This is a genomic window from Psychrobacter sp. 1Y11, from assembly GCF_052259045.1.
In the GTDB taxonomy this organism is placed as follows: domain Bacteria; phylum Pseudomonadota; class Gammaproteobacteria; order Pseudomonadales; family Moraxellaceae; genus Psychrobacter.
In genome coordinates this window covers 57,672-115,342 of sequence record NZ_JBQQER010000004.1, presented here as the reverse complement: position 1 = coordinate 115,342, position 57,671 = coordinate 57,672, and the positions used below count along the sequence as shown (strand labels likewise).

The following is a 57,671-nucleotide window of genomic DNA, read 5'->3' as shown; positions in this document are numbered from 1 at the left end:
AGTGCTAAAACCATACGCTCATAAAGCAGTTACCATAAAAAAAGCCTCTAATGATTTAGAGGCTTTTCAGTATAAAAATAACAAGTTTAGAGATCAGTTTCAGTCATCTACCTGAGCTTACTCAGCAGTTTTTGAGACGACTTCGTTAAGATACCATACTGGCTTAACAACACCGGCAGCCTCATCAGCGACCGCTTCTTGGCGTACATCTAGCATATAACGGTATCCAGGCTCGTAAGTGAAACCTTGAATGTTACCATTGAATGAAGTGAAGTTTTTCTGATGTGCTTGACGGAATTGTAAGCACTCAGACTTGATCACTTCACCGGTGTTGGCAGTAACATCACAAACGGCTTTAGTAGGAGCGATCTCAAGCTTAAGGTTAGGAATATTAACAACCTTAACGTTTTGTGCTTGGCCTTCGACAACCATAGTACGCTCATCATTAAGATCCATAGTAGAACAACCGGCTAAAGCGAAAGTGGTTGCTAATGCTGCTATTGCTAACTTTTTCATGAACAAATCCTCAATTGATATAAATTATTAATAGTCAGTAAACTAACGGCTATCTGTAGTAAAAACAGATAATCTACAGATAATGCTCAGAGAGATTTAAGCTCTGTTAATTTAATGACTCATATTGATTATAGTTTTTCAAATCAAAATAATTATAGAGCGAGCGAGCATTCTAGCACTATGACTCCTTTGTAACTTAACGTCAAAGTTTGCAACTTTTGTCAATATACTACTAGGCTGAGTTAACTTCGGTAATCGGCATTTATCTTGACGTAATCGTATGATAAATCACAAGTATAAACAGTGTCACTCGCTGTTCCGCGTGCTAGATCGATATGGATAGTAATCTCCGGCCGACTCATAACTTGATCACCATCGGCTTCTTTGTACTCAGGTGCTACGCCGCCGTTTTTACATATCATCACTTCGTCCAAATACACATCGACTTGCTCTGTATCTAAGTCTGGAACGCCGGCATAGCCGACAGCCGCTAAGATACGCCCCCAGTTGGCATCACTAGCAAAAAATGCCGTTTTCACCAGTGGTGAGTGCGCCACCGCATAAGCGACATCGCAGCATTCCTCAGTTGTATTACCGCCGGTCACTTTGACCGTCATAAACTTAGTAGCCCCTTCTCCGTCACGGACGATCAATTGTGCTAAGCGCACAAATACCTCAGTTAGCGCAGTAAACAGCGGCTGATAATGAGGATGCTCAGGGCTATCGATGACATCGAGGCTAGCCTTGCCTGTCGCTATGAGCGCGCAGCAATCATTGGTAGAAGTATCGCCATCTACGGTAATACGATTAAAAGACTGCTCATTAATGGTGCTTAGCATCTCTTGTAATAAATCAGCGTTGATATTAGCGTCAGTGGCCACATAGCCAAGCATCGTCGCCATGTTTGGCCGAATCATGCCTGAGCCTTTAGAAATACCAGTGATATGATAAGTGCTTTTTCTATCATCATCCTCAGCTATCTCAACTTTTTGGCTAGCCAGCTTCGGTAAAGTATCAGTCGTGCGAATACCATTAGCAGCGGCTAGCCAGCTATCAGGCGCTAATTGTTCTAAGCCCTTATCTAAACCCTTAATGACTGCATCGCTATTTAATGGCTCGCCGATGACGCCAGTAGAAAAAGGCAAGACGCTTTCAGTGTCTACTCCTGCCTTAGTAGCGACAGCGGCGCAGATCTCACTTGCTCGGCGCTTGCCATCGCTGCCCGTTCCGGCATTGGCATTACCGGTGTTGATCACTAGATAACGCGGACTAGCCTTTGCAAAATGCTCACGCAGTACTCTGACGGGAGCGGCGCAAAAAGCGTTCTTGGTAGTGACCACCGCGGCGCTCGCGCCTTTGGCAATCTCAATGAGGACCAGGTCATCGCGATCTTTATAGCGCACGCCAGCGGCCGTTGCACTGAGAGTAATGCCATCGATGGGATATATTGTGTCAGGTACTGCCGTATCTCCAACAGCCATAATGCTTCCTCTATAATGATTATTAATTAGGGTTAAAACACTTACTAGAGCTGGTAAAAAATACAGCCCTTACTTGCTTAAATCAAAAGCCGACCAGATCGGGGCATGATCTGAGGGCTTCTCCATCGCTCGCAGCTCATAGCTGATACCCGCATCTGTGCACTGGTTGACTAAATCAGGCGTACATAAAATATGATCAATACGCATGCCACGTTTAGGGTCATCGTTGAAGCCGCGACTACGATAGTCAAACCAACTATAAAAGGCTTCACTATCAGGATAATGTAGACGATATGTATCGATCAAATCGCGAGACATGAGCGCCGCGTACCACTCGCGTTCTTCTGGTAAGAAAGAGGTTTTTCTATTTTTCAGCCAGCGCTTAGCATTCGCTTCACCGATACCGACATCGATATCTTCTGGCGCAATATTCATATCGCCCATAATAATTAGCGTGCGGCCTTCGGCAATTAACACATCAATATAAGCCATCAAATCAGCGTAATAAGCTCTTTTCATCGGATATTTAATTGGATGATCTTGGCTCTCTCCTTGCGGAAAATAGCCATTTAGCACATCAATCTCGCGACCTTCGAAGACATAGCGCGCATGAATAAAACGTTTTTGCGCGTCATCATCTTCGTGCGGAAAACCTTTTTGCACAAAAATAGGCGCAACTTTTGATAAGAGGGCAACGCCGTAATGCGCTTTTTGACCAAAATACTCGACATGATACCCTAGAGATTCGACGTTTTTTAACGGGAATTGCTCATCATGAACCTTAGTCTCCTGCAACCCCATAATATCAGGGTCTATAATGTCTCGTACCGCCTCGAGCTGATGTTGACGCGCGCGAATACCATTGATGTTGAAACTGACAAAACGGACCATACGTTACCCTCTTTATAAATTTTATTTGCCAAAAAATCTGTCTTTTATTTTGCACGTCCTAGTTATAGCCACTAACTATTAAATAATTATCTTTTACTAAGTTTAGCAGCTGGTTTTGTGCTTAGTGCTCAATCGAGCAGTAATCATAACAGAGTTAGCGCGCGCTATCTGTTGCTTGCTGACAATCCTTACGCTAAAGTATTACTATCAAGACGAGACAATCATTACTATGAGCAAAATGATGTACAACCTTTATAAGCCTCTAGTAATAGGCTCCCCTACTATTTATGATTGAGTGTATTTATGACTACAAACCCTAATAACGTTTCGACGATAAAAACAGAACCGCTATTTTCTACTAACTACTCTATATATATCAACCATACAGATGCTGGCGGTATTGTCTACCACGCCAATCATTTGGTATTTTTTGAAAACTGTCGCCGTGATTGGTTTACTAAACTTAATATTAGTGGCTACTTTTTGCAGACTGAAGAAGGTCATATTCAGCATTTTGTCGTGAGTCAAGCGCAGTTACAGTACCATAAGGCCATTTTGTTAGACGAAACCATAGAAGTACGTATCGATAAAGTCGAGCTAAAACCGGCTAGCATTATTTTTTATCAAAGCATTCATCGTCAACAGCCCCTTCCTACTCAGCATTCAAAAGAAAATGGTTTAAACCACTCTCAAGCCAGCTCAGATACTTTGTTAAGCAGTACAAAAATAGTTATCGCTTGTGTCCAAAATCAGCTAAACCCTACTGCATCCAAAAGCTCAGAGACAGCGGCTACCCTAACAGACAGTCCTTTACCCGGTCAATCGGCAGCTCAAACGAATCGGATGACTCCTATAAAGCCCGTTCGTGTTCCCAAAAGCTTGCGTGACACTATCGAGCAAGCTATTGACCAACACAGTAAGCCTTTATAAAGCTTATTAATAACTGCTTAAAATGATATCAATCTCTCTTTAAACTCTAAACCTTCGTCCATTAATGGCAATTTTGTACCAAAGCGCTACTTTTATAGTAATTGTTGCTATACTTTTGAGACTTTTTTGCCTATTATTTAAAGTTACTAGAAAACGGATGAGCGGTAACATTCGTGACATAAAGCGTATTTAAAACGGTCAATTATATGGACGAACGGTTAGGTCACCTAAATATCGCTCTATTATCGTAATCCATTGCTATGCTTGCTAACTGTCTAACCCCTCATGGAATGACCCAATCAAGACTCCCTAAACTTCAAGGACGCAGAAAATGACAATGAATAAACCTTGGCATGCTCGTTATCCAGCTGGTGTACCTAAGACCATTTATCCAGATAATTATGCCAATATAATAGAGCTTTATGAAGAAAGCTTTAGCCGTTATCGCCAGCATCCTATAAGTATCTGTATGGGTGTCACTCATACTTATGGTGACGTAGATGATGCATCATTGGCTATCGCCGCTTGGTTACAAGCGCAAGGCTTGCCTAGAGGGAGCGTAGTGGCATTGATGATGCCAAACGTACCACAGTACTTGCCAACGATGATTGGCATCTTGCGTGCCGGTTATATTTGTACTCCTGTCAACCCTTTATACACTGGCCGCGAGCTGCGCCATCAGCTCAACGATTCTGGCGCAAAAGCCATATTTTTAGTCGATAACTTCGCACAAGCGCTAGAACAAGTCGTCGATGAAACGGCTATCAAGCATATCGTGCTCTCCAAAATGGGCGATATGATGGGTCTTAAGGGTATCTTAGTCAACACTATCATCCGGCAAGTCAAACGTTTAGTACCCAAATATAAGCTCAATGATCCAAAACATGCCGTCACCAAATTCCCGGATGTGCTCAAAAGAGGCAAAAACATGCCTTTTCAAAAGCCAAAAATGTCTTTGGATCAAAAAGCGTTTTTGCAGTACACCGGTGGTACGACAGGCCTATCAAAAGGCGCTATTTTATCGCAGCGTAACGTCGTAGCGGCTGCTCTACAGTCTGAGGCTTGGACGCGCCCTATCACTGGCGAGATCAATGATGTTTATATCAATATGGTGATGGCTTTACCGCTGTATCATATTTTTGCCTTTATGCTGAGTCTATTAGCGGTACGTTCAGGCTATACTTTTATTCTCGTTCCCAACCCGCGTGATATCCCTGGATTTGTCAAAACCTTATCTAAGCAACCCTTCCATATCTTTCCTGCGGTTAACACTTTGTTTAAAGGACTGCTGGATAATCCAAACTTCAAAAATTTAGATTTTAGCTCATTGAAGATATCCCAAGCCGGCGGCATGGCTGCCACTGAACAGACGGCAACGCGCTGGCTTGAAGTGACAGGCTGCGCGATGATTGAGGGTTGGGGTATGACTGAGGGCGTTGCTGTTGGTACTGCTAACGTCGTCACTGATCGTCAGTTTAACGGTACTATAGGAGTGCCAGTTCCGGGCGTCGATATTACCATTATCGATGAAGATGGCAACCGAGTCGGCTTCAACCAAGCCGGTGAGATGTGTATTAAAGGCCCGAATGTCACTTCAGGCTACCTCAATAGAGACAATAGCGACGAATTTACTGAAGAGGGCTATTTCCGTACTGGTGATATTGTCAGTATGGATGAAAAAGGCTATGTTAGATTGCTTGATCGCAAAAAAGATATGGTCCTAGTTTCTGGCTTCAACGTTTTCCCTAACGAGCTTGAAGCCGTTATGCTAGATTATGAAGGGGTCATTGATTGCGCAGTTATCGGCGTGCCTGATGAGCACCAAGGGGAGTCTATCAAGATGTATATTATCCGTAAAGATAGTACGATCACTAAAGAGATGATCAAAGACTTTGCCCTTGATAATTTGACCGGTTATAAATGTCCGCGCTATATCGAGTTTGTCGATGAGCTACCTAAATCCAACGTCGGTAAAGTCCTAAGACAAAAACTGCGCGAAAAACACTTAGAAGACTATCCTACTCTTTAAAACACTCTCTAAAGCAGTAATGATTATATATAGGCCCTTTATTTAGATATAGGGCTTTTTTATGAGAGATTGCTTGTATAAGCATACTTTTATACAAGCGCTTTGATAAAACAACTGGTCAATATGACCACTTATCCATTATTCCTACCCACTCGTCTACTTGACATACATCACATTATAAAATATTAATCAACTTTATATCTATACTCCGAAGTCTTTGTATGTTGTTATCGCAAAAAGCTGAGACTGTGGTAGTGTGTTTCCAAATTATTTCACTATGTTACTGTCTAGCAAAATGACAAAAACCATTATGTCTAAAATTTTAGTCAACAATGATTTTGAATAACAGTTAAATCAGTATGATTTTATAGTGATAATACTTTAAACAGCAACAAGTGCTGTATTGACAGCGCTTAAGAACCGTTCACTCGGGCTCGTATTTACAGAGTAACTAGAATGATCGGTTTGTACATGTACAAAGGCCACCATATGTTAGCAGTCAGTTAATAGATAGGATAGCACTCGATATCATCTAGCTTCGGAGGAAGTAAACGCCATAGCTTCTGATGATATTGACAAGGATGTGACTACTCGCCTATAGAACCTTAACTTATCTCAAATTTAAGGATGCTAGATATGACAGTGAATAAACCTTGGCTCGACCAATACCCGACTAACGTACCTAAGACGGTCAATCCTGATAAATACGGCAATATAGTCGATCTATATGAGGAGTGTTTTGATCGTTTTCGTATGCATCCTATGAGTGTCTGTATGGGCGTTACTCATACTTATGATGATATCGATAAAACCTCATTAGCTATCGCTGCTTGGCTACAAGCGCAAGGCCTACCTAAAGGCAGTATTGTAGCGCTAATGATGCCGAACGTACCGCAATACCTACCTACAATGATAGGCATCCTACGCGCCGGTTATATCTGTACGCCTATCAATCCGCTATATACCGGTCGTGAGCTGCGTCATCAGCTCAACGATTCAGGAGCCAAAATCATCTTTGTCGTTGACAACTTCGCCCAAGCTCTTGAGCAAGTGGTTGATGAGACCGCTATCAAGCGAATTGTGCTCTCAAAAATGGGCGATATGATGGGTCTAAAAGGAATGCTGGTCAATACCATCATCCGACAAGTCAAACGCCTAGTACCTAAATACAAGCTCAATGACCCTAAGCATGAAGTGACTAAGTTTCCTGACGTTATCAAGAGAGGCAAAGAGCTGCCTTTTAATAAGCCAAACATGAGCTTAGAGCAAAAAGCTATCTTGCAGTACACTGGTGGTACTACTGGGTTATCTAAAGGCGCTGTTTTATCGCAGCGTAACGTGGTAGCAGCCGCGCTACAGTCAGAAGCTTGGTATCTGCCGGTGACCTCGGAGATCAATGAGGTCTATATCAATATGGTCATGGCGCTACCGCTGTATCATATCTTTGCTTTTATGCTGAGCTTATTAGGGATGCGTTCAGGCTACACCTTTATATTAGTGCCTAACCCTCGCGATATGCCCGGATTTGTTAAGACCTTATCGAAGCAGCCATTCCATATCTTCCCAGCGGTCAACACTTTGTTTAAAGGCTTATTAGATCAGCCAAACTTTAAAGACTTAGACTTTAGCTCACTACGTATCACCCAAGCCGGCGGTATGGCAGCAACAGAACAGACAGCAGCGCGTTGGTTAGAAGTCACGGGTTGTCCTATGGTTGAAGGTTGGGGTATGACTGAAGGCGTGGCCGCTGGTACCGCTAACGTCATCACCAATCGCGAGTTCAACGGTACTATCGGTATTCCGGTTCCGAGCGTCGATGTCATCGTTATAGATGAAAATGGTCAGCGTCTAGGCGTCCACCAAGCAGGCGAGATGTGCTTTAAAGGCCCTAATGTCACTGCAGGCTATCTGAGCACCGATAGCAGTGGCGACTTCACCGAGGACGGCTACTTCCGTACTGGCGATATCGTCAGTATGGATGAAAAGGGTTACTTCACCCTACTCGATCGCAAAAAAGATATGATCTTAGTCTCAGGATTCAATGTGTTTCCGAACGAGATTGAGTCGGTGATGCTTGATTGTGAAGGCGTTATCGATTGTGCTGTCATTGGTATCCCTGACGAACGTCAAGGCGAGGCAGTCAAAATCTACGTGGTTCCTGCAAACAATAACGTCAACAAAAGCGACATTAAAGAATTTGCTTTGGATAATCTGACTGGCTATAAGTGCCCTCGTTATATTGAGTTTGTGGCTGAGCTACCTAAGTCCAACGTTGGTAAAGTGCTACGTCAAAAACTTCGCGAACAGCATTTATTGGATAATCCGGCTCTATAAACAGGCTAAAATTTATTCATAATAACTAGAGGCCCTTTATGGATATAAAGGGCTTCTTGCTTTGTAAAATCCGAAAAATAGTATAGACTTTTATAGACGTGCTCAGCTCTCATAAGATTTAAGGATTATATCTGTGAGGTTCTGTGGGTTTTAACATAAAACAAATAAGACCCTGTCATTAAGTAATACCTCTCATCCCATTTGTCACTCACTAAGGATAGTAATAATGATGAATAAACCTTGGCTCGCTCAATATCCAGCCAGTGTCCCTAAGACCATAGATCCGGATCAATACTCAAACTTAATAGAGCTCTATGAAGAGAGCTTCGATAGCTTTGCCAGTCAGCCTTTTAGTATTTGTATGGGTGTCAAACACAGCTATGATGACATCAACCAAGCCTCAAAAGCGATCGCCGCTTGGCTACAATCGCAAGGTCTAGCAGCAGGCAGCGTGGTGGCTTTGATGATGCCGAACGTGCCACAATATCTACCGACTATGCTTGGTATTTTGCGGGCAGGATATGTCTGTACGCCGGTCAACCCACTCTATACTGGTCGTGAGCTGCGTCACCAGCTCAATGACTCCGGCGCTAAAGCGATATTTTTGGTGGATAATTTCGCCCAAGCGCTTGAGGAAGTCGTTGATGATACCGAAGTTGAAACTATTGTAGTTTCAAAAGTAGGCGATATGATGGGTCTCAAAGGTATCGTAGTAAATACGCTGCTGCAACATGTCAAAAAATTGATTCCTGAATACAACCTTAATAGCACTAAGCATAAAGTAACTTCCTTGCCTGATGTCCTTAAAAAAGGCAAAAAACTGAAATTAAAAAATGTCGATGCTACTTTAGATCAAACAGCGTTCCTACAATATACGGGCGGAACTACTGGGCTCTCTAAAGGCGCTATCTTGACGCAGCGCAACATTGTCGCTGCAGCTCTGCAATCGGAAGCGTGGTCAGAACCTATCGTCTCAAAGATTGGCGATCAGCAAATCAATATGGTCTTAGCCTTACCGCTCTATCATATTTTTGCCTTTATGCTGAGCTTAGTAGGCGTACGCTCTGGTAACGCCTTTATTTTGATTCCCAATCCACGTGATATTCCAGGGTTTATCAAAACGCTCTCAAAACAGCCTTTTCATGTGCTGCCGGCGGTCAATACTTTATTTAAAGGTCTGCTCGATCATCCTGACTTTAAAAAGCTCGATTTTAGCTCGCTGCACATGTCGCAAGCTGGCGGTATGGCGGCGACCGAGCAAACCGCTTCACGCTGGCTGAGCGTGACACAATGCCCGATGATCGAAGGTTGGGGAATGACTGAATGCGTAGCGGTTGGTAGCTGCAATGTGCTGACTAATACTGAGTTTACTGGCTCTGTGGGTATCCCTTTACCTAGCATTGATATGATTGTTATTAATGAAGACGGTACGCAAGCGGCGGTCAATGAAGCGGGTGAGATCTGTATGAAAGGGCCTAATGTGACGCCCGGCTACCTAAATAGAGATAATAGCAAGGAGTTCACCAAAGACGGTTACTTTCGCACCGGTGACATCGGCAAGATGGATGAGCAAGGCTACTTCACTCTACTCGATCGCAAAAAAGATATGATACTTGTCTCAGGGTTTAATGTCTTCCCTAACGAGATCGAATCGGTGATGCTCGATTGTGAAGGTATATCAGACTGCGCTGTCATTGGCGTTGCTGATGACAGCCAAGGTGAATCGGTCAAAATATATATCATAGCTGACAATGATAAAGTCACCGAAACCATGGTTAAGGAATTCGCTCACAAGAACCTAACTCGGTACAAGTGCCCTAGTCAGATCGAGTTCGTTGATGATCTGCCTAAAAGTAATGTCGGTAAAGTCCTACGCCAAAAGCTGCGAGAAAAACACCTCGCCGATCATGCATAATGGTTAATCAGTATCATTAACAGTCAATCAGTAAAAAGCCCTCTAAAATTAGAGGGCTTCCTTATTATAAAACTAATAAGATTAAATACTTAGATAACAAAAAAAGCAGCTATTAGCTGATCTTACTAACAAGCTGCAAAGGCAAATGCTTCATTGCCTGACCAACGATGGACCAAGGTAAGCTTGGTACGCAAGCTTCCTCGACGCCAGCCTCTATTGCTGCAACGATCGCTTTAGTTCCCGTATCAGCATCCACCTCAAACGGTAATGGTTTGGCGTCCTTATTAATCTCAGTGCGAATGTAGCCTGGGAAAATAGTAGTGACGTTAATCGGTAATTTAGTGAGCATCATATCCGCTCGAATCCCTTCGGCAAGATGTGCAATACCGGCTTTTGCCGCACCATAGGTGGTCATATGACCCGGCAGGCCGCGCATCGCTGACATACTCGAGATCACTACTAAATGGCCTGCGTTTTGCTTTCGAAATATTTTCATGGCCGCCTCACACTGCGCGAGTGCTGAGATGAAGTTGATCTCAGCGGTACGCCGGTTGATCTCAAACCGCCCTTTACCGATACGGCGACTGTCCCCGACGCCAGCATTGACGACAATACGATCTAAATGACCAAAATCTGCAGCAAACTCATCAAATACTTTGAATATTGATTCATAGTCGCTGACATCTAAAATCTTGTATTCCACCTGAATGTTAGGGTGGCTGTCCATAAGTTCGGCCTTGAGCTGCCCTAAACGCTCACCGCGCCGCGCACAAATCGCTAGATTATAGCCAAGTTTGGCAAATAAACGCGCCATGACTTCACCAAGACCTGAACTTGCGCCAGTGACGAGCACAGTTTTGCCTTGTCCTACTTGAGATTTGGTAAGACCGTTTAGATAGCGCGCGGGTTGTATCGCACTAAGCGCTTGCGCTCTACCTTGTTCGGTCACTTTTGTCACTAAGCTCATTAATTTATTTTGCATAGCATTCTCTTCTCATCAATACCGTACGTGTGCGTTTACACCCTTTTAGGGCTTTAAATAATAGGATATATAGATATCATAATATAGCAGTCATATTTTAGATACTCTATTTAGGTGCTAGATTTTAGCTATTAGGTTTTGAGATTCCTTGTCGCTGTTAATCACCCTTTCCTATACTCTAAACCTTAGCGCCAAGTGACAAAACGCTCGCCCGCAGCAAACAGATGGCTATATTCATTTAATGATAACAACCGTGCCGTTTGACCCCTTAAAGTAATAGCAGTCACCCCGGTATTGATCAGCCTCTTATTAAGCTGATAGGCCATCTGGCTATCTTGCTTAAATAACTGCGCAGTAATCGCTGCGATCACTCCGCCTGAGGTAAACACCAGCACTGTCGTATCTGAGCTACTATCTGCATCCTTATTTATAACATTTAATGAGGTCGCTTTATCACATATCTGAGCGAACGCTTGCTGTGTACGCTCATTGAACTGCGTCCAGCTCTCAATATAATCGTTATCATACTCGCCGCCATGCCAGCGCTGCATCGCTTGATCAAACAGCTCAGCCAAACGTAGCTTAGGCACGTCGGCTTTTGCGATCTCCGTAGCTATAGCCGCTTGGCTAGCAAAGGCAGGGTTAGACTTAGTCAACACATCTTGATGGTTAAACTCGTTAAATTCAGCAATCAGGCTATCATCAGAAAAGGCAACGGGAGCATGAACAAGCGAGCTAGACTGATTATGCTCGGCTAAGGCCGCTTGGTAACTGTTTATAAAGTGGCGAGCAGAGTCCTGCTGACGCATTAAATGACCACTGAAGACCGCATCTATACGGCGCTGAGTATAAGCATAATGAGCGCCAAGCATTTGCGCTTGCGTGACCCCTAAATCTGACAATTCATCGTAGTTTTTTTTGCCAAATGACGCTTGACCATGACGAGCCAAAAGTATTGTAATCATAGTAATATTGCCTAATCGTTATATTATTTTAAGAGCTTATTAGCGAAAGAAATTTTTGCTAAATCACTCATCAACTGATTTCGAAGTCGATTCAAAATAACCTTTAGGTAAGATGCTTTTGACTAGCTTTTGTACGGGCTCTGGCAATTGCTCTATCGCAGCTTTGTCCATACCTCTTTCCTCTAAACGCGGCTGTACATGCGTCATAAACAGCGCCTCGCCTTCATACTGAGCGATAAGCTTTAGACATTTAGCATTTAATACATGCACGATGAGCCAAAAGTTCTTAAAAGCTGGGTTTTTGGTTTGTTTATTATAATAGCGATAGTAGATTTGCTGAATAATACCGGCCAAGCGGAATAAGCCAAACACTTCATAAAAAGTCCAGTTATCAATCTCAAGGCCGGTTTTTTCTAAATAATAATTAACGACTTCATCACGAGTCATCATCCCTTTTAGATGAGTTGGCTGACGACGCGATTGCTGCATGATAATATTATCGTCGGCTTCGATCCAATAAGCCAAAGCGCTGCCTAAGTCCATCAAAGGATCACCGAGAGTCGCCATTTCCCAATCGAGCACGCCGATGACTTCGGTTGGATTATCAGCAGCCAAAATCACATTATCAAAACGCCAATCATTATGAATAATACAGGTTTTGCTATCTTCTGGCGTGTGCTTATTTAGCCATTGACGCACGATACCAAAGCTTGGAACGTTTGGCGTTTTTGCTTTTACATAGCGTTTATCCCAACCCGTTACTTGGCGCTCACAGTAGCCCTCACCGCGGCCTAAATTAACCAAATCAGCATGCTCGGTATAGTCCACTTGATGCAGCTCGATCAAAGCATCTATTACATTGGTACAAAGCTCACGCGTCTGCTTTGGATCAAAATCAATCTCTTTAGGCAAATTGGCACGTGGAATAATGCCTTCCATACGCTCCATCACATAAAAATCTGCCCCAATAATATCTTCATCCGTACACAGCGCAATCATCTTTGGGACATATGGATAAGCGTCTTTAAGCGCTTTTTGTACCGTATATTCGCGCACCATATCGTGAGCGGATTTGGCCTTGGTACCTTTAGGCGGACGGCGTAAGATCAAATCTTGATTGTCATACTCTAAGCGATAAGTCCAGTTAGACGCGCCTCCTGAAAATTGGGTGACAGTAGGCTTACCCTGAATATCAACGCCTTGTTCTCGTAGCCAGTCGCTAACAGCGGACGCATCAAGCTCTTCACCTTCTCGCACTTTTCCGCCTTTGTCCAGTACCGCACTGGGTTCTGGCTGCTGGTTGCTCTTAGCATTATCTTCGGTATTTTGTGTATCGGTTGCCATACAACGTTCCTTATTGTTTGTACACTTTGTTTGTATACTGCAATTGTTGAATATTCAACAGACCTTATTTAAAAATTCACTACCAAAAGCTTGATAGTGAATGTTAAGGTATAATATTCGCTAAAGTAAGGGGCATTAGGGTCAATGCTATGGCCTAAATGACCTATTAGCACTTATACTCTATTATGTAGCTCGCTTCTTGTTTAGCGGACTATCATTTAGCTAGCTTCTTATTTAGAAGACTTTGAAGGACGGCGAAAGCCTTGACGCTTCAGCTCTAATTTTGCAATCATCGTTTTATGCACCTCATCTGGACCATCTGCTAAGCGCAGTACGCGGCCTTGCGCATAAAATAGAGGGAGCATAGTATCTTGGCAAACGCCCATACCACCATAAATTTGAATTGCCATATCGGCGACTTCTTGCAAGACAGTTGGCGCCACGACTTTGATCGCTGAGATTTCAGTCAATGCTGCTTTAGTGCCTTGGCTGTCCATCTTTTGCGCGGCATATAGCGTCAATAGGCGCGCTTGGTCAATCTTAATACGAGCCTCGGCGACACGCTCTAAATTACCGCCTAATTGCAACACCGGCTTACCAAAAGCGTTACGACTCATACCGCGCTGCACGGCAAGCTCTAACGATTTCTCTGCTGCGCCAATACAGCGCATACAGTGGTGAATACGCCCCGGTCCTAAGCGGCCTTGCGCAATCTCAAAGCCCATACCAGGTCCACCGATAAAATTAGCAACCGGCACGCGTACATCATTGAAGCTAACTTCGCCATGACCATGCGGCGCATCATAATCGCCGAAGACTTTGAGCATGCGCTCGATTTTGACCCCTTCTGCGTTAGCAGGAACCAAAACCATAGAATGCTGCTGATGACGATCCTTACTCTCATCTGGGGTGTAAGCCATGACGATCAAGATATCAACGGCTGGATCACCGAGACCTGATGACCACCATTTACTGCCATTAATGACGATCTCGTCACCATCAACGACAGCGGTCGCTTCCATATTAGTCGCATCACTAGAGGCGACATCAGGCTCAGTCATACAAAACACCGAGCGCGTCTTGCCTTCAAGCAAAGGCGTCAGCCATTTATCTTGCTGCGTCTCAGAACCATAGCGCCATAATAACTCCATATTGCCACTGTCAGGAGCATTACAGTTAAAGATATGCGGGGCTAATAAACTACGTCCAGTGAGCTCTGCAATTGGAGCATAATCGGTCACCGATAAGCCAGCACCGAGCTCGTCATCAGGAAGAAACAAGTTCCAAAGACCGGCCTCGCGCGCTTGCTTACGTAAGTCATCGTACGCGGCTGGCCACTGCCAATTTTTCCAGTTACCATCCGGGTTCATCTTATGACACTCTTGCCAAAACGCCTCCTCAATCGGCTCAATCTTAGTGGCAATAAAATCTTTGACTTTGGCATGCATGTCTTGACCGTGTTCGGTGGCAGTAAACATCAATGTATCATTGGACATAAGTGATTTCCTTCTCGTTGTTGACTTGTATTATTAGCAGTTAGCTATTAGCTTTTAAAGGCTAATATATTGACGGTGTACGTACGTGTACTGATAACTCTTGCTCTATTTATAACATAGCTTATAGGATTAAACAGCAAAAAAGGCGCGACTGTTTAGGACACGCCTTTTACAAAACATCAACAGTGAAATAGTATATACCTAAATTTATTAAGGATTTCTATCGTTGTCAGTGAGCTCTTCAATACATAAGATCATAAAAGCTCTAAAACGGCAAGCCCCTACTTTATGAAGCGAATGAAATCTAATACATAAAGGCGTAAAATTATTTCAAGATATTCAAACGGCTATTGAGATCGAAACGCGCTAAAGCATCTGGCAGCTTATCAACGGCCATACTCAGTGTGGCTTCTGCCGCTTGCGATAAGCCAAGCTTTTCAGCAAGCGTAGGCTTTTGACGCGAGTGTAGTGCATAAACTTCGTTGGTTTTCATCAGCTCTAACACATAGCTATCAGAGGTTTGCAGCTTATCAACGAGCTTAAGCTTCAGCGCATCTTCGCCATACCAGTGCTCACCATTAGCGACTTTATTGAGGTCGAGCTCAGAGCGATAAGTATTGACGAAGTGTTTAAACAGATCATGAGTTTGCTCAAGCTCTTGCTGATATTTAGCACGATCTTCATCATCGTTTTCACCGAATACTGTCACGGTGCGCTTATAGTCGCCCGCGGTAAACATCTCAAAATCGACATCATTTTTTTTCAACAGTTTATGAAAGTTTGGTAGCTGTGAGACTACGCCGATAGAGCCAATCACCGCAAAAGGCGCTGCAATAATTTTATCAGCAACACAAGCCATCATATAACCACCACTGGCGGCGATTTTATCGACACAGACAGTGAGCTTAAGACCAGCATCTTTGAGACGCACCAATTGCGCCGCTGCAAGGCCATAGCTATGCACCATACCGCCACCAGACTCTAGGCGGATAATAACCTCATCGCCTTCATTGGCAGTACTGATAAGGGTGCTAATCTCTTCACGCAAATGCTTAACAGCAGAGGCTTTAATATCACCATCAAAATCGAGTACAAATACTTGCTGGCTGTTGTTTTTACTTTTAGACTTGTTTTTAGATTTAGCTTTTAGCGCTTGCTTGGCTTTTTTTGCCATGCTCTTTTTGAGCTGCTTGAGCGCGGCTTTGCCTTGGGTCGCTTCCATTAAGTCTTCGCGGCGCTGCTGCTGAGTTTTATTCAAGTGCATGACTTTGAGCTCGACAGGGTTTTTTGGCGGGTGAAATAGCATATCAAGTCTTCCTTTGAGTTAATTTTAGAGGTTTTAGATGAACCATTCTTGTTGCAATAGCTGTAGTTATTTTGAGGTGAAGCTGATATGCGCTCACTGCGCACTATTTTCAAGCGTGATTACTATATAATAGTTACAAAATAATAGTTACAAAAGCCTAATCACTTTGAATGATGGGTGTCAAACAAGCATTCTATTCTTTGATCTGTGCTATTTAGAGATCCTATTCTCATTAGCAAGCACAGTTGTATAACAAACGTACTTTAGGCATAATATGCGTTTAAAATAAATTTAATACAGCCTACGCGCAGACTATCCGTCTTTATAGCGCTGACTGGCTGTTTTTGCAATTGACTATCTTAATATCAAATATCGTTTGAAAGCCTCACTGGTATTTTTAAACGGGTATTTTTTTGAATCGGGCACATAACTGGATAACCTTGACTATGACTGACAGCACTATGAAACCTAGTACTATTACGCAAAAAGACCTCGCCGTACACAGTGGCTATCGCGACGAATATTGCGGTGCTGTGACTGAAGATTTATTAGAGCAGACGATCACTATCGTCGGTTGGGTACATCGCCGCCGCGATCATGGTGGGGTGATCTTTTTAGACATGCGCGATCGTGCCGGTATCTTGCAGGTCGTGGTCGATCCCGATACGCCCGAAGCCTTTGCTACTGCTGATGCTGTTCGTCCTGAGTATGTTCTTAAAATTACTGGCCGTGTCCGTCGTCGTTACGAAGGTACTGAAAATAAGAATATGACCAGCGGTCAAGTCGAGCTATTGGGCAAAGAAATTGAAGTTTTAGCAAAGTCAGAGACCCCTCCCTTCCCGCTCAATGACGAAAATATGACCGTCTCTGAGGACTTACGCCTTAAGTATCGCTACCTTGATATGCGCCGCCCTGAGATGCAAGAGCGTATGGTGTTCCGTGCTAAGGCCACCTCAGCGATTCGTCGTTATCTCGATGACCATGGCTTCTTGGATGTTGAAACGCCTATTTTGACTCGCGCAACGCCAGAAGGTGCGCGTGACTATCTAGTGCCTTCGCGTACGCGTCCGGGTAACTTTTTTGCGCTGCCGCAGTCGCCGCAACTGTTTAAGCAGCTATTAATGGTGTCGGGTTTTGACCGCTATTATCAGATCGCTAAGTGCTTCCGTGACGAAGATCTGCGTGCTGATCGTCAGCCTGAATTTACCCAAGTTGATATTGAGACTTCTTTCTTGAATGAAGAAGAGATCATGTCTATCAATGAAGGTCTAATAAAGCATGTGTTCAAAACTATGCTAGATGTTGATTTTGAAGCTTTCCCGCGTATGACTTATGCTGAGGCAATGCGTGATTATGCATCAGACAAGCCTGATCTGCGTATTCCATTAAAGCTACAAGACGTTGCCGACTTGATGCAAGAGGTTGATTTCAAAGTCTTTGCTGGTCCTGCTAACGATCCAAAAGGTCGCGTAGCTGCGCTACGTATTCCGAATGGTGCGTCATTAAGCCGCAAGCAGATCGATGAGTATACTAAGTTTGTTAGCATCTACGGCGCGCGTGGTTTGGCTTATATCAAAGTCAATGACGCAAGCAACATTAACAATGGCGTGGATAAAGATTCAGGCCTTCAATCACCTATTATCAAGAATATGACTGATGAAGTCTTAGCCAGCCTAATTGAGCGCACTGAGGCAAAAGATGGCGACATTATCTTCTTTGGTGCGGACAAAGCTAGTATCGTTAATGACGCTATGGGCGCGCTACGTCAAAAAATCGGCCTGGATATGGAGATGACGACTTGCGAGTGGGCACCGCTTTGGGTTACTGACTTTCCGATGTTTGAAGAGACGGATGACGGTCAATGGACGTCCATGCACCATCCTTTCACTAAACCTAAAGGTTCAGTGCAAGAGCTTAAGGACAATCCAGCTAACGCGCTCTCTATCGCTTATGATATGGTGCTAAACGGTACTGAAATTGGCGGTGGTAGCCTACGCATCAATACCTATGACATGCAGCAAGCGGTACTTGAAGCTCTAGGAATTGGCGAACAAGAAGCGGAAGATAAATTTGGCTTCTTACTTGATGCGCTAAAATTTGGTGCGCCGCCGCATGGTGGTCTTGCCTTTGGTTTGGATCGCTTAATTATGCTGATGGTCGGCGCCAGTTCTATCCGTGACGTAATCGCCTTTCCAAAAACCAAAACTGCTGAAGATCCGTTGACTCAAGCTCCTGCTCCCGTTGATGGTAAACAACTACGTGATCTAGGTATCCGCCTGCGTGAAAAAACACAAGCAGATACGACTAAGCCTGCTCAGTAGATGATCTGGTGATGAGTTTCTCTTTTTGCTGTGATTCATTATGAATCCGTATCAGATATTCAAATACGTGCCTTTATCTGTATTGCAGATGCTGGCACGTATTGCTGCTAGGATAATGATGCGCCTGCCGAACTTGAGTATCGTTCGTACTATCAAGATTAATATGGCGCTCATCGAACCTGCCTTAACGATAAAACAAAAAAAAACCATTATTAAAGATATCGTCTGTCATCAGTGTCTAAGTAGTGTTGAGTCCATCAAGAGCTGGGCGATGCCTCCTGAATGGAGTATTGAGCAGATACGTGAAGTGCATAATAAAGAGATACTATTAGAGGGCTTAGCCAATCCTAACGGAATGCTCGCTATTGTTCCTCACCTTGGTACTTGGGAGATGATGAACGCTTGGCTCAATCAATTTGGCTCGCCAACGATTATGTACAAGCCGGTCAAAGACAAACTCACTGATGATTTTGTCTTACAAGGTCGTGCACGCCTTAACGCCACTTTAGTACCTACCGATAGTAGCGGTGTCAAAGCCATCTTTAAAACGCTTAAACAAGGTGGTTTTAGTATTATCTTACCCGACCATGTTCCTGACCCATCAGGTGGAGTGATTGTACCCTTCTTTGGCGTTGAGACCTTGACCAGTACCCTCGCCCCCAAGCTAGCTAGCAAGACTAAGTGCGCCCTAGTCGGTCTGTCTTGTATTCGCCGTGATGACAATCGCGGCTTCGATATTCATTGCTATAAGCTTAACAATCCAGCACTGTATGAGCGCAATACAGAAGTCGCTACTCATGCTCTGAATCTTGCAATGCAAGAGATGATTGAAGATAAATGTAGTCATTACATGTGGGGCTATCGCCGCTTCAAACATATCCCTATCTTACAAAACCCTTATACTGCTAGCACAAGCGCACTAGCAGAATTTATTCGTAGCAATCAGGCTACAACTTCTAATCCCCCTTTTGAAACTGATAACACCCTCAATAATGAGTAATGACTTCTACTCTAAAAACCCTATTTCATTGATATAAGTACGAATACATTATGGTAACTGACAGGATACTAGATTCATCAAACGCGCAAACGCTAGATAAACGCCAAGGCGCTGAGACACGCTATATCATTTGTATGAAATGGGGTGATAAATATGGTCCAGAATATGTCAATCGTCTTTATAGTATGGTTAGTCGCCATTTGACTTTAGAGTTTCAGATGGTTTGCTTGACGGATGATAGTACAGGTATTGATGCGGCGGTGCAGTGCTATCCTATACCAGAGATGGACTTACCAGCAGGGCCGGAGCGAGGCTGGAAAAAACTCACGACTTTTAAACCTGAGCTTTATGACCTCAAAGGTGTCGCGCTATTTTTAGACATTGACATCGTCATTGTCAATAATATCGATAGCTTTTTTACTTATGAAGCGAAGCATGCAGATAGCGTGATTATCATCCGTGACTGGAAAAAGCCTTGGCGGATGATTGGTAACAGTTCAGTCTATCGCTTCAATATTGGTCTGGGTACTTACCCAAACTTACTGGCTAACTTTGAGCGTAATTTTGACACTATTCGCACGCAGGTGCGTCACGAGCAGGCTTATTTATCTAATTATTTGCGCGAGCATCATCACTTAGAGTATTGGCCCAAGCAATGGTGCGTGAGCTTTAAATATCAATGCATCGCCCCTATTCCATTTAATTTGGTGCGTGCGCCTAAGTTGCCTGAGGGCGCGAAGATGGTTATTTTCCATGGCGAAATCAATCCACCAGACGCTATAAAAGGTGGCGGCGGCAAATGGTATCGTCATGTCAAACCTAGCCCTTGGCTTCAAGAGCACTGGCAATGAGTTGTTCAAAGTAGCGCTCTTTCTAATATTAAAATACGACAACCCATCATTTTAGATTGTTACCTCAGCTTTCTTTCCTATAGGTTCACCGCTCTATTTTGTATGACCCTATGCGACACCACTTTGCTCTAAACCACTTGGATTTGTTATGAAAATTGCCGTTGTAGGTACCGGCTACGTAGGTCTATCAAACGCCATGCTCCTCGCGCAGCATAATCAAGTCGTGGCCGTCGACGTGGTGGCTGAAAAAATAAACCTGCTAAATGCTAAACAGTCACCTATTGAAGATAAAGATATTGATAACTTTTTGCTCAATAAAGCCCTCAACTTTACCGCCACTCTTGACGCCAAGCACGCTTATAAAGATGCTGATTTTGTTATCATAGCCACACCAACGGATTATGATAGCGAGACCAATTATTTTAATACCTCAACGGTAGAAGCCGTGCTTACAGAGGTCTTATCCGCCAACACCCAAGCGCTTATTATTATCAAATCAACAGTACCAGTTGGTTATACCTTGAGCGTAAGAGAGCGCTATGACACCGATAATATTATCTTCTCTCCTGAGTTCTTACGAGAAGGCCAAGCGCTGCATGATAATCTCTACCCTTCCAGAATCATCGTTGGAGAGCAATCAGAGCGCGCACAGCAGTTTGCTAACTTATTATTACAAGGCGCGATAAAAAAGGATGTACCGCTGCTGTTCACTGAATCGACAGAAGCTGAGGCTATCAAACTATTTTCTAATACTTATCTAGCTATGCGCGTGGCTTACTTTAATGAGCTAGATACTTACGCGCAGACGTTTGGGTTGTCCACTAAGCAGATAATCGAAGGCGTTGGTTTAGATCCTCGTATCGGCACGCATTACAACAACCCCTCGTTTGGTTATGGTGGCTATTGTCTACCCAAAGATACCAAGCAACTCTTAGCCAATTACCATGAAGTGCCAAGTAATCTAATCAGAGCAATTGTAGATTCTAATAGAACACGAAAAGACTTTATCGCTGATAAAATTATCGAGAAAAAACCTAAAGTGGTTGGCGTGCATCGTCTGGTCATGAAAAGTGGCTCGGATAATTTTAGAGCCTCTGCTATTCAAGGCATTATGAAGCGCATCAAGGCGAAAGGTATCGAAGTCGTCGTGTATGAGCCAGTACTTGAAGATGACGAGTTTTTTAACTCAAAAGTGATAAAAGACTTAGAAGAATTCAAAGCCATCAGCGATGTGATCGTAGCCAACAGACTATCCGAAGAGATAAAAGATGTGGCAGATAAAGTATTTGCGCGGGACTTATTTGGTAGTGATTGAATACTAAACTGTTAAGTATTAAGCTGAAGACCTAATGGTGAAAGAACTAGCATCAAGTAGACGTAAAATATGGATGTCATAACATGGATTTTGTAAATAGTATCGATATTGCCATAAACGCACGTATCATTACGATAAAAACTTTCAATAGTCGTGAAGCTAAGCAAAATCTCGATGGTCAGTCTGTAAATATTTTCGCTTCTGGACCCTCAATCTCTGATATTGACTTTAAACCGTCCGTACTAAATGCGGCAAGTATTTTTGTCAATGGTAGCCTCAGCCTATTAGATATACATCCCTTTAGTCAGGTTGTTGGCTATGTTATTAGTGATGAGAGATTTATAAAACATCAGCTAAGCCTGCTCAAAAACACTTATACCGGTCAGCCGCTATATATCACCATAAATGTGTTAAAAGCGATTGCTCGCTATCATCCTAAACTCATAGAGCAATATCATGACTCTATTAGAATCATCTTTGCTGTCGATAGGCCTTTAACCCAATCAGAGTTACTTATAACAAAGACAAAATCGAAAAATAGTCTACAAAAACTATTTGCGCGAGCGACCAAACCAAAAAAGACAAAATTTCCGCTCACTCATTTTTCTGATCATCCCAATTTTGTGATAGAAAACCAACAGACAGCTCAGCCCATCGGTGTGTCACTGGATATTACTGATGGGTTTGTCGAAGCTGGAACGGTCGCTTATGTCGCCGCGCAATTGGCTTTTTCAAAAGGGGCAGGCTCTATTCATCTATATGGTATTGACCTAATTAACAGCAATCAGCCAAGATTTTATGAGAGTAAGGAGGATAACGCGCCTTCTAAACTAGAAAAAGCGGTCAGTACTCGTATTATTCCTTCTTTTAACTTATTAGCTCGCATTTATAAAGACCATGGTGTAGCCGTATACAACCACTCCCCTGTTTCTAAAGACTTAATGACCACTATTATCAAGACTGATAACTAATTTATCAGTTTAACTTTTAAAACGCTATAAAATAGAAATTAAATATATACTCCTTCCTAACTTAGCCTTTAGGTCAAAAACATGACAAAGATGAACGCTTTAAAAAGAAAAGCTATTTTAATTTTCAAAAGTGAAAAACGCCTTGGCGCAGGCGCTATTGTAAAGACTTTTAATGATAAAAGTATTGAAAAGATGAAAGCCACAATTATTAGCGAGGCAATGTGTGATCCTAAAATGCTCACTTATAAACCACGTACCAAAGATCTGACGGCTCATTTAGAGAATATAAAACATCAGTTTATTGGTCAATCGGAGCTATGCTTTTACCATGCAACGCTGACTATATTATTGCGTAGAGGCTATAAAGTAACTGAGACTTTCGCTGACTTTGAAACTTTATGGGTTACAGAAACGGATTATCTACTAAAAAACCTTTCTCTACGCTGGATTATATCGGCTACTGATACGTTTGTTGACCACTCACCAGACCCGACTCGTAGTGCTATTTTAATGAACGCCGCGACCTTAATAAACACCCTAAAAGTTTATGAAACTCAGGAGTTTTTATATGATGATGGTTCGCTAAAGATAATAAATCCTGTTCAAAAACAGAAATTTATAGAGCGTGATCAATCACTATATGATGGGTTAACATACTTTAGAATAGGTAATGACGATACGCTAAATAATATGCGAAGACGCTATAAGAAATTTACGAAAATCGATCCTTTGGCCAGTCAAATCCTTCTTAGTATATTTGATCGACTACAATACTTGGATACTGCATTTGCTTTAGCAAAATCGTTGCATAGCGATAGTAGCATTTGGTGGGAGGATCAAAACCATTAATAAAAGCGTTTAATATTTATCGGTCTATTCTATTTAAAGGTGAGTCTCAGCTCTTTAATACCTTTAAACCTAAGATTTATTTTTTCAATAGTATTGTTAGGTTGTTTAATTAATCGCTTACCTTCTCTTACAACTTTTTGTACAAGCTTTTTGTTTTTTTTAGGCACACCATACCTATTGTTTCTCTCAGTCTCAAGATAGCTAATTAATGGTTTGGAGCAATTGTGATTTTGGCTTTGAATACAGATTGCAGGTACCATTTGATATATATTAGCCTCATAGTTATATAAAAAATCACCAAAAACAATATGATCAACAGGAATTAGTTCTTTATTACTCCTAACTATGTCGAGTAAAATATGCGCGGTTTCAAGGGTGATGATATACCCTGCACAACCTGTATGTTTAGTTGCCAATTTTACAAACTTCCTATTACCAATATTTAAGCTTTTACAACGTCCGTTGACTTTAATCGCATTATTATAGACTTCAAGCTTCAAGATATGAGCATCATCCGGCTTCCATTGTAAAATATTATTTAGATAAAACTCTGAATCTTCACCGAGATAAACATCATCCTCAAAAATACAGACATAAGGATAGTTATTGTCTACAGCGAACTGCCAAATACTAGCGTGACTCAAAAAACAAGCGATCTCATTTTTTCCTAATTGCGTATTAATGATTGCAATATTTAGTTTTTTTGCCACAGCTTCAATCTCAGTAGCTTTAACTGCATCAAAAAACTCATAAGAAATATGGTTACTTTCAAACTGCTCTTTTATATGCTGCCTTCTATCATGTGCATTTTCTAGACTGATAATAAGCTTTTTCATAAAATCCTTAAAAACACATAATTAAAATAGATCTGTCATAGACTTAAGCTAGCGACACTTATAATCTAAATTAACTAATGCGCGTGAAAAATGACCATCACTTTGGTCAAGGGGTAGCTATCAAAAGTGCTCATTTTTGAATTTTCAACAGACCTTACACTAAAAAACGTCTTTAGCAAATTCTAAATATTTCTGAGCGATACCCACCGGTAACAACGCTTCATCAAATGGCGCGTCAAACTGCTGCGGATCTGTCATAGCTTGCTTGAGTTTGTCAGCGATAGCGTCGATATCATTCATAGGCATCAAGTTATCTTCTGGCAAAAGCTCGCTCGGTCCAGACGGACAGTCTGTACTGATAACAGGCGTCCCTAGCGCTAAAGACTCAGCAATGACTAAGGCAAAACCTTCCCAGTCAGAGGTCAATATTTTAAATTGAGCATGTTTGATAAAGGGGAAAGGATTATCTTGAAAACCTAGAAATACGACTTTGTCTTGTATATTGAGCTCTACAGCCAGCCGCTCCATCTCTTTTTTGTATTTTCCTTGACCGAGTAATAACAAAGGCATAGATTGATCGGTTTGCGCGTAAGCCTTTAATAATACATCATGGCGCTTGGCGCGCTTAAAGCTGCCCACATGGATAATGTAGTTGTGATACTCAGGCACGAACGTCTCTGCCATACGCTGAATATAGTCTCTATCGATTGGATTATGGATAGCAGTTATTGAGCTGACTTTACCGATATTGGCTATAAAATCCTCTTTGACTCCATGGCTGACACACACACAAGGATGCTTGGAGTATATATCGATCAATTGTGTTTTTAGTTTATCTCTGTTTTTGACTTGCTCAAACTGATTCGACAGCGATAAAGTGTTATGAATGACATAAATGATATTATCAAGCTTGCTATGACTGAGCACACTATCGGCGCGCTCAAGATTAGATAAAATGATATCGGGTTTGCCGATGTTATTGGAAATATAGCTATCAAGCGCACGAGAAAAAATTTTATTGCGACGCGTCTCGCCCAATATCAGCTTATAAGGCTTATATCTGAGCAAATGATAATTAAGGTTCGGATTTAGCTTATATTCTACTAAAGGTTTAAACCGTACAATATGAACCTTATAGCCCAATTCATAAAATCCCTGCCCTAAAGTTAATACAACGCGTTCTGCCCCGCCTCCTTGTAAACAACTGATGACAAGTACTGCGATTTTGCTATTTTGACTCATAAAAACTAACCTATTGATGTGTCAAGACGCCTACATTTTAGAAAACAAAGACACTTATACCCTTCTTATATTTTGAATCTCTCATATGCTAATACTGATTGAGCGCTTTATTGATACCGCCATTCTGTTAGCGCTTAAATAATCGTGAAAATACTGTCTTTATTGCTTTTGGACGAGTAATTTTATTGCCTTTATAGCGCTTATGAGTCTTTTTAGGAAAGCTGCCAAACGGCTCTATTCGGTAATCATCAAGCTTGTAGCCCGCTTGCAAGGCTTCTTGATAATATTGATCAAATAATTCGCTAAGCTCAGGTCTTGGATGCGGCATAATTTTACCATCAAACCAATGCTTACTGCCTTCTTTTTCGATTCTTGGTATCGAGTACTTATGACTGAACTGGGTACCCATATCTGAATAGTGCAGTATTTTAATATCTGCTATAGCTAAATCCTCACCATCGACACAGTTATAGCTATCTTGATAAGGCTCGATCAGCTGAGGTTGTTGGTCAATGAGTTGCATCATCTTTTCATGACTGTTTTCATCTGCTTTAAGCTGATCAACCGGCAATAGCTTACCTTCAGCTTTATTGCAGTCCCAAACACAGGTACATAAACGGGTCATATCCGCTTTGGTTTTAGCCGCTACAATCGACTGCCCTTCGATAGGATGGTTCCACAGAGCTTCTAGATCATCTAAGACCACCATATCGGCATCCATATAGATAGCACGACCCTTAAAGTTACAGTACTCTGGAATCGCCCAGCGAAATCCTGAGAAGGGCGTAGCCCATTTGACCGTATTCCAGCCCTCACCGGTCTTCGGATTTGAGTACCAAAAACTTTTAGGATCACGAGATAGTTGCATCCAGATGATCTCTACAGGCGTATCGGTATGTTTATGGATACTGTAATCCAGCACCATCATCTGTTCTAAATCAGAGTTGTTAGGATCACAGCCGACGAATATTTTAATAGCAGCATTGTTTTTCATATTTTTACCTACTGGTCATAAAAGGTTTCTGTATTTTTATAACTTTTACACTTATTTAAAACTTCAAATAATAAGCTTTATTATTTAGCAATATCATCAATCCATTGCACAGAAAATTGAGCGGGACTGGGTTGGTTTTTTGCAGCCTCTATCAATGTAGGCGCAGTACGTAAGCAAAAATTAATTCAGTTCCACGTCATGGTATAGTGTCGCTATTGCATTTAATAGCACCTTTCATTTGGTATTGATAGCTACTATTAGATGAGACTACCGTCAATAAAAATCCCCTAAAGCTAACCAGACTTTACGGCTACTCTCTCCAGTGTTTTTCAACCCAATCTACGGGCAAGATAAAATGACGCAGATGACGTAGAGGATGTTTTAAGTTTTTAGGTTGTTTTAGGTTTTTCAAATGATCTTTGATATTATTAGCGGATTTTTTATCGTATCTGCCATCGATAGCATTGGTGGGATATAGCCCACCCGGAAATATGATAATTCGCGCCCCTTTTGGAACTTTAGGCGCTTTGACATAGTTCAATGGAAAAGGCTGACGGCACTTGCGTCTAAAATGGGCGACCCATGCTTTAGGAAACAGTTTTACACCACCTGGTACATTGCGCGTCACAAAGCGCTGTTCGAAACGATACTTATCGGCAATACCTTGCGGATCAGCTTTGAACTTATCTTGAAGAGATACTAATGACCCTACTTGAAAGCGAAAACAAGAGGTCTGTCCTAAGCGCTCCAATGGGTTACTCGGATTGTATGACAATACGACATCGTCAGGCTTACCATATTCGAAGAAAGGGTCGAGACTATCTACAATCACAACATCCAAATCCAAAAAAAGTACTGTGCCAGTAATGTCGCCTAACGTCTCGCCCCAAAGCCGCGACTTTGGCCATTTACCCAAAGTATTAGTCGGCATAGTAATATCTAAAGGCGGCAATTCTTGACATTCAATCTCAGGACGCACATCGGTGGTATCATCAGTAAAGCAGACAAAACGAAACGGCGGAGTAATATTGCGCGATACCATGCCATAGAGCTTATTGGCATAATCTGCACCGTATTTGCTACCCCATTTGATACAGATAATTTGTTTAACGTCATTATTGCTATCTTTATTTTTATCTTTTTTAAACATGAAAAAGGCTCACTATTATTGTAAGTAATTAATGTGCTGAGTATTTTAACATAAAAAAAAGGCTGAACCCTTAGCTTCAGCCTTTTATACTCGCACTAAATTAGGACTTAATACATTAATCAATAAAATCGAGCCAATCCATATACTGCTCATTGCGGCCGTGTACCACATCGAAATAGAGGGTTTGCAGCTTTTCAGTGATCTCGCCGCGTCCACCGTTACCGATGATACGGTCATCGTACTCACGGATCGGTGTTACCTCTGCTGCCGTGCCGGTCATAAAGATCTCATCAGCTAGATAGAACTCATCGCGAGTAATACGGCGCTCAGTAACTTTAATGCCTAAATCCGCGGCGAACTGGATAATAGTCCGGCGCGTAATACCGTCAAGCGCGCCGCCAGCTAAATCTGGCGTATGCAGCTCGCCGTTTTTGACCAAGAACAGATTCTCACCTGAGCCCTGGCAGACATAACCTTGCGAGTCCATCAGTATCGCTTCATCGTAGCCATTACGCGTCACTTCGCGGTTTGCCATGATAGAGACCGGATAGTTACTAGCGGCTTTAGCCTTACACATAGTGACATTAGGCAAGTGATGGGTATACGACGAGGTTTTGACGCGGATGCCATTTTGGATACCTTCCTCGCCCAAGTAAGCACCCCAATGCCAAGCGGCGACCATCGCATTGACGCTATTAGTATGGGCAGAGAGTCCTAGCTTTTCGGCTCCAACCCAAATGAGTGGGCGGATATAAGCCTCAGCTAGTTTGTTTTGTTTGACCACATCTTTATGCGCTTGCTCTAGAGTCGCTTGATCAAAAGGCACTTCTAGCTGGAAAATCTTCGCTGAGCCTAATAAGCGCTCAGTATGGTCTTGGAGACGAAAGATCGCGGTGCGATTATCAGCAGTCTGATAAGCACGAACCCCTTCAAATACGGCGATACCATAATGCAGGCTGTGGGTTAGTACGTGGACTTTAGCATTAGGTTGGTCGATCATCGTGCCGTTCATCCAAAGCTTGCCATCTTGTGTTGCCATATTCATGTCAGAGTCCTTATGTTAGTACGAGTGACTAACTTTTTTTGTAAAAGTAAATGTTTTAAGTGCAAATTGAGCTGATTATATCACCGGCGGCCTTAGCGAATAAAACTTTTTATTTTAGCAGCCGATAGCTTTTGTTTATGGAACATTAGGGTCTGTTGAAATCTAATATCCATGATGTTTTTGGTTAACATTTTATGGTTATCACTTATTATTGTTATGACTTGTCGTCGCTATGGGTTACTCCCATCAAGCGTTGCCATTGGTTCTGTACAAGTGCCCGAGTTTCAAGCCAAAGCGACTCATCTACTAGCAAGGACTGTTCAGCGAGCGCTAATTGATGAGTCGCGGCGCGGATGCGCAAATAGGCATCAGTCAAATCTTGACAGACTGCTTGCTCCCAAATACCAAGCTCCGCCATCTCCTCAAAAATACGCACATTGTCGCTCCACTTGGTCAAGCTTGGATAGTCATGCGCATAGGCTAGCACCGCAAACTGCGCTAAAAACTCGATATCAACGATGCCGCCTGCATCTTGCTTTAAATCAAACTTACCCGCTTTCTTCTTTTGGCGACTCGTCCCAAGATGGCGCTGCATTTTTAGGCGCATTCGCGTCACCTCCAAGCGTACTTCATCAAGGGTGCGCGGTAGCGATAACACTTCGCGGCGTATCTCAACAAATCGTGCGGTCACGCGCTTATCCCCGCAGATAGCTCGCGCCCGCACTAACGCTTGATGTTCCCATGCCCACGCCTTGTCGCGCTGATAGGTTTCAAACGCATGGCAAGAAACGATCATCATGCCCGCGTTACCTGAAGGCCGCAAGCGCATATCGATCTCATAAGCACGCCCATCACGGGTTTGGGTATTGAGATAGGTCATAAGCTTTTGCGCAAGCCGCGCGGCAAACTTCATGCCACTCACCGACTTCTCACCGGTCGTCATACCTTGTTCTTTTATCTTATGCAAAAACACCAAATCTAAATCAGACGAATAAGACAATTCAAGCCCGCCAAGCTTACCATAGCCGATAATAGCAAAGCCGCAGTCGGCTTCCGTTACCGGATCGCCATTTTGAGCTATTGGATAACCGTAGCGCTTAACCAGCTCAGCAAAGGCGCGCTCAAGTGCTGCTTCTAACACCACAGCTGCAATGTAAGTTAGCGAGTCTGAGACTTTCATAATCGGTCTTTCGGCCAATACGTCGCTGGCCGCTACCGCTAATACTTGGTTTTTTTTGAATAAGCGCAAGACGCTTAGCAGCTCCTCTTCATCACTTGGCTCAACGCGAAGCAGGCGCTGACGTAAGATATCTCGTAGCTCAAGTTTGTCTGGTAGATGGCGATAGCGCTGCTGCAAAAAAGTATCTAATAGCACCGGATAGCGCGCCAGCTCCCCTGCAATCCACGGACTAGCCGATAACATCGGTATCAGCTCAACGGTAGCATTTGGGTTTTCAGCAATCATCACTAAATAAATAGAACGTCGACTAATGGCTTCAAGTAAAGTAATTAATCGCGGCAAGGCACTATTAGCCAACTGCTGCTGCTCTTGATGGGACAGCAAAGCGTGAATAACTACAGGATAAGCATCATCTAGCCGCTCGCGCGCCTCTTCGCTTAAGTTTGCTATCATTTTGGAATCCCAAAAAGCCTGCAATCGCACTCGGTTTTCTTCGCTTAATATCGTATCTAGCTGCGTGAGTTGTTCATCAAGATTGGTTGGCTGCGGCAGGCTGTCATCTTGAGTAGGCATTTGCCGTTCGGTCACCATTCGCTCAAAAGGAGCATTGACGGTTTCTCGATGAGCGTTTAGCGTCGTTAGTAGCGCTGACCAATCTGCAAACCCTAAGGTGATAGCTAGGTTATGTTGCCAATGCTCGTCATGAGGTAAGCGCTGCGTTTGCTGATCATTAATCGCTTGTATGCCGTGCTCAAGTCGCCGCAAAAACCGATAGGCGGCTTGCAACTGCTCATAGGTAGTCGGTTCTAGATACTCAAGCTCACACAAAGCTTGCATCGCTTGCAAGCAAGATTTGACTTGTAGCTGCGGATGGCGACCACCATAGATCAGCTGAAAGGCTTGTACGATAAACTCAATATCTCGAATACCGCCAGCACCGAGCTTGATGTTATCTAAATCCTCGCGCTGCGCCACTTGATTTTGAATCAGCGACTTCATTTCACGCAGCGCTGAGAAAGCGCTATAATCTACGTAGTATCGAAATACAAAAGGCTTAATCAAGGCTTGTAATTGCGTATAAAACGTTGGTGATACTTGTCCGACTACTCGCGCTTTGAGCCAAGCAAAACGCTCCCAAGCGCGGCCGTGATGGGCAAAGTATTTTTGCAGTGCAGACAGATGAATCGCCAGGTCACTCCCATCACCCCAAGGGCGCAGACGCATGTCTACCCGAAAGACAAAACCATCAGCGGTATTATTATCAAGCAGCTTGATAATCCCTTGACCTAAGCGCGTCATAAAGCGCTTGTTATCGATGCTGCGCGTGCCTTTAGCCTTATCACCATCGGTCATGCCGCGGGCTTGATGCACAAATATAAGATCGATATCACTCGACAAATTAAGCTCATGAGCGCCTAATTTCCCCATAGCCATAATAGCCATGTCGTCCGTTTTTAGCTCACCTTGATCATTAACAAAGGTAGGTTTGCCATACTTAACAATCAATTGCTCATAAGTGTACGTTTTAGCGAATAAGATACAGCCATCAGCAAACTCAGAGAGCTCATCGGTGAGCTGTTCAAGCGAGATAATACTAAGAGCATCTTGCCAGATCCAACGCATCATCAGCAGCATACGCAGATGACGCAGACCACTCATGACTTTGGGCTCATCGGCTGTTTGATAATTCTCATCTAAGGTATAATCTTGAATAAGATCGTCAATTTGTTGACGCGTTAAGGTTTGCTCTAAAGGATAGCTACGCAGAAAGGTTTGACAGGATATCGTCCTACTCTCCCACACCTGATAAGCAAACTCACTCGCGGTTTGCAAGACTTGCAGCTGCTCAGATGTCGGCTGATAACTTGCAACGCTCGGTATAGTGGAGGACATCTCTGATGACGCGGATAGCATATAACTATTTTCCCCAGTGACATAGGTAGTGATGGATTCAAAGCTAAAATAAGCGCTATAAGATAATAAATATTTTTCAATATAGCATGCCGTTGTAGCATAAATTTACCACAAAAAACGCAAGCTCTCTTCGAATCTGTCGGCTTTATGGTAGCATAAACAAGCTTGTTATAGAGGCTCATAAAGCTAAGGTTATGTCTGAAAACAGATCGAAAAAACACCAAAGCCTCTTCTTTATTAAAAAGGTGTCATAAAATGCAAAATAATACTGATAATACTGATAATACAAATATAAAAAATAACCAACCTCAAAACCAGCAAATTGTATTGGCGGAGCATCCGCAAGGCATTCCAACCAGAGATACTTTTAAAATCAATGATATTGATATGCCTGAAAGAAAGGAAGCTGAGGTATTAATTAAAAGTATTTATGTCTCCGTTGATCCGGGGATGCGTGGCTTTATGGACAAAGGGGATGATGACGCCGCAGGCAATAAGTTTGCCTTAGATCATCCCATTACCAGTAGGACGGTGGCGCAAATCATCAGCAGCGATAATGAGGACTTCAAAACAGGCGATATCATCCATGGCCGCTTTGCTTGGCAGCGGTATCAGAGCGTCAATATAGAGGATATCGAAAAAGTCGATCCAGATCTTGCGCCCATCTCCACTGCTGTCAGCATGCTTGGTGTGCCAGGGCTTGCCGCTTACTTTGGTATGCTAAAAATAGGCCTGCCCAAAGCAGGTGAAACCGTTATCGTCTCGGGTGCAGCAGGCTCAGTCGGTAGCATGGCCGCTCAAATCGCCAAGATTAATGGCTGCAAAGTGGTTGGTATCGCAGGCTCTACTGAAAAAATTGACTATCTTGAAGGCGAGCTAGGCCTAGACAAAGGTATCAACTATAAACAAACCGAAGACATGCAAGCAGCGATTAAAGAGGCTTGCCCGGACGGTGTTGATGTATTCTTTGATAACGTTGGCGGCGAATTGTTCGACGCCGTTTTTGCCAATATTAACCGGCATGGGCGCATTGCTATCTGTGGTCAAATTGCCGAATATAATGCTGACAATCCGCCAAAAGGACCGCGACCTATGCATACCCTGATTAAGAAAAGCGCGCGTATGGAAGGGTTTGTCGTCTTTGATTTTAGCGATGAGTTTGATGACGCCAAAAAGCAAATCAGCGAGTGGTATAATAGCGGGCAATTAAAATATAGAGAAAATCTTGTTGAAGGTTTTGAAAATATTCCGTCCGCCTTTATCGGGCTGTTCGAGGGCGACAATATCGGTAAACAAATGGTCAAAGTGGCTGATTTAGAGTCATAATTCATATTTATAATTCTTATATTCCTTTAAAAACACAAGCTATATAGTGCGACTAGGATAGTCTAGTGACAAGCTAGCGCTACTTTTATGCCCTTATTTTATAGCCTGCATAACTTTGTGATACTTAATTTATGACTACCAATACCACCCTACTGATTACCAAAGATCCTAGCCATCCGTTAGCTCATTTAGCACTGCGTTACGCAAAAGCTTTACTTGATAAGTCTGATGAGAATAAGAATCCGGCCTTACAGCTGTTTTTTTATGCCGATGCCGCTCATCTAGCGAATCGCTTACGTTGGCAATCTGCCGACCAGATCGATTTAACTCAAGAATGGCAAGATCTAGCCCGCAAGCATGACATAGCTTTGCCGGTTTGCGTCAGTACGGCGCTGAGTCGCGGTGTCAGTGATAGTGAGAACAGCGCTCGTCATCAGTTAACTGGTGATAATTTAGCTGACCGTTTTGCGCTAGTAGGACTAAGTGAGCTGGCTATGATGCTGCAAGATGATAATCGCCTGATAGCGTTTTAGGGACTAACTATGAAGTTATTGATACAACTGCGTACAGCGACTGAGATGGCAAGCTATGAAGGCTGCGCTCTGGCATTGACCTTAGCGACTTTTGGCCATGAGGTGCAGCTGTATTTAGATGCGCCAGTATTTGGCTTATTGATGCAGCCCAAAGCACGCTTGCATGGTATGATTCAATCGCTTGAATTATATGATATGCCACCTGCTTGGTTGCCAGATGATGTGTTTAGTGGCTGGCTGACAGGTATGCTGCCCAATGACTTAGCCAGTCAATTCACCTTAGTGCCTGAGGTGATTAACCCTGATGACTTCCAGCAAATCTTGAGCTTCTAGGGTGCTTGTAAGATTTTATCTTTATCAAAAAACGTTTGGACGCTTTGAGTTAAACTGCTTTCATTAAGCCCACTTGTAATGCTCTATTTTTGGACCCCTTTTTATGGCTACTTTATATCAATTGCATAGCACGATGGACAATCTTAGACGCAGTACAGATCAGCTCGCCCTCACTTGGCGCAGCGGAGACAGCCTTATATTATTAGGTACCACCGTCGCTTTTATCGATTGGCTAACCGCTTACTTGACAGAGAATCAAATAGAGGGCATCGCCAACCTTTACGCTTTAGCAGATGATATCTCGCAACTTGACGATAATACGATAACCAAACTCACTCTCCAAACTAAGATTGATGCGGTATTAGGCGATGCTGACTGGGTAAAGCTGACACAAGATCATCGGTTCGATAAAGTGGTGACCATTGCCTTATGACTCAGACTGACAGCTCCTCCTTGATTGCCAGTATTTCGCTAGACCAAGACGGTCATCTTTGCGATCACACCCTCTGGACGCCAGCAATCGCCCAGCAGCTCGCCGATACTCTAGATGTCACTCTAAACGCTGAGCATTTACAAATCTTGCAACAGGTACGCGAGTTTTTTGATAAGTTTAATCACTCTCCTGCCACTCGTCCTTTGATCAAATGGCTACAAAAAACATTGCCTGAATATGACATTAGCAATCAAAAGTTGCAGCAGATCTTTAATACCGGTTTAGTGGCTCGTCATGTCAATCGGTTAGCCGGACTGCCAAAGCCACCGAACTGTTTATAAGAGTGATTATAACAGCTGACTCATGATGTCTTAATAAACTTAACGACTGTTATTCTTTGCGATCATAAACGCTCAAAGTCTCATAGCCAGTACTGCGACCCGTATCCCCATAAAAACCCTGCTGACGCCATACTTCATAAAGACATATCGCCACACTATTAGCTAAATTTAAGCTGCGCGAGTCTGGTAGCATCGGTAGTCTCAGCCAGTTATCTGCGCCAATATCTTCTCGTATATCATCTGCTAGCCCTGAGGTCTCAGAGCCAAAGACTAAAGCGACATTAGGTATCTTTGCGCTATTTGCCTGTAAACTCTCCTCGACTAAATTCTCTTGTTTCTGGCTATCGTTTACCCTACCGAAATTATAATCATAAAGCGGATGACTCAGCTTAGTGGTCAATGCGGTGATAATATGACAATCCGCCATCGTCAGCGCCTTTTTGGCAGCCACCCAATCCACATGCACTTGTAGATGAGCATATTCATGATAATCAAGACCGGCGCGACGTAGCTTCTTATCTTCAAGCTCAAACCCTAACGGCTTAACTAAATGCAGCTCTGCGCCGCTATTGGCACATAGACGAATGATATTACCGGTATTACTTGGCATTTTTGGAGCGACAAGCACAATATGAATGGTCATAAGATTTCCATTAAAAAAGGGTTTTTAGTTATATTCTTGGTAACTATTATGAACAATAGAGTCAAATAGAAGGCTTTCAAGCTCTCTATTAGGTAAACCCATTTAATCGCCTCGTAATCAAAAGTTACAGTTTATGGCTAATAATTACACTTTGATACTTTGCATGCATTTTAACTTTTACTATGATGGCTCTATCGGATAGCAAGGCAATATAGATAACTTTTAATAGAGTTAGTTATTGTTTTCCCTGATCTTGATAGATGGTTTTATAGCTTTGTCACTAGTGTTAGTTATAATAAAGTGTTAATTATAATAGCGTGACGCCAAACTCTAAAATCATTTTAAATAAACCACCTATTTTGAGGAAATTATTATGAAAAAGTTAGTAATCGCATCTTTGACTGCTATGTTTGTATTAACTGGTTGCAACACTTTTAAAGGTCTTGGCCAAGATGTGTCAAGCGCTGGTGATGCTGTAACTGGCGGCGCACAAGACGTTCAAAATAAAATCTAAGTTTAATAAGTAGATTTATATTAAAAAGGCTTATCATTTATTTGATAAGTCTTTTTTATGCCTGCAGCTTTATTTCTACTTATCAGGCGCTACAAGAACGCTCGCAATATGTGATTGAGATAGCGCCGACCCAATGCTGTCGTCTGCAGTTGTTCAGTAGACTCAGTTAACAAGCCTTTAGCCACTAATGATTCTACCGAATCAGCGACATCCTCATAGCTCATTCCTGTACGCGCTTCAAATAACTGCCACGTTACTCCCTCATGTAACCTTAGAGCATTGAGCATAAACTCGCTAACTAATTCATCATCGGCAATGGGCTGCCAACCTACCATCTTAGGAGCGTTAAGCGGCTGGGAAGATTGGTATTTTGGTTGTTTATAATTCAGATAATCTTTAGGTAAACGCGATTTACTAAAGCGATAAATATCTGCTTCTATCGATAATGCTTCGCTGAATAGAGCAGCCTCTTTTTTATCAATCTTGTCAGATTCAATACTGACCTTACCATGCGCCCCTGCCCCAATCGCTAGATAGTCGCCAAACTGCCAATAGTTGAGGTTATGACGACAAGGTGTATCGAGCCTGCCTGCCCAAGCGGACACTTCATAATTGCTGTAGCCCAAGCTTTGTAATAACGCGGTTCCCGCCTCTTCAATATCAGCTAAATTATCCTCATCTGGTAAAACGGGCTGATCACGATAGAACACCGTATTTGGCTCGATAGTTAGCTGATACCAGGAGATATGAGTAGCGCCTGTATCATGCGCCAGCTGAATATCATGGAGCGCTTCAACTAGCCCCTGCTGTGGCAGCCCATGCATCAGATCGACATTGACCCGTCTGAATCCCGCTTCGCGCGCCGCCTTAATAGCCGTGATAGCTTGCTGCGGATCATGAATACGGCCAAGAGTGTTCAGTTTTTCGGCATTGAAGCTTTGTACGCCGATAGACAAGCGGTTGATACCGACTTGAAGATACTCTGCAAAGGGTGCGTGCTCGAGCGTCCCTGGATTGGCCTCCATAGTAATTTCGATGTCGTCGGCGAAATCAAAATAATGACGTAAGCCCTTAAATAAGCGTTGATACTGAGGAATAGGTAATAGTGAAGGCGTACCGCCACCGATAAAGATGGAACTAAGCTTGCGGCCTTGGGTTAAAGGCTGCTGCAATAGCGCATCGGCGAGTAGTGCATCGACATAATCATCATAAGTCTCAGACATCGATAGCGGGCTATCTACTGGCAGCTCATGCGAGTTAAAATCGCAGTAAGGGCATTTTTTCACACACCAAGGAATATGAATGTAGAGCGCAAGCGGAATAGTCCTGACTTCGATACTATTATTTTTAGCGCTATTAGTTTTTTTAGTGCTATTAGCCGTCTGTGATCTCTGTAATTTATCGGTCAAAAGATTATCCGTTTTAAATGCTGGCATAGTTAGATTTCAGGTTATAGTTGTAAATATAATTGTCGTTAGGATAACCACTCTAACATTTAAAGAAAAGGGGGTTGATAACAAAACCCTTAATAAACAAGCCTACTAATGACTCAGTATTTTAGGCAAAGTTAAGCTCTATATTTATTAAACTAGCACAAATTAGGATGGTATATGGCTTACTGGCTTATGAAATCTAATCCCAAATATTTCGGCATCTCTGATCTACAGCGTTTGGGTACAGAATGCTGGGACGGGGTGCGCAATTACCGCGCCCGCAACTTTATGCGTGATGACATGCAAGTCGGCGATCAAGTGATTTTTTATCACTCTAGCGCTAAACCCTCTGGTGTCTCGGGTATCATGAGCGTGGTCAAAGCCGGTTATCCAGACCCAAGTCAGTTTCATCCGGAGCATCGGCATTACGATCCGCTAGCAACCGAAGAGCAGCCGCGTTGGTATATGGTCGATCTGAGATTTGAGCAAGCGTTTAAAGAAGTACTACCACTATCAGAGCTAAAGTTTATACCGGCACTTGATGATTCATTATTACTCAAAAAAGGCTGCGAGCAATTAACTGTCATACCCCTTGAGCCTAAGCACTGGCAAGCAATTATGGATATGGCTGAGAGTTTAGAGCTACTATAAACAGCCCTCTCTATTCTAGCGAATGGTACAGTTAGTTGAAAATAAAAAAGGGTTTAAAACTTATTATTCGTTATTATATGACTTGTAGTCTGCTGTCTTTATCATTTTCGTTGGTTTGCTAACTTCTCATTTATCCCATCTCTACCTTTTAGGAACCCCATATGATTCTATCTAAACTGGCTTTATCTACCTTAACAGTAAGTCTACTCGCTATCATTCTCAGCGGCTGCGGTAGCGATGGCGACAAAGTCAAAGAGGAGTACGACCGTATTGAAGAGCAAGTCAATGACGAATACGATCGCCTCGAAGACAGTATCAAAGAGGAATATAAACGAGTCGAAGATAAACTAAGCCCAGAAGAAAAAAGTATGGCGGAAGTATTAGAATCGGTTTTCTTACCCGAAAACGCTTCTGAGACTTTAGATAAATTCTTGGATAAACTTACTCCTGAAGGTGGCCGTGGCGGCCTCTATGTTGGGCATTTTGTCGAGCTAAGCGATGGTGATAACGATGATATCGATATCGGCGCAGTGTATTTTGACATTAGTAAAGCGGGTGCAGGCAGCGTCGAGGGGAGCTTTAGCTATCAGCAACAATACTGCCAAGAGAACAATAGCTTGGGTATTAATTCAGCGGTAAAAGTAGATAACTACATAGCGGGTAAAGTGACTGGTAGTCTAGATACTTTAGAGTTTTTGGATATCAAATATGTCAATGACTTAGGTATTGAGACGCCCAATTTGCTCACTACTTTCGCCGGTAGCTTTAAAGAAGATGAGGCAGGCATGCCTTGGCGCGGTAGCTTTGAGTACCAAGATGGCTTGGGCGGCAAGACCTTGTCTAGCGGTGAAGACAATTGCAATGTCACTTACACTTTAAGTGACCGCTCTAATTTTACCACTTATGCTTTAGACTACACTAAGGCTGAAATGGCGCTAGATGTCACCGGTGTGGGTAGTCAAAAACGCTTAACTTGGCAAAACCCTATCGGCACTAAACTCGTCTTAGTCAGTCAAATAGATGTCAACAAGGCTGAGACTGGCGCTAATGGTTATGTGCACAACCTTGTATTAAGTAGTAATCAGCAGCAGTTTGCTCCTGTTATACCAAGCGTTTCGACCAATTATGCTTTTGTGGTACAAGCCTTTGACGATAATAACGCTCTACTTGGATACCAAGCTTTGGTTTTAGATTTGCCTGAAAGCTTATAATTTATGTCTGTTAGCGCTATAATGTACGTACATTAATATAAGTACATTGATTATCAGTACTGTACTCGCGTTGAGGTGATATTCTGCCTTTAACGCTGGTTTATCCTTCTTTTTTTGACCCATCAATTCATCGCTTGGATTGATGGGTTATTTTATTTCAATCAGTTGCGAATTATGCTATCTCTAATATCTTTTAAAGACTTCAAAAGCTATAGCCTACGTTTAGGTGTACTAGCACTCCCTATTTTAATTACTCAGTTTTGCCAAGCTGCCTTAGGCGTAGTAGATGCGATTATGGCAGGCCAAGTGTCTGCGCTTGACTTAGCAGCAGTGGCAGTGGGTTCTGGTATTTGGTTGCCGCTATTTTTACTCGCTACTGGTATCTTGATTGCCACAACGCCACTCATAGGTGAAGCAGTTGGTCAAAACAAGCATAGCGACGTGCCCAATATCACTCAACAGTCTCTATGGACAGCTGCGGCAATTGGCATTGCTGGTTTTATTATCGTCAATGTAGCGCCCATTATCCTGCCTTTAATGGGCGTTCCTGAGAATATCCAGCCGATAGCGTCGCAATATCTGTTTGGCGTCTCTTTTGGCTTTCCAGCGCTCGCCGTCTATGCGGTACTTCGTAGCTATTGTGAAGCCTTAGGCCGGCCTGAACCGGTGACTATCATTAGTATCATCGGCCTACTCGCTGATATTCCGCTGAATTATATTTTTATTCATGGTCTATACGGTATGCCAGAGATGGGCGGCGCCGGCTGCGGGGTAGCGACAGCTATGGTCCTTTGGATAAATGTCTTATTGCTGGCGGTGTATACTGCTTTTACTAAGCGAGCACAGTTCGCTAATACTCGCTTTTTTTATGCTTTTAGTGCGCCTAGTCGTGCTCAGATCGCAAAACTTTTGAAGCTAGGTATTCCGATTGGGGTTTCTATTTTTTTTGAGGCCAGTTTATTTAGTTTAGGGGCGCTCGTCATCAGCCCGCTTGGCGAGTTGGCAACGGCCTCGCATCAGGTCGCATTAGCCGTCACTTCTCAGTTATTTATGATTCCTATTTCAGTCGCTATGGCCCTGACGATTATGATCTCTAACCGCTTTGGTGAAAAGAACTTGTTAGCTCTACGTCACGTACAAGTGACTGGCCTTATTTGGACGGTGTTGATTGCGCTGACGTCTATGTTAGGCGTTTGGCTGTTCCGGCCCCAGTTAGCCGCAGCTTTCACTGACAATCCAGCTGTGCGCGCTCAAGCCATGCATTTATTAATATTTGCTTTAGCTTATCAGCTATTTGATGGCTGGCAGGTCAATGTCGCTGGTATCTTACGCGGTATGCAAGATACGACTGTACCAATGTGGGTGACGCTGTTTTGCTATTGGATAGTGGCGTTACCGCTCGGTATTTATTTAGTGCGCTATACCGATACTGGCGCGCAAGGATTTTGGATGGCTCTGATTACGGGTTTATTTTTGGCTTCTATCTTATTGACTATTCGTCTACGCTATCAGCAAAAACGCTTAGCTATAGCATGGTCACCATAACCGTTATTGGCTATTTATATTATGCCAAGTGATGATTTATATAAGGGATATTATACTAAAGCGTCTAGCCTATATTGCTAGCGCTACTCATTAAGTCAATAATATGTAAAATTTTTCAGTTAACAACTGTACATTGATTGCTCATTGCGGCGAAGATAGGTATCATGAGTCATTAATGATTAAATACTTTGTTACACTGTCATTCGTTAAGTATGAATAAACTAAACGCTATACTTATTGACTGCCAGCCCCATAAATACAAAATTTTAAACCCGATTTTGAACCCGATTTTGAACCTGATTCTTTAAACCCGATTTTTAAATCTAAGTATAAGGCCCTGATAAAAATGGATATTGAAAAAATACGCACGCTAATCGCCCTCATGGAAGAAAACGAGCTTGTCAATTTAGAAGTTAGCTCTGATGATGAACACATCAGTCTGACTCGTCACTATGATACTCCAGCGCCAACAGTTATGGCCGCTCCAGCCGCTAGCGCAGCCCCTGCAGCCGCTAGTACTAAACCTGCGGCCAAAGCCGGTAGCGTTGAGACCTCCCCTATGGTTGGAGTGTTTTATACCGCTCCTAGCCCTAATGATCCGCCGTTTGTCAAAGTCGGTCAGCAGGTTCAAGCAGGTGATACTTTAGGTATTATCGAAGCCATGAAAATTATGAACCCTTTAGAAGCCACTCAAAGCGGCGTTATCGCTGAGATTTTGGTCGATAACTCTGAAGTAGTGCAGTTCGGTCAACCCGTTATACGCTACAAAGCTTAAAACGGCTCTTACCCTACTCTAGAACGTCTTCGACAAGGATAACCTGATGATAAAAAAACTGCTCATTGCCAATAGAGGTGAGATTGCCTTACGTATTGTCCGTGCCTGTAAAGCCCTTGGTATCGAGACCGTTGGTGTCTACTCGACGGCTGATGCTAACCTGATGCATTTGCGCTTCGTAGACGAGGCGATATGTATTGGCAACCCAAGTGCTACTGAAAGTTATTTGAATATCGATACTATCTTGACGGCAGCTGAAATCTCTGGTGCGGATGCTATTCATCCTGGTTATGGTTTTTTGGCTGAAAATGCTGAGTTTGCTGAACGTATTGAAGAAGCAGGCTTAACCTTTGTAGGACCTAACGCCGATCATATTCGCCTGATGGGTAATAAAGTCTCTGCCATCAATGCGATGAAAAAGGCCGGTGTACCTACAGTGCCTGGTTCTGTTGGCGCGGTGACTATTACCAACGCTGAAGAGCAAGCGCGCAATATTGGTTTTCCGCTCATTATAAAAGCCGCCGCTGGTGGCGGTGGTCGGGGTATGCGCGTCGTTGAGCGTTTCGATGAGATAGTAGGACAAGTTCAAGCAGCAAGACAGGAAGCTGAGCTGTGGTTCGGTGATGACACGGTCTACATGGAGCGCTATCTACAAAACCCACGTCATGTAGAAGTGCAAGTTTTAGGCGATGGTAATGGCAATGCTATTCACCTGTTCGATCGTGATTGCTCGCTGCAACGCCGTCATCAAAAAGTATTAGAAGAAGCCCCTGCCCCAGATATCCCTGATGATGTCCGTCAGCCTATTTTGGAAGCTTGTGTCAAAGCTTGCGAGCTTGTCAAGTATCGCGGTGCCGGTACCTTTGAGTTCTTGTTCGAAAATAATGAATTCTTCTTTATCGAGATGAATACCCGAGTGCAGGTTGAGCACACCATTACTGAGATGATTACTGGTATCGATGTGGTGGTTGAGCAATTAAAAATTGCAGCAGGCTATGGTCTCTCCTATCGTCAAAGCGAAATCGAAATTCAGGGTCATGCCATTGAGTGCCGTATCAATGCTGAAGATGCTAGAACCTTTGTGCCCTCACCTGGCACTATCACTCAGTTTTATAGTCCTAGCGGAGCTGGTGTGCGCTTTGACTCCCATCTCTATCCAGGGTATATGATACCTAGCTATTATGACTCATTGATTGGCAAGCTGATCTGTCATGGGCAGACCCGCCAGCAAGCTGTAGCAAAAACTTTACACGCGTTAGATGAGCTGATTATTGAGGGGATTAAAACCAACATCCCCTTACATCGTGACGTTATTTTGGCGGATGCTAATTTTGTTGAAGAAGCGCAAAATATCCATTATTTAGAAAATGAACTATTGCAGTCAGCTAAGAAGTCATAGCTCTTTTTATTACTGTATTATTCTCGAAAAACATAAAAAGCCGCTATTTTCATAAATAGTGGCTTTTTATTGGAGGCTATTCATCAAGAGTTTAGTTGAAAACTTTGTTTAAAAACTTAAGGCAATACTTTTTTAAAGTTCATAAAACACTCTTGGCCCTCAGGATCAGCGCACCACTGCATCTGATTACCATCGTGATTCAAAAAAGCGATAAATGCTTCATCGCTTTGATCCACTTGGTTACCTGAGCAGTCTACTTCATTATTATCATAAATGGTTTTTAGCGCAATGATCGGGAGTCCTGTTTCCAGATGAGTAACGATATAACGACCATACGTCCATTCATCACCGCTCACCGCCCACATCTCATTATCTTCCCCGAAATGATATATCTCACGGCACTGCTTAGCATTAGCCGCCGACAGATTCATAGCCAAATCATCATCTTCCTGAGCTACTATAGGATTAGGCGTCACGATACGCTGCTCATCCTGAACCACGATACCGCCTAGCCTACTATCAGACGCTATATTAGCCTTTTCGCTTTGTTGTACGTTAGACAAAGCGCGCTCAAAGGTAGCGTCATCGCTGCTATCGAGCTCGATCTCCCATTGGCCCGCTATAGCTGGACTGATGTGAGTGGTGATCACCGCTTGGCTAACCTGCTGGCCAGGAGTCGGGAATGTTGACAAGATACCTGCTAGAGTAAATGAAGCAAATGAGAGGGGTTCCATAATCAGCCTTTATTTATTTTCATTGGCGTTGTAATTGATATTATAATTAACTTGGCTTTGTAATTAACACTGTAGTTAATATTTTAACCTTCAGCGTAAATCTTTGCCGCTAAAAAGACAAGTAACATTATGCTGCTTACTACTATATAGCGAATTACGCGACAAATAGTGACGCATTATAAAGTGTACCTAATGTTTAAATGGCTAGTATTTAAATAGTAAGGAATGTTAAGTCGCTCAATACAAAAAGCGCCACCACTTACTGGGTGACGCAATGAGTAGTGACGCTTGGATTATGATCTTTTCAACTAAATTCAATCTAGCTGCTAATCGAAGTCATGCCGCGCTCGTTACTGAGGCTTGAGCAAAGGCAGACAAGGCTCCTTTTAGCATAGCAGAGACGGTGCTGCTACAAGTTCCAATTCCTGAATAGACCTCTCCATCAACATTGAGCTGAATATACGCGGCAGCATTGGCATTGGTTTTATTATCGTTACCATCATCAATATGCTGGGTACTAATAGCATGCTCTGCATAATTAATAATATGTAATGATTTGCCAGTGTGATGAGCTAAGCCATCGATGAAAGAGGATAACGGCCCATTACCGTTGCCTTTAATAGTAATTGTTTCGCCATTCATTTGTACTTGACCATCGAAGAAGACCTCACCGCCTTTGTTGCTGACATTGTAGTCGAGTAGATCAAAATCCCCTTGCTGCAAGTAAGTGGTCTCAAAAGTCTGCAAGATCTCATCATTTTGCAATTCTCGAGCCGTCTGTTCCGCTTGCTTTTGTACTACTTTACTAAAGTCAATCTGCATCCAGCGCGGCAAATTAAAGCCATAATCACGCTGTAAAATATATGCTACTCCACCCTTACCAGACTGGCTATTGATTCGTACCACATCTTGATAGCTGCGACCGATATGGGCAGGATCTATCGGTAGATAGGCCACATCCCAGAAGTTTTCGGTCTCATCAGCATGGTTTTCGTTATAATCAAGCGATTTCTTAATCGCGTCTTGATGAGAGCCGCTAAAGGCGGTAAAGACGAGCTCGCCCACATATGGATGACGCGGATGCACCGGTAAGTTATTGCACTCGCTGGCAACTTGGACGATCTCACTCATGTTGCTAAAATCAAGCTCAGGATCGACCCCTTGGCTAAATAAATTCATCGCCATAACCATCACGTCCATATTGCCGGTACGCTCGCCATTACCAAGTAATGTCCCCTCGATACGATCGGCGCCTGCTAGGACGCCAAGCTCCGCTGCCGCTACCGCACAGCCTCTATCATTATGCGTATGTAGGCTAACAATCACATGCTCACGTTGGGCTAAATTGCGGCAAAAATACTCTACCTGATCAGCAAATATATTGGGCATAGACGCTTCAACGGTCGCAGGCAAGTTAAAGATAACCTCTTGACCGTGTTGTGGCTGCCATACTTCGCAAACCGCGTCACAGACTTCTACTGCAAACTCGGTCTCGGTCTGACTGAAACTCTCAGGTGAGTACTGAAACACCCATTCAGTCTCCGGATACTTAGCAGCATAGTCCACTAGCAATTGCGCGCCCGCGACTGCGATCTCTTTGATTTCAGCTTGGGTTTTGCCGTAGACTTTTTCGCGTTGAATACGGCTAGTGGAGTTATAAACGTGAACGATAGCCCGCTTAGCACCTTTTAAGGATTCAAAGGTACGAGCAATTAAGTGCTCACGCGCTTGCACTAGTACTTGTAGCGTGACGTCTTCTGGTACGTGGTTTTCTTCAATTAACTGACGAGCAAAATCAAACTCAACTTGCGCGGCGGAAGGAAAGCCGATCTCAATATCTTTGAAGCCAACCTCAACTAAAGTCTTAAAAAAACGCATTTTTTGTTCAATGGTCATCGGATCAATTAACGCTTGGTTACCATCACGCAGATCTACACTTGCCCAAATTGGCGCTTTTTCAATCGTTTTATTCGGCCAAGTACGATCCAACAATAGCGGCGCAAAGGCAAATGGACGATATTTACGAAAGTCAAAAGCGGCATGCTTAGGGGTGATCTTGGCGGTGCGAGTGGTGGTTGCAGACATAACAGATCCTCAGTGGTATAAAGGGTGTCCCTAAAATAAATAGGGTGAGATCGATAGGTTGATAACCTAATAAATTAATGGCTTAAATGAAAATAAGTAACCCTTAGTCTTAATATTTAGCTGATAAAAGCTTAGCTTTATCATAAAACAAAACTACAAGTGATGCCATTATAATAACAAGGTTTACCAAGTGAAATACGGCTTAATTTTACATATTTATTATCAGTATTAGTGAATAATACCAATATTACCTTTATAATGAGCTAAAATCCCTAATTTTAGGATATATCATGTCTAATACGAATAATAACTCTATGACTCATAGCAATCAACTCGACTCCCCTCTCGATGAGATTGATAAGCGTCTACTGCAGTTATTACAGACGGACGCGCGTATCAGCATCACTGAACTGGCTGAGTGTGTTAACCTTTCGGCTACTCCTTGTGCCCGCCGAGTCAAACGCCTAGAAGATAGCGGAATCATAACCGGCTATCATACCCAAACCGATGCGCACAAATTAGGCTATCCACTGGCGGTGTTTATTGCTATTAGCATGGATCGTCATACCGCTGAGCGTTTTGAGCAGTTTGAGCGCAAAGTACAGAGCTTCGATGAAGTCATCAGCTGTAGCATTGTCACCGGCCGTACTGAAGATTATCTGATAAAAGTGCGAGTGCGGGACATGGCGCACTATGAAGAGTTTTTATTGCATAGGCTTAATCGTATCGAAGGCGTGGCACAAGTCCATACTAGCTTTGAGCTACGAGAGATATTCAATCGCAGCATCGTATAACTTTAGCTATCTAGCTTTGGCTTACGCGTTGGCGCTGTCGGCTGAATCCTAAAATCAATATTAGCCCAAGCAGCAATCCGATACCCGCTACTAGTAATCCACCGTTGAAACTATCCTTTGCTCCAGCTAAAGCAACGGTCACTAACGGACCTAAGAACTGCCCTATGGCATACGCCAAAGTCGCTAGACCTATCAATAGGTTAGAATAAGCAGGATTTATATTTTTTATAATATTCAAGGTCATCGAGACGATACCGACAAAGGTGGCCCCCAAAATAGCCGCATTGACATATAAGCCAAACGCCCCTGCGAACCACAACGGCACAAACATCCCTAAAGCTTGCAATAGAGTCAAACCGATTAAGGTTTTGGTCTCGCCAACACGTTTAGCCAATGCGCCCCACAGCGGATTAGAGAGCATAGCAAACACTCCAACCACTAACCAAATCAGTAGTCCTGCATGGGTCTGCGTAGGTAGCTGCTGCACTGCCATCACCGGTAAAAAAGTCGCTGAGGTGATGTAGCCAAACCCTGCTAACACATAGCTCAGTGACAATAATAAAACCGCTTTGCCTTGTCCAACCATCGCCTCATATAGCGAACGTTTAAAATTGATATAAGTCTGTCTCATAGAGGGCTGTGTGTTGATTATCGTATCATCTTGCAAATACCTATCGGGACGAATGGCATAGAGTAAAAACAGCAAAGGTAAACTACTAAGTCCTGCTACTAGCCAAATACTATAAAAATGTAGCTCGAGACTAAGGAGCCACCAAGTTAGGATGGCTGAGGCGCTAATCCCCACACCGATACCGGCATAATGCACCGTCGATAGTAAGGATCGCTTATGGTTACTAAAGCTTTGGATAATAAAAGAGGAGCCTAATATCATGCCAATACCGCTCGCAATTCCGGCGAATAAGCGGATGATATACCAAAGGCTTAAAGGTAGGTTTGGCAAAAACAAAAGTAAGGTAGTGACGATACTTAGTAAAGTACCCAGCATCAAGGCTCGCCACGTCAGACGATGAGGCACAAACATCGCTATCAATGAGCCAATAAAATAACCCACATAATTAACTGATGCTAACCATCCGGCGATCGTAGTGCTAAGCGAAAGCTCGCTCATAATATCAGGCAAAGTGGCGGTAAATAAAAAACGTCCATAGCCCATCACCACTGCTAGACAATAAAGTCCTATCCAAGCGATAACGGTTTCGTTGGTAATCGAAGGGATAAAACGAGACGGCGATATCTTTATCATAGCCGGCCCAATATCATAACTAAGCGCTTAAAATAAGCCCGCGTCATAGCAGTGCTCGTTGCAATGCTTGTTGCGCTCGTTTATGCCAGTTCTTGCTCACAACGCACCGTCCTTGGTGTTCATACCATTTTACATTTATACCATTTCAAAGACTCTAAATAGCGCTTTAACTCGTAGCTATTTGGCCCTATTCGCTAACGGTATCAGGCCGACCTAACATAGCGACTCTTTGATCGCTAAACATATCCATATCTGGTGCTAAGGTGCGCATAAAGCGGTCAAAATACAACAGCTGCTTGGTCAATAGCGCAAAATCTCGCGGGAAGTGAATACCGTGGCGCTTACCGACTTCAACGATCTCGAGCATCATCTTATTGAGCTCGTCGGCTTGCTCTTTGGTATTGAAAGGAGTGCCGCTAGTGAAGGCGATATCTTCTGCCATAATCGTCTGCATCATGCGCTGTAAGTCAGTCGCTAACAAAGAGATATCTACATGACTTTCTTGTTTAGTCATCTCCATATCGACCATACACTGCGCCATTGCCTGATAATCATTATCCTGCAAGGCCTGCATCATACCCATGCAAGCACGCCAGCTCTCAGCTTTTAGCTTACCGACAATACCAAAATCTAAAAAGCCAATACGTCCATCAGTCAGTAGCATCAGATTGCCCGCGTGCAAATCAGCATGGAAGCTATTACAGAGCATAAGGCTGGCAAACCAAGTGTTCAAAGTATCCGCCATGACTTGCGCTGGATCATTGCAATACTGGCGCATCGCCCTCTCGTCAATCATAGAGACGCCATGCAATCGGCTCATCGTCAATACGCGCTTGGTGGTTAGCTCGTCATAGACCTGCGGGGCGACAACCCGAGTATTACCTGACACGCTTAGAAACTGCTGGAAGTCGCGAATATTCTTAGCTTCCGCGATAAAGTCAGTCTCAGCGAGCATGCGCAGACGTATCTCATCAATAATAGGCGCGATGCTCGCAAACTTCATCGACGGCATGAGCAGCTCAAGTAGCTTAGTGACGCCATGCAGCACCCCCAAGTCGGTCTGCATGATCGTCTCGACCCCAGGCTTTTGTACCTTGAGTACTACTTCATCACCGTTATTCAGACGTGCGACATGCACTTGCGCAATGGAGGCGGAAGCTAATGGTTGCTCCTCAATATTGGCAAAGCGATCTTCCAGCGTTAAGCCATCAACCGCTAACTCTTCGCTTAATACTTGTGCAATATAGCTATAAGGTAACGGTGTGGTTTGATCCAAAAACCCTTGGAAGGCTTCGACGTATTCACGCGGAAACAGTGAAGGTGTACTAGCGATAAACTGCCCTATTTTGATGTAAGTAGTGCCTAATTGCTCAAAGGTTTCTTTTAGCAGATACGCGTCAGGTTTTTCACCTTTCGCCACACGCAGCGCCGATAATCCAGCGACGCTCGCGGTCTGACGGATACGGTTGGCGACATTCAGACTATGCTTCAATAAATGCGGACGATATAATTTCATAACGGCTAACTGTCTTAATAAAATGTAAGAGAAAAGGGCTAGATGATAACAACTAAAAGCAGTTGTAAAGGTAATGATTTATAAAGGAATAGTTTATAAAATAGCGGCCATGACGTAAACCGTACAGAACTATAGCGCGCATACCGGACAGCTGGCATCTTGACGATAGCCCATTAGGCGCTGCTGCATACGGCTACCATCCCATAGTAGTAGCTTGCCTGTCAGTGGGTTAGTGTTAAGCCCTAAGTACTGTAACGCTGCATTAGCTTGCAGATTACCCATTATCGCTGTGGTACTAGCAAGTACCCCAGAATTGGCACAAGTGCGCTCATCTACTGCTTCGTCCTTGGCGATAGCACCGAACACACAATGATAACAGCCGCTATTTAACTGCGGTTCATACAATGCCAATTGTCCTTGCATAGCAATCGCCGAAGCGCTAAGTAATGGAATCTGATAGCGCACACTGATACGGTTGATAATATCGCGAGTGGCAAAATTATCAGTACAGTCTAGTAATAGATCAGGCTTGCCAGCCGCCAGCTCTAATAACTCGTAGGCATTATCTAAAGTTAAACGTTCAGCCGTCCCTTTTGCACGGATCAAAGGGTTAATCTGATTGAGCATTTGCGCTGCGGTTAACGCTTTTGGCGCACCGATGTCGCTTGGTAAAAACAAGCTTTGGCGTTGTAAGTTACTGACCTCGATCACGTCATCATCGATGAGATGTACTTGACCAAGTCCTGCCCGCACTAGCGTCTCTGATGCCGGGCAACCTAAGCCCCCTGCTCCAATCATCACGACCCGAGAGGACTTCAAACGCAGCTGCGCGTCAATATCCCAGCCCGTTAATAATACTTGCCGAGCATAACGCAGTAACTCAGCGTCGGTGAGATTTTGGTTATCTTCAGAGGGTAGTTTAGTTGTCATTTTAGTTGTCCTAGGGTAACTCTATCATTACCCCCATAATCCTTAGCGGTTTTGATCGCCTCAAAGCCATTACGATAAAACATATCTCTAACCGCTTCGGCTTGATCATAGCCATGCTCGATGGCTAATAATCCGCCTTGCTGTAAGTAATTCGGAGCTTGCTCTACGATATGCTCAATATCAGCCAAACCTTGATTGGGCGCACTTAAGGCGCTGATAGGTTCAGCTTTTAACCTTTGCAAATGCTTATCAGTCTCGTCAATATAAGGAGGGTTAGATACGATAATATGAAAGCGTTTTTTAGCGTTAATCGCTAGCTGCTCATACCAGTTGCTTTGGATGAATTCGACATTATTCAACTGATTGTCGCTAGCGTTTTGCTTAGCAGCGCTTAGTGCCTCTGCTGATAAATCAACAGCGACGACTTGCCAATATAACTGTTTTAATTCATAAGCAAGACTGATAGCAATACAGCCAGAACCGGTACCTAAATCTAGCAAACGTTTAGAACCTTTATTATTGGCAATCGGATTACTCTCAATCCATTCCAGCACTTGCTCAACCAATACTTCGGTATCCGGCCTCGGTATCAGTGTATGCGCGTTTACCTTAAAATCAAGCGACCAAAACGCTTGGCTCCCTGTTAAATAAGCTAAGGGTATGCCCTGCTGCATCTTTTCAATGCCAGCATTAAACTGCGCAAGTTCGCTGCTTGTCAGCTGATAGCTCTCATCTGTCATCAGAAACAGCGGCGTCTTATTGATAACATAAAGCAGCCAATCGGTGATCCAAAACTGCGGCACTGCTAAAGACTTTGACAAGGCTGACGCTTCGATCTTGATTTGCTTTATGCTCTGTATGTGCTGCGCAGTCATAGGCCGCTCTTATCTACTACTTAACATCGATTATAATAATAAAAACCTCAACGACTACCCTACTCAGTAGCTCGCGGTGGTTCTTTGGTCTGCGTTAAATTAGGGTTGGCTTTGGTTAAATCAAGCCCTTTATCAGTGCCATCATTACTCATACCACGACTATTATCACTATCATAATCGTCATTATCACCAATGATAATATGCTTATCGACATAATAAATTAATGCCAAAATAGGAATGCCAAGAGCAAAGGTAAACAAAAAGAAGAACGGATAGCTAGTACTATCAACGATAGAACCTGAATAACCGCCTATGACTTTGGGTAATAAGGTCATTAAAGAGGAGAATATAGAATACTGCACTGCGGTGAAACGAATAGAGGTCAGCGCCGATAAAAAGGCAATAAACACCGCGCTAGCAAGGCCTGCAGCTAGATTATCCAAAATAACAGCCAGATACATATAAGGCAAACTACCCGGATGGTAAGTAAGCAAAATAAACAGTAAGTTGGTCACACAAGCGAGGACCGCACCGACCATCATCGCACGCATAATACGCATTTTTTGTGCCAATAACCCGCCCAAAAAACCACCGCCGATCGCCATGACGACACCAACTAATTTAACCGCATTAGCGATATCGACTTTGGTAAATTGCATATCCTGATAAAAGACATTGGAGATGACACCTGCGACAATATCAGAGATACGGTAAAGACCGATTAGCGCTAATAATAACAACGCCTTTTTGCCATAACGACGAAAGAAATCGGCGATAGGCTCGACCCAAGTGACCCGCGCAAACTCTGGCGCTACTAAGTTGGCTTTTACTAAACCATAGCCGATACCTATAGCCGCGGCTAGACTAACCGCCATACGCACCACCTCCAACACAAACCCTGTAAATACTCCTTCGACCTCAGGTAATACTGCGCCTGCATTGGCAAATACCAGCACAAACCCTATCACAGAAATCGCAAATACTAACACCAAACGCGTGTAGTCAGACGTCTCACGCTGCACTAGCACTTGTTGACTGACAGGCTCATGAATGACTAAGGTCGTAATCACCCCAACACCCATGACACCCGCCATAATCCAGTAAGTATTGCGCCAAGCCTCGTAGCTATACAGCGCCTCAGTTGAACCAAAATAGTCCGCTAAATATAAAGCGCCCGCGCCAGCAACTATCATACCTAAACGATAACCGGTGACATACATAGCCGATAGTACCGCTTGCAAGCTTGGCGGAGCCAGCTCAATACGATAAGCATCAATGACGATATCTTGTGTCGCTGAAGAAAAGCCTAAGAGTACTGCGCCTACCGCCATCAAAAATAGACTGCCTTCATTAGCGGGATTGACGCCTGCCATAATACAAATGGCAGTGATAATGAGTAGCTGCGAGACCAATATCCAGCTACGCCTGCGGCCCAGCATCTTAGTCAATATAGGCAGCGGCACTGCATCAATAAGCGGCGCCCAAATAAACTTGAAGGCATACCCAAGCGCCGCCCAACTGAACATCGTTACGACACTACGGTCAATCCCAGCTTCGCGTAGCCATAAAGAGAGACTGGAGAAGATAAGTAAAATAGGTATGCCCGCTACAAAACCTAAAAACAGCATAATAATGGCGCGGCGATCGAGATAAGCTTTTAAGCTCTCGCTCAATGACTTTTTTTCAATCGATGGCTTTGGTGTAGAAGGTGGTACAGGTTTGACAGCTGACATAATAAGTTACCAAAACTTGAAACAAAAAAGGTTTCGTTACAAAATTGAATTATGGTACTTGAGAACATCATCTATGACTAGAGATATTTGCAGCTAATTGCTTATATGCGATGCTTTGTCTACCTATCTTATCTCATTGTTAATACATGGTGATATCAACTATCGCTACTGTTTATATCACTTCATGCTTGGGTAATGTTTATCAAGGTTTGTTTGTGGATGTGCAGCTAATCTAATAGTTTCGACAACTTATATTCCAAAATAGTATAAATAGATTACTATCTAGTATATACAAGAATAATAACTATGATTTACACTAGCCGCAGATATGGTTTTAAAATTTTGGGGAATAAATTATGGCAATCGACGTAGTCGTCAATCAGCGACACTTGCAAATTCAGCTGAAACAGCTTGAGACAGTTTGGCATACCGTCATCAATGGCTATAATTTAAGCCAAGCGGCAACCGTACTGCATACTAGTCAATCGAGCTTATCAAAGCACATTGCCGCGCTTGAGAATCAACTAAAAACCGATGTCTTTATTCGTCAAGGCAAGCGTCTAACCGGCCTGACCGATATGGGCACTGCGCTACTTCCCCATATCGAAGCTATCTTTGCTGAGATTCGCACGATTGAAAACCTCAGCCTTGATTATAATAATCCTAATACCGGTACGCTAACGATTGCCACTACTCATACGCAAGCGCGTTATGTGTTGCCGCATGTGGTAAAAGCGTTCAAAGAGCGCTTTCCTAAGGTGAACTTGATTCTGCAGCAGGCTGATCCTGAGACTATCGCGCAGATGGTCATTCGCGGGCAGGCTGACATTGGTATTGCTACCGAATCTTTACTACATAATAACTATCTACGCTGTCATCGCTACTACGATTGGACGCACCGCATTATTGTCCCCAAGGATCATGAGCTAGCAGGTTTAGAAACCATAGATCTACCGACGCTTGCCAGCTACCCTATCGTCACTTATCACGGCGGCTTTACCGGTCGCGGTGCAATCGACAAGACCTTTAGCGATGCAGGCCTTGAGCCTGATATCGTTCTAGCGGCTCTTGATGCCGATGTGATTAGCACCTACGTAGGTCTTGGCTTAGGTATCGGTATTATCGCTGAGATGGCGTTTGAGCCAAGTCACTACCATAATCTTACCGCCATACCTGTCGATCATTTTGGCCGCTTTACGAGCTGGATGGCCGTGCGTGATGATGCTGAAGTTCGCCAGTATGGTCGTGCTTTTATAGAGCTGTGTCAGCAGCAATTTGATCACAAAGGGGTAGTTTAATAAAACCTGTATAAGGTGCACCCTTGCCATTTTAGATTTGTTACCCTCGTTAACACAGCCCTTTATAAACTTATGATCTGCCCCATTATATAGAGTATCAAGCGCTCAAGCTTTCTATAAGCAGCCTTAAACGATAATAAAAAAGACTGCCTAAAGCTTATTCACGCTTATCACTACTCAATAATAGGTGAGATATGACCAACAGTAATACTGATACCATTCCTTTATCATTTTTAGATTTAGCCCCTGTACCCGAAGGTAAAACCATAGCTGAAGGCATCGCCCAAACCGTGCAAATGGCGCAAAAAGCGGAAGAAGCCGGCTTAAACCGATATTGGATGGCTGAGCATCATAATATGGCGGGTATTGCGAGCGCCGCGACCTCTGTACTTCTGTCACATATCGGCAGTCAGACTGAGCGCATCCGTATTGGTGCAGGTGGTATTATGCTGCCAAACCATGCACCGCTTGTCGTCGCTGAACAGTTCGGTACGCTACAAGCGCTATATGGCGATCGCGTTGATTTGGGCTTAGGCCGTGCACCGGGTACTGATGGCGCGACCTTTCAGGCGCTACGTCGGCAGATGAAAGATGCCGAGCGCTTCCCGCAAGATGTGCAAGAGCTGATGTATTTTTTAGGCGATAATACCGATAGTAGTCCAGTACAAGCTTTTCCTGGCGCCAAATCAAAAGTGCCGGTGTGGATTTTGGGATCTTCGACTTTTGGTGCGACATTAGCGGCGCATTTAGGTCTGCCTTATGTGTTTGCTTCGCACTTTGCTCCGCAAATGATTGCTCAAGCGATCAAAGCTTATCGCGACAACTTCAAACCTTCCGTTTATCTTGATAAGCCTTACTTGATGCTAGCGGCAAACTTACTGTTAGCCGATGACGATGATACGGCAAATTATCACTTTAGCTCAGCGCAGCAGAGTTTTGTACGCTTGCGCCGCGGAGAAAAAGGACAAATGCCAAAGCCTGTGGCTAATATGGGTACTATTTGGAGCCCAGCAGAAAAAGCGATGGTCGATAGTGCCTTATCAGTTTCTTTCATAGGCTCGGTCGAGACAGTTAAGCCTAAGCTTGCTGCTTTTATCGACCGCTACCAACCTGACGAGCTCATTGTTACCGCTAACGTTTATGACCAAGCGGCTCGCCTACGTTCATTCGAGCTAATATCTCAGTTAAATTTGTTTACTTTACAAGGTGATGCAGCCGTTGCATAATAACTGAAAGCATTGATTGGAAACCTGACATGGAAGCTACTCCTGTGATCGCTGCATCGTTGTTTATTGGAAGCTCTATATTTTTGTATATAGTCGCTTTTATTATCGTTCTCGTGTTTTTTGGTTATTTAACTTATCGTGTCAGCCCAAAAGGTAAATCTCGGCGTGAAGAGCGACGCAATCGTAACAAACGCCATTAAGCAAACTCTTTAATTTTAGCGTAAATAAAACCTCCTACTCGCTAGAGCAGGAGGTTTTTTAATCGTTATTTTTAATTATGTATACTTAGGCTATTTATGGTCAGGCTTTTTTACCCACTTGCCTTTATCATTTTTATGATAGACGTTTTCGACTGCAGCCCATGCAGTGGCAAACCAACGCGACTCGTCATCATATTGCTCGCTAGCACTATTGAAAGCGGCTTGAAAAATCTCTTGCGCGTGTTTAGGTAAGTTATCTTTTACACTGTCAGGTAAGTTTGATAATTTATCGTATGGCATCATATTTTCCTTTTTATTTCAAATGTTGATTTATATTAAAAAGGAAAAGGCCATACCACTATAAGGTTTTAGTTAAAGCCTGTAGGCTTTTATAAATGTAAGGTTTTTAGATTATAATTCCTATCAGTACGCTTACATCAATCCAAACGTTCGCAATACCGCCGCCCCTATCGCCATCCCAAACAATCCTACTACTGTCGTGAATGCCAAGATATTTGCCGCTAATATATCATTACCACCCATTGCCTTGACCATCACATAGCTTGCCGCGGCGGTTGGTGATGCGACCATCAAAAATAACACCCCCATATGCACGCCCGTTAAACCAAATGCCAAACCGATAGCGATAGCCAGTAGCGGCGCAATCACAATACGGCCTATACTCGCTTGCATCGATAAGCCTGACAGACTGAGCATCGCTTTTAGGTTGATACTTGCGCCCGCACAAAGTAGCGCGAGCGGCAATGCCACTGCTGCGAGTAAATCACCAGTATGATGAATAACCGAAGGCACAGGCGGCAGTGGTAGTGCTTTATAGGCAAAAGCCGCTAGTAGCGCTAAGATAAGCGGATTAGTAAATACCTTTTTTATCACCATCAAGCTGCGGCTCAGGCGGGTATCATCTAAGCTTTTTGAGACGCGGCTGAGAGTAATGACCGCTAGGATATTAAACAAGATAGTGACGATGCCCATATAGACCGCGCCGATACTCAGGCCAATATCGCCATAAGCGTTGGCAACGGTTGCCAGGCCGATAATCGCCATGTTGCTGCGAAAGATACCTTGGACGAAGACACCTTGATCGGCGCTAGCGGTGATAAAGCGCTTGGCATAAATCTCGCTGCCAAAAAATAAAATAAAGGTAACCACTACCCCTGCTGTTATTAAAGTGACTTGCTTAGCATAATCAACCTCACTATCGACGACACTGAAGAATAGCAAAGCTGGCAAGCAGTAATTAAAAACAAAATAAGAGGCTTGATCGATAAACGCTTGGCTGACTTGTCCGCGTTTTTTCATAAAAAAACCCAACCCCATCAAGAAGAGGTTGGGTAGTACGATAGTAATAGCAAAAATAACCGCAGCGATCATAAGTGACTCACGTCAATAAAACGTTAACTCATGGTTTTTAGACAAGGCTTTTAAGTAGCCTTGTCGCAATAATAAAAACCTATGACTCCAATGCCGACTTAGCTTTTTTCTGCTTTTTAACTGTCATCGCGAGCAACTGGATAGCAGCAGGTGTGACCCCGCTAATACGTCCTGCTTGCGCTAGCGTGGCTGGACGTACTTTACTGAGCTTTTGCACAATTTCGTTAGACAACCCAGAGACAATATTATAGTCAAAATCTAATGGTAGCACAGTATTCTCTAAGCGCTTCATTTGTGCGATATCTTCCTGCTGACGATCGATATAACCGGCGTACTTGACTGAAATCTCAATCTGTTCTCCAACTTGCGTATCGACTTTTGAATCGGTAATAGCCGCGATATCAGCGAAGTTGATTTGTGGACGCTTTAGCAAGTCGTAGGCGGTTGCTTCTTTAGATAATACTTCCCCGGTTTGCGCGGCGACTTGTTTGCCTAAATCATTAACAGGGGTCGCCCACATGTCTTTGAGACGCGCAGATTCGCTAGTTATGGCCTCCATCTTCTGCTCATAGGCTTGCCAGCGGTTATCATCGACCAGACCTAATTTACGACCGGTCTCAGTCAAGCGCT

52 protein-coding genes (2 of these 52 cut by a window edge) are annotated in these 57,671 nt (G+C 43.3%); 26 read left to right on the top strand and 26 right to left on the bottom strand.

Translation table 11 applies throughout. The features are described from left to right. Positions 1–8, top strand: partial view of an L-serine ammonia-lyase gene (locus ACTXGJ_RS05005; protein WP_439243253.1) — the end only. Its footprint begins 1,426 nt before the window's first position; the window shows 8 of its 1,434 coding nt (coding positions 1,427–1,434); the start codon falls outside the window, past its left edge; its stop codon occupies positions 6–8. Positions 9–117: 109 nt separating this feature from the next. Here ACTXGJ_RS05005 and ACTXGJ_RS05000 read toward each other — a convergent pair whose 3' ends face one another. From ACTXGJ_RS05000 to xthA, 3 genes are all read right to left on the bottom strand, one after another. After that, complete coding sequence (locus tag ACTXGJ_RS05000) at positions 118–516, bottom strand: DUF4377 domain-containing protein (RefSeq protein ID WP_439243255.1); 399 nt, start codon at positions 514–516, stop codon at positions 118–120. 242 nt (positions 517–758) lie between these two features. Next, positions 759–1,997 (bottom strand): bifunctional glutamate N-acetyltransferase/amino-acid acetyltransferase ArgJ, encoded by a 1,239-nt coding sequence (gene argJ / locus ACTXGJ_RS04995; protein WP_439243257.1) that lies wholly within the window; start codon positions 1,995–1,997, stop codon positions 759–761. Between the two features lie 69 nt (positions 1,998–2,066). After that, positions 2,067–2,888 carry an exodeoxyribonuclease III gene (xthA, locus tag ACTXGJ_RS04990; protein ID WP_439243259.1) on the bottom strand — a complete coding sequence of 274 codons (822 nt, stop codon included), beginning with the start codon at positions 2,886–2,888 and terminating at the stop codon, positions 2,067–2,069. Positions 2,889–3,191: 303 nt separating this feature from the next. Between xthA and ACTXGJ_RS04985 the strand changes: the two genes are divergently transcribed. The 4 genes from ACTXGJ_RS04985 (at position 3,192) to ACTXGJ_RS04970 (ending at position 10,096) form a co-directional block, all read left to right on the top strand. Further along, positions 3,192–3,818: a hotdog domain-containing protein gene (locus ACTXGJ_RS04985; protein WP_439243261.1), complete on the top strand. Its 627-nt coding sequence runs from the start codon at positions 3,192–3,194 to the stop codon at positions 3,816–3,818. A 331-nt stretch (positions 3,819–4,149) separates the two neighbouring features. Then, entirely contained in the window at positions 4,150–5,847 is a 1,698-nt protein-coding gene (locus ACTXGJ_RS04980; RefSeq protein ID WP_439243263.1) for an AMP-binding protein, read from the top strand. Between the two features lie 636 nt (positions 5,848–6,483). Next, on the top strand, positions 6,484–8,181 hold the full coding sequence (locus tag ACTXGJ_RS04975) for an AMP-binding protein (RefSeq protein WP_439243265.1): 1,698 nt from the start codon (positions 6,484–6,486) through the stop codon (positions 8,179–8,181). A 223-nt stretch (positions 8,182–8,404) separates the two neighbouring features. Next, positions 8,405–10,096 carry an AMP-binding protein gene (locus ACTXGJ_RS04970; RefSeq protein WP_439243456.1) on the top strand — a complete coding sequence of 564 codons (1,692 nt, stop codon included), beginning with the start codon at positions 8,405–8,407 and terminating at the stop codon, positions 10,094–10,096. A 112-nt stretch (positions 10,097–10,208) separates the two neighbouring features. Here ACTXGJ_RS04970 and ACTXGJ_RS04965 read toward each other — a convergent pair whose 3' ends face one another. The 5 genes from ACTXGJ_RS04965 to sohB form a co-directional block, all read right to left on the bottom strand. Further along, positions 10,209–11,078, bottom strand: coding sequence for an SDR family oxidoreductase (locus ACTXGJ_RS04965; protein WP_439243267.1), 870 nt, complete (start codon positions 11,076–11,078; stop codon positions 10,209–10,211). 185 nt (positions 11,079–11,263) lie between these two features. Next, positions 11,264–12,043: a histidine phosphatase family protein gene (locus ACTXGJ_RS04960; RefSeq protein ID WP_439243269.1), complete on the bottom strand. Its 780-nt coding sequence runs from the start codon at positions 12,041–12,043 to the stop codon at positions 11,264–11,266. Positions 12,044–12,106: 63 nt separating this feature from the next. After that, entirely contained in the window at positions 12,107–13,387 is a 1,281-nt protein-coding gene (locus ACTXGJ_RS04955; RefSeq protein WP_439243271.1) for a phosphotransferase family protein, read from the bottom strand. Between the two features lie 230 nt (positions 13,388–13,617). Then, complete coding sequence (locus ACTXGJ_RS04950) at positions 13,618–14,865, bottom strand: acyl-CoA dehydrogenase family protein (RefSeq protein WP_439243459.1); 1,248 nt, start codon at positions 14,863–14,865, stop codon at positions 13,618–13,620. A gap of 343 nt (positions 14,866–15,208) precedes the next feature. Next, positions 15,209–16,189, bottom strand: coding sequence for a protease SohB (gene sohB, locus ACTXGJ_RS04945; protein ID WP_439243273.1), 981 nt, complete (start codon positions 16,187–16,189; stop codon positions 15,209–15,211). Between the two features lie 461 nt (positions 16,190–16,650). Between sohB and aspS the strand changes: the two genes are divergently transcribed. The 6 genes from aspS (at position 16,651) to ACTXGJ_RS04915 (ending at position 23,496) form a co-directional block, all read left to right on the top strand. Continuing rightward, positions 16,651–18,510, top strand: coding sequence for an aspartate--tRNA ligase (aspS, locus tag ACTXGJ_RS04940; protein WP_443565313.1), 1,860 nt, complete (start codon positions 16,651–16,653; stop codon positions 18,508–18,510). 40 nt (positions 18,511–18,550) lie between these two features. Next, positions 18,551–19,510 (top strand): lysophospholipid acyltransferase family protein, encoded by a 960-nt coding sequence (locus ACTXGJ_RS04935; RefSeq protein ID WP_443565296.1) that lies wholly within the window; start codon positions 18,551–18,553, stop codon positions 19,508–19,510. 134 nt (positions 19,511–19,644) lie between these two features. Further along, positions 19,645–20,361 (top strand): glycosyltransferase, encoded by a 717-nt coding sequence (locus ACTXGJ_RS04930; protein ID WP_443565312.1) that lies wholly within the window; start codon positions 19,645–19,647, stop codon positions 20,359–20,361. 148 nt (positions 20,362–20,509) lie between these two features. Beyond that, complete coding sequence (locus ACTXGJ_RS04925) at positions 20,510–21,676, top strand: nucleotide sugar dehydrogenase (protein WP_443565295.1); 1,167 nt, start codon at positions 20,510–20,512, stop codon at positions 21,674–21,676. A gap of 83 nt (positions 21,677–21,759) precedes the next feature. Then, positions 21,760–22,647, top strand: a complete 888-nt coding sequence (locus ACTXGJ_RS04920; protein WP_439243281.1) for a hypothetical protein — start codon at positions 21,760–21,762, stop codon at positions 22,645–22,647. Positions 22,648–22,728: 81 nt separating this feature from the next. Further along, entirely contained in the window at positions 22,729–23,496 is a 768-nt protein-coding gene (locus ACTXGJ_RS04915; protein ID WP_443565294.1) for a hypothetical protein, read from the top strand. Between the two features lie 29 nt (positions 23,497–23,525). On the opposite strand, the gene ACTXGJ_RS04910 is transcribed toward ACTXGJ_RS04915, so the two are convergent. The 6 genes from ACTXGJ_RS04910 to glnE all read right to left on the bottom strand — a co-directional run bounded on the left by ACTXGJ_RS04910 (position 23,526) and on the right by glnE (position 31,857). Continuing rightward, complete coding sequence (locus tag ACTXGJ_RS04910) at positions 23,526–24,332, bottom strand: glycosyltransferase family 25 protein (protein ID WP_443565293.1); 807 nt, start codon at positions 24,330–24,332, stop codon at positions 23,526–23,528. A gap of 159 nt (positions 24,333–24,491) precedes the next feature. Continuing rightward, positions 24,492–25,574 (bottom strand): glycosyltransferase, encoded by a 1,083-nt coding sequence (locus ACTXGJ_RS04905; RefSeq protein WP_443565292.1) that lies wholly within the window; start codon positions 25,572–25,574, stop codon positions 24,492–24,494. A 127-nt stretch (positions 25,575–25,701) separates the two neighbouring features. Further along, positions 25,702–26,568 carry a glycosyltransferase gene (locus tag ACTXGJ_RS04900; RefSeq protein WP_443565291.1) on the bottom strand — a complete coding sequence of 289 codons (867 nt, stop codon included), beginning with the start codon at positions 26,566–26,568 and terminating at the stop codon, positions 25,702–25,704. A gap of 310 nt (positions 26,569–26,878) precedes the next feature. After that, a complete protein-coding gene (locus ACTXGJ_RS04895; RefSeq protein WP_443565290.1) occupies positions 26,879–27,718 on the bottom strand; it encodes a glycosyl transferase in 840 nt (279 codons plus the stop codon). 115 nt (positions 27,719–27,833) lie between these two features. Continuing rightward, entirely contained in the window at positions 27,834–28,763 is a 930-nt protein-coding gene (locus ACTXGJ_RS04890; protein WP_439243293.1) for a branched-chain amino acid transaminase, read from the bottom strand. 214 nt (positions 28,764–28,977) lie between these two features. Continuing rightward, entirely contained in the window at positions 28,978–31,857 is a 2,880-nt protein-coding gene (glnE, locus tag ACTXGJ_RS04885) for a bifunctional [glutamate--ammonia ligase]-adenylyl-L-tyrosine phosphorylase/[glutamate--ammonia-ligase] adenylyltransferase (protein WP_443565289.1), read from the bottom strand. A gap of 255 nt (positions 31,858–32,112) precedes the next feature. On the opposite strand from glnE, the gene ACTXGJ_RS04880 reads away from it, so the two are divergent. The 5 genes from ACTXGJ_RS04880 (at position 32,113) to ACTXGJ_RS04860 (ending at position 34,823) form a co-directional block, all read left to right on the top strand. Continuing rightward, complete coding sequence (locus ACTXGJ_RS04880) at positions 32,113–33,183, top strand: NADP-dependent oxidoreductase (protein ID WP_443565288.1); 1,071 nt, start codon at positions 32,113–32,115, stop codon at positions 33,181–33,183. A 131-nt stretch (positions 33,184–33,314) separates the two neighbouring features. Next, on the top strand, positions 33,315–33,716 hold the full coding sequence (gene tusD / locus ACTXGJ_RS04875) for a sulfurtransferase complex subunit TusD (RefSeq protein WP_443565287.1): 402 nt from the start codon (positions 33,315–33,317) through the stop codon (positions 33,714–33,716). 9 nt (positions 33,717–33,725) lie between these two features. Then, the gene (locus ACTXGJ_RS04870) at positions 33,726–34,049 is read left to right on the top strand and encodes a hypothetical protein (protein WP_439243301.1); all 324 of its coding nucleotides are present in this window, start codon (positions 33,726–33,728) and stop codon (positions 34,047–34,049) included. Between the two features lie 103 nt (positions 34,050–34,152). Beyond that, positions 34,153–34,482 carry a hypothetical protein gene (locus ACTXGJ_RS04865; protein WP_439243302.1) on the top strand — a complete coding sequence of 110 codons (330 nt, stop codon included), beginning with the start codon at positions 34,153–34,155 and terminating at the stop codon, positions 34,480–34,482. Further along, entirely contained in the window at positions 34,479–34,823 is a 345-nt protein-coding gene (locus ACTXGJ_RS04860; RefSeq protein ID WP_439243304.1) for a TusE/DsrC/DsvC family sulfur relay protein, read from the top strand. Before ACTXGJ_RS04865 ends, ACTXGJ_RS04860 begins: the two co-directional genes overlap by 4 nt. Before the next feature lie 49 nt (positions 34,824–34,872). On the opposite strand, the gene ACTXGJ_RS04855 is transcribed toward ACTXGJ_RS04860, so the two are convergent. Beyond that, the gene (locus ACTXGJ_RS04855) at positions 34,873–35,466 is read right to left on the bottom strand and encodes a tRNA (cytidine(34)-2'-O)-methyltransferase (protein WP_439243306.1); all 594 of its coding nucleotides are present in this window, start codon (positions 35,464–35,466) and stop codon (positions 34,873–34,875) included. Between the two features lie 373 nt (positions 35,467–35,839). Here ACTXGJ_RS04855 and ACTXGJ_RS04850 point away from each other — a divergent pair, with 373 nt between their 5' ends. Then, positions 35,840–35,980: an entericidin A/B family lipoprotein gene (locus ACTXGJ_RS04850; RefSeq protein WP_068408713.1), complete on the top strand. Its 141-nt coding sequence runs from the start codon at positions 35,840–35,842 to the stop codon at positions 35,978–35,980. Between the two features lie 89 nt (positions 35,981–36,069). Here ACTXGJ_RS04850 and hemW read toward each other — a convergent pair whose 3' ends face one another. Next, positions 36,070–37,416 (bottom strand): radical SAM family heme chaperone HemW, encoded by a 1,347-nt coding sequence (hemW, locus tag ACTXGJ_RS04845; RefSeq protein ID WP_443565286.1) that lies wholly within the window; start codon positions 37,414–37,416, stop codon positions 36,070–36,072. A 189-nt stretch (positions 37,417–37,605) separates the two neighbouring features. Here hemW and ACTXGJ_RS04840 point away from each other — a divergent pair, with 189 nt between their 5' ends. The 5 genes from ACTXGJ_RS04840 (at position 37,606) to accC (ending at position 42,994) form a co-directional block, all read left to right on the top strand. Then, on the top strand, positions 37,606–38,064 hold the full coding sequence (locus ACTXGJ_RS04840; protein ID WP_443565285.1) for an EVE domain-containing protein: 459 nt from the start codon (positions 37,606–37,608) through the stop codon (positions 38,062–38,064). A gap of 161 nt (positions 38,065–38,225) precedes the next feature. Beyond that, entirely contained in the window at positions 38,226–39,275 is a 1,050-nt protein-coding gene (locus tag ACTXGJ_RS04835; RefSeq protein ID WP_443565284.1) for a hypothetical protein, read from the top strand. Between the two features lie 174 nt (positions 39,276–39,449). Further along, positions 39,450–40,820 (top strand): MATE family efflux transporter, encoded by a 1,371-nt coding sequence (locus ACTXGJ_RS04830; RefSeq protein ID WP_443565283.1) that lies wholly within the window; start codon positions 39,450–39,452, stop codon positions 40,818–40,820. Between the two features lie 346 nt (positions 40,821–41,166). After that, positions 41,167–41,595, top strand: a complete 429-nt coding sequence (accB, locus tag ACTXGJ_RS04825) for an acetyl-CoA carboxylase biotin carboxyl carrier protein (protein WP_439243314.1) — start codon at positions 41,167–41,169, stop codon at positions 41,593–41,595. Positions 41,596–41,641: 46 nt separating this feature from the next. Further along, complete coding sequence (accC, locus tag ACTXGJ_RS04820; RefSeq protein ID WP_439243316.1) at positions 41,642–42,994, top strand: acetyl-CoA carboxylase biotin carboxylase subunit; 1,353 nt, start codon at positions 41,642–41,644, stop codon at positions 42,992–42,994. Between the two features lie 116 nt (positions 42,995–43,110). Here the strand turns inward: accC and ACTXGJ_RS04815 are convergent, their stop codons facing one another. Together ACTXGJ_RS04815 and leuA are read right to left on the bottom strand one after the other, a co-directional pair. Continuing rightward, positions 43,111–43,728, bottom strand: a complete 618-nt coding sequence (locus ACTXGJ_RS04815) for a hypothetical protein (RefSeq protein WP_439243318.1) — start codon at positions 43,726–43,728, stop codon at positions 43,111–43,113. Positions 43,729–44,064: 336 nt separating this feature from the next. Beyond that, entirely contained in the window at positions 44,065–45,813 is a 1,749-nt protein-coding gene (gene leuA, locus ACTXGJ_RS04810; RefSeq protein ID WP_443565282.1) for a 2-isopropylmalate synthase, read from the bottom strand. 314 nt (positions 45,814–46,127) lie between these two features. Between leuA and ACTXGJ_RS04805 the strand changes: the two genes are divergently transcribed. Further along, positions 46,128–46,607, top strand: a complete 480-nt coding sequence (locus ACTXGJ_RS04805) for an Lrp/AsnC family transcriptional regulator (protein ID WP_439243468.1) — start codon at positions 46,128–46,130, stop codon at positions 46,605–46,607. A gap of 10 nt (positions 46,608–46,617) precedes the next feature. On the opposite strand, the gene ACTXGJ_RS04800 is transcribed toward ACTXGJ_RS04805, so the two are convergent. The 5 genes from ACTXGJ_RS04800 to ACTXGJ_RS04780 form a co-directional block, all read right to left on the bottom strand. Continuing rightward, positions 46,618–47,871, bottom strand: coding sequence for a YbfB/YjiJ family MFS transporter (locus ACTXGJ_RS04800; RefSeq protein WP_439243322.1), 1,254 nt, complete (start codon positions 47,869–47,871; stop codon positions 46,618–46,620). A gap of 187 nt (positions 47,872–48,058) precedes the next feature. Then, on the bottom strand, positions 48,059–49,387 hold the full coding sequence (locus ACTXGJ_RS04795; RefSeq protein ID WP_443565281.1) for an ABC1 kinase family protein: 1,329 nt from the start codon (positions 49,385–49,387) through the stop codon (positions 48,059–48,061). Positions 49,388–49,516: 129 nt separating this feature from the next. Beyond that, positions 49,517–50,317, bottom strand: a complete 801-nt coding sequence (locus ACTXGJ_RS04790; RefSeq protein WP_439243326.1) for a HesA/MoeB/ThiF family protein — start codon at positions 50,315–50,317, stop codon at positions 49,517–49,519. Continuing rightward, positions 50,314–51,192, bottom strand: a complete 879-nt coding sequence (gene prmC / locus ACTXGJ_RS04785; protein ID WP_443565279.1) for a peptide chain release factor N(5)-glutamine methyltransferase — start codon at positions 51,190–51,192, stop codon at positions 50,314–50,316. Before prmC ends, ACTXGJ_RS04790 begins: the two co-directional genes overlap by 4 nt. A 59-nt stretch (positions 51,193–51,251) precedes the next feature. Beyond that, complete coding sequence (locus ACTXGJ_RS04780; RefSeq protein WP_443565278.1) at positions 51,252–52,925, bottom strand: AmpG family muropeptide MFS transporter; 1,674 nt, start codon at positions 52,923–52,925, stop codon at positions 51,252–51,254. Positions 52,926–53,281: 356 nt separating this feature from the next. Between ACTXGJ_RS04780 and ACTXGJ_RS04775 the strand changes: the two genes are divergently transcribed. The 3 genes from ACTXGJ_RS04775 to ACTXGJ_RS04765 all read left to right on the top strand — a co-directional run bounded on the left by ACTXGJ_RS04775 (position 53,282) and on the right by ACTXGJ_RS04765 (position 55,649). Then, the gene (locus ACTXGJ_RS04775) at positions 53,282–54,223 is read left to right on the top strand and encodes a LysR substrate-binding domain-containing protein (RefSeq protein WP_439243332.1); all 942 of its coding nucleotides are present in this window, start codon (positions 53,282–53,284) and stop codon (positions 54,221–54,223) included. Between the two features lie 194 nt (positions 54,224–54,417). Beyond that, positions 54,418–55,449 carry an LLM class flavin-dependent oxidoreductase gene (locus tag ACTXGJ_RS04770; protein WP_443565276.1) on the top strand — a complete coding sequence of 344 codons (1,032 nt, stop codon included), beginning with the start codon at positions 54,418–54,420 and terminating at the stop codon, positions 55,447–55,449. A gap of 29 nt (positions 55,450–55,478) precedes the next feature. Beyond that, positions 55,479–55,649, top strand: a complete 171-nt coding sequence (locus tag ACTXGJ_RS04765) for a hypothetical protein (protein ID WP_439243336.1) — start codon at positions 55,479–55,481, stop codon at positions 55,647–55,649. 90 nt (positions 55,650–55,739) lie between these two features. On the opposite strand, the gene ACTXGJ_RS04760 is transcribed toward ACTXGJ_RS04765, so the two are convergent. The 3 genes from ACTXGJ_RS04760 to mnmG all read right to left on the bottom strand — a co-directional run. After that, a complete protein-coding gene (locus ACTXGJ_RS04760) occupies positions 55,740–55,949 on the bottom strand; it encodes a ChaB family protein (RefSeq protein ID WP_443565275.1) in 210 nt (69 codons plus the stop codon). 132 nt (positions 55,950–56,081) lie between these two features. Further along, on the bottom strand, positions 56,082–57,041 hold the full coding sequence (locus ACTXGJ_RS04755) for an AEC family transporter (RefSeq protein WP_443565274.1): 960 nt from the start codon (positions 57,039–57,041) through the stop codon (positions 56,082–56,084). A 79-nt stretch (positions 57,042–57,120) separates the two neighbouring features. After that, positions 57,121–57,671, bottom strand: the 3' portion of a protein-coding gene (gene mnmG / locus ACTXGJ_RS04750) for a tRNA uridine-5-carboxymethylaminomethyl(34) synthesis enzyme MnmG (protein ID WP_439243342.1). Its footprint extends 1,345 nt past the window's final position; the window shows 551 of its 1,896 coding nt (coding positions 1,346–1,896); its start codon lies off the right edge, out of view; its stop codon occupies positions 57,121–57,123.

Excerpts from the sequence above, each read along its gene's own strand:
- ACTXGJ_RS05000 (WP_439243255.1), bottom strand. The coding sequence starts at position 516 with ATGAAAAAGTTAGCAATAGCAGCATTAGCAACCACTTTCGCTTTAGCC.
- argJ (WP_439243257.1), bottom strand. The coding sequence starts at position 1,997 with ATGGCTGTTGGAGATACGGCAGTACCTGACACAATATATCCCATCGAT.
- xthA (WP_439243259.1), bottom strand. The coding sequence starts at position 2,888 with ATGGTCCGTTTTGTCAGTTTCAACATCAATGGTATTCGCGCGCGTCAA.
- ACTXGJ_RS04985 (WP_439243261.1), top strand. The coding sequence starts at position 3,192 with ATGACTACAAACCCTAATAACGTTTCGACGATAAAAACAGAACCGCTA.
- ACTXGJ_RS04980 (WP_439243263.1), top strand. The coding sequence starts at position 4,150 with ATGACAATGAATAAACCTTGGCATGCTCGTTATCCAGCTGGTGTACCT.
- ACTXGJ_RS04975 (WP_439243265.1), top strand. The coding sequence starts at position 6,484 with ATGACAGTGAATAAACCTTGGCTCGACCAATACCCGACTAACGTACCT.
- ACTXGJ_RS04965 (WP_439243267.1), bottom strand. The coding sequence starts at position 11,078 with ATGCAAAATAAATTAATGAGCTTAGTGACAAAAGTGACCGAACAAGGT.
- ACTXGJ_RS04960 (WP_439243269.1), bottom strand. The coding sequence starts at position 12,043 with ATGATTACAATACTTTTGGCTCGTCATGGTCAAGCGTCATTTGGCAAA.
- ACTXGJ_RS04955 (WP_439243271.1), bottom strand. The coding sequence starts at position 13,387 with ATGGCAACCGATACACAAAATACCGAAGATAATGCTAAGAGCAACCAG.
- ACTXGJ_RS04950 (WP_439243459.1), bottom strand. The coding sequence starts at position 14,865 with ATGTTTACTGCCACCGAACACGGTCAAGACATGCATGCCAAAGTCAAA.
- sohB (WP_439243273.1), bottom strand. The coding sequence starts at position 16,189 with ATGCTATTTCACCCGCCAAAAAACCCTGTCGAGCTCAAAGTCATGCAC.
- aspS (WP_443565313.1), top strand. The coding sequence starts at position 16,651 with ATGAAACCTAGTACTATTACGCAAAAAGACCTCGCCGTACACAGTGGC.
- ACTXGJ_RS04935 (WP_443565296.1), top strand. The coding sequence starts at position 18,551 with ATGAATCCGTATCAGATATTCAAATACGTGCCTTTATCTGTATTGCAG.
- ACTXGJ_RS04930 (WP_443565312.1), top strand. The coding sequence starts at position 19,645 with ATGAAATGGGGTGATAAATATGGTCCAGAATATGTCAATCGTCTTTAT.
- ACTXGJ_RS04925 (WP_443565295.1), top strand. The coding sequence starts at position 20,510 with ATGAAAATTGCCGTTGTAGGTACCGGCTACGTAGGTCTATCAAACGCC.
- ACTXGJ_RS04920 (WP_439243281.1), top strand. The coding sequence starts at position 21,760 with ATGGATTTTGTAAATAGTATCGATATTGCCATAAACGCACGTATCATT.
- ACTXGJ_RS04915 (WP_443565294.1), top strand. The coding sequence starts at position 22,729 with ATGACAAAGATGAACGCTTTAAAAAGAAAAGCTATTTTAATTTTCAAA.
- ACTXGJ_RS04910 (WP_443565293.1), bottom strand. The coding sequence starts at position 24,332 with ATGAAAAAGCTTATTATCAGTCTAGAAAATGCACATGATAGAAGGCAG.
- ACTXGJ_RS04905 (WP_443565292.1), bottom strand. The coding sequence starts at position 25,574 with ATGAGTCAAAATAGCAAAATCGCAGTACTTGTCATCAGTTGTTTACAA.
- ACTXGJ_RS04900 (WP_443565291.1), bottom strand. The coding sequence starts at position 26,568 with ATGAAAAACAATGCTGCTATTAAAATATTCGTCGGCTGTGATCCTAAC.
- ACTXGJ_RS04895 (WP_443565290.1), bottom strand. The coding sequence starts at position 27,718 with ATGTTTAAAAAAGATAAAAATAAAGATAGCAATAATGACGTTAAACAA.
- ACTXGJ_RS04890 (WP_439243293.1), bottom strand. The coding sequence starts at position 28,763 with ATGAATATGGCAACACAAGATGGCAAGCTTTGGATGAACGGCACGATG.
- glnE (WP_443565289.1), bottom strand. The coding sequence starts at position 31,857 with ATGCTATCCGCGTCATCAGAGATGTCCTCCACTATACCGAGCGTTGCA.
- ACTXGJ_RS04880 (WP_443565288.1), top strand. The coding sequence starts at position 32,113 with ATGCAAAATAATACTGATAATACTGATAATACAAATATAAAAAATAAC.
- tusD (WP_443565287.1), top strand. The coding sequence starts at position 33,315 with ATGACTACCAATACCACCCTACTGATTACCAAAGATCCTAGCCATCCG.
- ACTXGJ_RS04870 (WP_439243301.1), top strand. The coding sequence starts at position 33,726 with ATGAAGTTATTGATACAACTGCGTACAGCGACTGAGATGGCAAGCTAT.
- ACTXGJ_RS04865 (WP_439243302.1), top strand. The coding sequence starts at position 34,153 with ATGGCTACTTTATATCAATTGCATAGCACGATGGACAATCTTAGACGC.
- ACTXGJ_RS04860 (WP_439243304.1), top strand. The coding sequence starts at position 34,479 with ATGACTCAGACTGACAGCTCCTCCTTGATTGCCAGTATTTCGCTAGAC.
- ACTXGJ_RS04855 (WP_439243306.1), bottom strand. The coding sequence starts at position 35,466 with ATGACCATTCATATTGTGCTTGTCGCTCCAAAAATGCCAAGTAATACC.
- ACTXGJ_RS04850 (WP_068408713.1), top strand. The coding sequence starts at position 35,840 with ATGAAAAAGTTAGTAATCGCATCTTTGACTGCTATGTTTGTATTAACT.
- hemW (WP_443565286.1), bottom strand. The coding sequence starts at position 37,416 with ATGCCAGCATTTAAAACGGATAATCTTTTGACCGATAAATTACAGAGA.
- ACTXGJ_RS04840 (WP_443565285.1), top strand. The coding sequence starts at position 37,606 with ATGAAATCTAATCCCAAATATTTCGGCATCTCTGATCTACAGCGTTTG.
- ACTXGJ_RS04835 (WP_443565284.1), top strand. The coding sequence starts at position 38,226 with ATGATTCTATCTAAACTGGCTTTATCTACCTTAACAGTAAGTCTACTC.
- ACTXGJ_RS04830 (WP_443565283.1), top strand. The coding sequence starts at position 39,450 with ATGCTATCTCTAATATCTTTTAAAGACTTCAAAAGCTATAGCCTACGT.
- accB (WP_439243314.1), top strand. The coding sequence starts at position 41,167 with ATGGATATTGAAAAAATACGCACGCTAATCGCCCTCATGGAAGAAAAC.
- accC (WP_439243316.1), top strand. The coding sequence starts at position 41,642 with ATGATAAAAAAACTGCTCATTGCCAATAGAGGTGAGATTGCCTTACGT.
- ACTXGJ_RS04815 (WP_439243318.1), bottom strand. The coding sequence starts at position 43,728 with ATGGAACCCCTCTCATTTGCTTCATTTACTCTAGCAGGTATCTTGTCA.
- leuA (WP_443565282.1), bottom strand. The coding sequence starts at position 45,813 with ATGTCTGCAACCACCACTCGCACCGCCAAGATCACCCCTAAGCATGCC.
- ACTXGJ_RS04805 (WP_439243468.1), top strand. The coding sequence starts at position 46,128 with ATGACTCATAGCAATCAACTCGACTCCCCTCTCGATGAGATTGATAAG.
- ACTXGJ_RS04800 (WP_439243322.1), bottom strand. The coding sequence starts at position 47,871 with ATGATAAAGATATCGCCGTCTCGTTTTATCCCTTCGATTACCAACGAA.
- ACTXGJ_RS04795 (WP_443565281.1), bottom strand. The coding sequence starts at position 49,387 with ATGAAATTATATCGTCCGCATTTATTGAAGCATAGTCTGAATGTCGCC.
- ACTXGJ_RS04790 (WP_439243326.1), bottom strand. The coding sequence starts at position 50,317 with ATGACAACTAAACTACCCTCTGAAGATAACCAAAATCTCACCGACGCT.
- prmC (WP_443565279.1), bottom strand. The coding sequence starts at position 51,192 with ATGACTGCGCAGCACATACAGAGCATAAAGCAAATCAAGATCGAAGCG.
- ACTXGJ_RS04780 (WP_443565278.1), bottom strand. The coding sequence starts at position 52,925 with ATGTCAGCTGTCAAACCTGTACCACCTTCTACACCAAAGCCATCGATT.
- ACTXGJ_RS04775 (WP_439243332.1), top strand. The coding sequence starts at position 53,282 with ATGGCAATCGACGTAGTCGTCAATCAGCGACACTTGCAAATTCAGCTG.
- ACTXGJ_RS04770 (WP_443565276.1), top strand. The coding sequence starts at position 54,418 with ATGACCAACAGTAATACTGATACCATTCCTTTATCATTTTTAGATTTA.
- ACTXGJ_RS04765 (WP_439243336.1), top strand. The coding sequence starts at position 55,479 with ATGGAAGCTACTCCTGTGATCGCTGCATCGTTGTTTATTGGAAGCTCT.
- ACTXGJ_RS04760 (WP_443565275.1), bottom strand. The coding sequence starts at position 55,949 with ATGCCATACGATAAATTATCAAACTTACCTGACAGTGTAAAAGATAAC.
- ACTXGJ_RS04755 (WP_443565274.1), bottom strand. The coding sequence starts at position 57,041 with ATGATCGCTGCGGTTATTTTTGCTATTACTATCGTACTACCCAACCTC.